Source organism: Microcoleus sp. B3-D7 (genome assembly GCF_036705305.1).
GTDB lineage: Bacteria > Cyanobacteriota > Cyanobacteriia > Cyanobacteriales > Microcoleaceae > Microcoleus.
Genome location: NZ_JAUBUE010000020.1, coordinates 1 through 57,671, shown reverse-complemented (window position 1 = coordinate 57,671; position 57,671 = coordinate 1). Strand labels below are relative to the sequence as shown.

The following is a 57,671-nucleotide window of genomic DNA, read 5'->3' as shown; positions in this document are numbered from 1 at the left end:
CAGTGGCACTTTTCTACTGTGGAAAATTGGAATTTTCTCGGCCTAACCGAACCTGCGGTGGAGTCGGCGCAAAAACTCAAAGACTTTTGCCAGCAGATTTTTGATTTGTTTAATCAGTCATTCGGCGATTGAAATCGCTTCTACACGAACGAAGTCCGCCGACGCGGACTAAGAAATTAGGACTTACGCATTGACAAAATAACCAAACAGTGAATTGATAAATATAGGTCGTCTACTTTCTAGGTATCGGACAATGAGAAAAATAACTAAGGCTCTTCAGTAGTTAATATGCTAAATGAACAGCTAAGCCAGGAAAGAAATACAAATGAGGCTAGAAAAATAGTTGGTAGAGTCATTACCGGGGTTGACAGAGGAAACTCATTTATTATTAACTATAAGCAAAAGCTAGATGGGTTAGGTAGATTGAACAGCCATGACAACGAAAAAGGAGATAAAGTTTTTAACAAAGCTGTTGAATATAGAGGGAATAAAAGTAATCTCACATCGCCAGCATGAAGGGATTGGAATAATTTTACAGGTGGAAGGAATCGGTAAGGAAAGTAACTGTCCACGTTGGGGAAAAAAAAGTCATAGATTACATCAAAATCATAGATACCTAGTCAAAGATTTACCTTGGGGAGAGAACTTTGTATTTTTAGAAATTAACAGACGACAGTTTAAAGGCGAAAAATGTGTCTAGCCATTTAGTGAAGAGTTGGAGTTTGTCAGAAAAAGAAGAACCTATACAAAAAGGCTAGGAAGAGCAATAATCCAAGAAGTGTTAGAGAACGATATCCACAGCGTAGCGAAAAAAGGGGTGGTGACAACAGAAGAAATAGAAAGGATGTTAAAAGACGCATCGAAAGAATAATTGAAAGCTAAGCCTAGCGAGTTGAAGAGATTAGGGATAGATGAAATAGCTGTAATAAAAAAAAAAGGAAATTACTGTGCAGTATTAATAGATTTAGAGAAGTCAAAGTAAAGTGGGATATTGGCAGGAAGGAAACAACAAGAAATTAGGGAAGTGCTGCTCGGATAGGGTAAAGAGGTATTAGAGCCAATAGAAGAAGTAAGTATAGATTTGTGGAAAGGTTACAGAAATCTAGTTATAGACTTGATGCCAAAGGCTCAGGTGGTCGCCGACTGATTTCATGTAATGGCACAAATAAATAAGGAATTAGATGCCCAAAGGAAGCGAGAAAAGAGACAGGTAGAAGATTTAATTAAAAAAGCAGAATCGTCAGAAGAGAAAGCAGACCAGGAGAAAGTTTTAGAAGGATTGAATAAAAGTAAATATGTGTTATTGAAGAACGAATCAGATCTAAATGAAGAGCGAAAAGCTAAACTCGTGCAAGTTAAAGATGTATCTTCTCCTCTCAAAAGTAGGCATGAATTAAAAGAAGAAATTAGAAGGATTTTCGAGCAGGCTAATAATTGGTTAGTCGGTTTGTTGAAACTGGGAAGATGGCTGTCAGGAGCTAAAAAATATTTTCCCGATAGTCAGAATACTATTATTCGTTGGCTAGATGAGATTCTTGCTTACTTCGATTATAAGACTACGAGTGGTGTTGTCGAAGGCATCAACAATAAGCTCAAGTTGATTAAACGTTCTGCTTACGGGTTTAGAAACTTTGAAAACTTCCGTGTTAGATGTTTGCCTACTTGGCAGTTTGACTGTTAGTTTAGCATACTAGTTACTGAAGAGCCACAAATTTACCAAAAGCTCCAGACGAGAGTATTCCGCTTCCGGTTCTGACTCCACCTCCAGCTCCCCAGCCGAAAACTGTAAATCATCAGCCGTTCCCGCTGCTAACTCGTGAGGAATTGCAGCAATATTATTACTACTTTAGCTGCAATACTTGTCAACAAAACTCTGCAATCCTGCCTGATATCCTGCTCCTACAGCCTGAAATCTCCACTCTCCATTCTTTCTATACAAACGACCAAATTCTACCGCTGTCTCTCGCGAAAAATTTTCTTTTAATTCATACCGAACCAGTTCGCTTTTTGTATCCAAATTGGAAACTTTGATAAAAGCATTTTTGATATTGCTAAAATTTGCCCTATTTTTATCTGCTTCGTGAATAGTCACAACAAAAGTTATTTCCTCAATGTCAGGATTAACTCTTTCTAAGATAACGCCGTAAATAGTCTTATTCTCTTGACTTGGGTTGTTTTTATCTCGAATCACTTGCAGTACCGAACTGTCACCGGATTGCAGATTATTGTAAAAGATAAAATATTTATCGTTAGGTATTTTGCCGTCAGCACCTAGCATAAATGCAGAGACATCAATCTCGTAGCTTTGTCCTGCCTCTGTCACCTGCCAACCGAGGGCGATCGCCATTTTTTTTAAACCAGGCGCTTCTTTAGAGATATTAAATCTCTCACCCTTACTTAATTGCATTGCCATCAGCTTATTTGTTAAACATCAAACTTTATAGCGTTCATGTTAATATTAAGTGCGGCAATAACTTTTGTTCTTTAAGAAAACTTAACATTTGGCTTCTAATAGGGAGCTTGACTAAAAATATGTGCTGCCGCTATCCGAATTTATTGAGATTTGCTTAGAGACAATTACCTAAGGAAAAACCGGGCTTTCTACAAAACCCGGTTTCTACACTTAAACTTAATTTGACTCTACTTTTGAACATTTTCAGAACTAGGTGGCAACGTCACGAAATTCCCAAAAGCTCCAACCGTTGGATAGCTTTTTTTGCCTAATTGAGTTGTGTAAATACTGACCACACCTAAATTTTGACGCTGCGTTGTATTGTCTAGCAAACTTTCGATCGTGTCCCGCTGCGAAGTTAGCAAATTCTTGCAACTGCCGATCAAAGTATCTGTAATCCCGCTCAAAGCTTTAGGCACGCGAGAATCCTTGCACACAGTGCTTTCCAACTCGGTTTGCAGTACGCCGGAAGCATAAGTTAGGTATTTGTCTCTCCCAGGGTTTGTAAATGCCATGCCGGCGGCAAGAAGAGTCAGAGCCATCGCGACTTTTCCCACATTGCCGAAAAAATTAGAAGTTGGCTTGTTAGTATTCATTGCGTTATCAATATTCATTTTTTTTAGCCCCGTTGATTTATAAGCTTCTCTTGATTTAAACTACACCTCCTCAGAAACAGATTTCCGAAATGAGGGGACAGTTTTTAGATTGGAGGCCAGTTGCGAGTAAGTCTCTCACTGGTTTACCTTCCTTTTACGTTTCCCCCTCCCTCAAATCCGGTAAATCTTCAACAAACATTTGGCTGGTTCCCAGGCACAGCCTAGGAACCGAGATCCAGAGGCAGAGCCTCGCTAATCCTCGCTTTGGAAGAGGCAGAGCCTCTGGATCTGCATCCCCAGGCTCTGCCAGGGGACGAGGAGCCTGGAAACGAGGAATTTAAACTTAGTTTCGCTTTGATTTTTGCCGATCGATCTCCCGCTGCAACTCTTCAATCTGACGGCGCAAAGCCTCCGTCTCACTGTTAGGCGCTTGGGACTTCACATCAACCGCACCCTCAGCTACAGCCCGCTTGTAGTTCCCCAGCTTAATTTGGCGGTATTCCTCGGAACTTGCCCAGTCTCGCAAATACCGCAGGCGTTCCACCGGGAAAGGATGACTCAGCATCACGCCCTGACCGCCGTTGTAAAGTAAAAACTTATACACTTGGTTGAGATTGTCTCGATCGAGCTCTTGATAGTTGTCAGACTGGCGGATAAATTCTTGCAAACTGCATTGGTCAGCATATTTACTGCTAACTCCCGCAAGTTTCATCATCGTCTTCATCACACTGTTCAAGTCATCCGTTACCAACAAAGCCGCCCGGTCTGCCGATAATTCAGCCTTGCGCCGCCACTCGTAAAAAGCGTAAATTAAACCGCTACCGACCATATTTCCCAACCCGAAAGTCATCTCGCCAATTGTCGAGGCAACGCTCATCGCCCAGGTAGCCATTTGATTTAAAGTTGGATGACCACATTTAATGTGTCCCAACTCGTGAGCCAATACTACCCGAATTTCTGGCTCTTCCAACAAGTCTAAAAGACCAGTGTTTAATACTACATAAGGCTGGTTTTTACCCAGGGCATAGCTGTTAACTGAGGGGTTCTGAGAAACAAACAAACCAGGTTCGGGAAAAACATCTAAATCCTGCAAGCACTCCCTAAATATATGATAAATGCTGGCATATTGGCGTGGCCCGACTTGAATGCTATTTCCCATTAGGTAAACGAATTGCGGTCGTTCGTAGACAAATTCTACAAATTTGCTGGCAATTAAGTCAAATCCAGGCACGCTTCGCAGCGCTTCCTCAGCTTGGCGATCGAGAGGATGTTGAAATGCTTCGCTAGAAATTCCCGTATAAGTAGGCATAGTTGTTGCAAAAGTTACATTTAAGATATCAGTAATGCCATCGCTGCTGGTGCTAGCTGGCGCATGACTTATAATATTATGGCGACAAATATTCAACTGTTGTGGAACAGGCCGAAAAGCCTGTTCAAATTAGCGTTAAAATTGTGATTCTGGTACAGGCGCGATCGACAAACATCTTTCACAGTGCCTGTGTATCGCCTCACCCAAAAATTGGAACGTGCAAAAATGGCTATCCTGCGACTCGAAAACGGTACAACCTACACTCAACAAAGCGACATTACCCGAGAACTCGCTTCCTTAAACATTCAACTCAACCGCTGGCCCGTGGGTGACAGCGCTGAAATTCAAAATTTGTTAGCTAAAGATGCTCTTGACGACAATCAAAAAGAGCAAGTGCTGCAAGCCCTCGACGGCTACTTTCAACAATTGTCGGAAAGTGCAGGCTATCAGGATCGCGACTTAATTGTACTGCACCCGGACATTCCGAACCTCGACACCATGCTGTCCAAATTCAACAAGTGCCACTTCCACGCCGAGGATGAAGTCCGCTATATCGTAGCAGGCGAGGGCATTTTCGGCTTCGTGCGGCCCGACGGCAGCCAAGTCGAACTCACAGTGCAGCCGGAAGAATTTATCAACGTGCCCGCGAATACAGAACACTGGTTTTATTTGACAGCAGCCCAGAAAATTAAAGCGGTGCGCTATTTTACCACCAAAGAAGGCTGGACGCCTGAGTATACCGATACCGAAATTAGATCGCGTTTAGCTGCTGTTTGAACAGTTGACAGTTGACGGTTGACGGCAATCTTCAAATCATCTAAAAATCCTCAAATCCCGCCTCAAATTTTGTGGTTTGAAGATTGCAATATGCTCAAAGCAACCGCCTCCGCCACCTTAATGCCATCAATCCCCGCCGACAGGATTCCACCCGCATATCCTGCACCTTCCCCAGCAGGATAAAGACCTTCTGTATTCAAACTCTGATAATCTTCCTTGCGTTTAATCCGAATCGGTGAAGAAGTGCGCGTTTCCACACCAGTCAAAACCGCATCATCCATCGCAAATCCTTTAATCTGCTTGTCAAAAGCCGGAAGTGCTTCGCGGATAGCTGCGATCGCATAATCTGGCAAACTTTCGCTCAAATCAGTCATCACAACTCCTGGCGTATAAGACGGCTGCACACTGCCTAGCCCCGTGGAAGGGCGATTCGCCAAAAAATCCCCCACAAGCTGCCCAGGGGCGTTGTAAGTGCCACCTCCTAACTCAAATGCCCGTTCTTCTAAGCGACGCTGAAACTCAATTCCGGCTAAGGGATGACCCGGATAATCTTCCGGCGTGATACCCACCACAATTCCGCTGTTAGCATTGCGTTCATTGCGAGAATATTGACTCATCCCATTAGTAACAAGTCGCCCCGGTTCTGACGCAGCCGCCACTACCAAACCACCGGGACACATACAGAAACTATAGACAGAACGATTGTTTTGGCAATGGTGAACCAGTTTGTAATCGGCGGCGCCCAAAAGCTTATGGCCGGCCCGATCGCCAAAACGACAGCGATCGATAATAGTTTGGGGATGTTCGACCCGAAAACCAATGGAAAAAGGTTTAGGCTCAATGTAAACCCCGCGCGAAAACAACATTTCAAAAGTATCGCGGGCGCTGTGTCCCACCGCCAGAACTATATAATTACTAGCAATATATTCTCCGCTGGCGAGGGTAAGTCCCTCCACTTTTCCATTTTCGATGTGGATATCTTCTACACGAGTTTGAAACCGAATTTCTCCGCCTAATGATTCTATTTGGGCGCGAAGACTTTGGACAATTCCCACCAGTTTGAACGTGCCAATATGCGGTTTATTAATATATAAAATTTCCGGTGAAGCTCCTGCATTCACAAGTTCCGTCAACACCTTCCGCCCATAATGCTGAGGATCTTTAACTTGGCTGTAGAGTTTGCCATCGGAAAAAGTACCCGCACCACCTTCGCCAAACTGAGCGTTAGATTCTGGGTTGAATTCTGCTTTTTTCTTCCAAAATCCAAAGGTATCAACCGTGCGATCGCGCACTGCTTTTCCGCGTTCTAAAAGGATGGGGCGAAACCCCATTTGTGCCAGCATCAGACCTGCAAACATCCCGCACGGCCCTGTACCAATCACAATGGGGCGAATCGTCAAATTGCTGGGGGCTTTGGCTACATAGCGATAATTCGTGTCTGGCGTCACCATCACATGAGGATCTTTTTTGAAGCGCTGGAGAAGTTGCTTTTCCTGTGTCGTCTCTACATCCACAATATAGACAAGGAGGATTTCTGCTTTTTTACGAGCATCGTAGCTGCGCTTGAAGATGGAATAGCTGAGCAATTCTTCGGGGGGAATTTGCAGCTTTTTGAGAATGGCACTGGCGATCGCATCTTCAGGATGATCGAGGGGGAGTTTTATTTCGGTTATTCGTAACATATAGTGGAAGGAAGAAGGAAGAAGGAAGAAGGAAGGAAGGAAGAAGAAGGAAGGAAGAAGGAAGAATAAAAATCCCGAACAGAAGTATTATAACTATTTAACCGGACATCCTATGGGCGCTCGTCCTCGGTCGATCAATTTTTGGTTTTTGAGCGGATAATTGAAGAAGCGTTATAATAAACAAAAAATTAAGTTTTGTAAAGACCCTTGACTGCAACATTCACACCCAAAAACAGCCGCACCTGGCACGCTCTCAACCCCCGGTGGCAAGGAGCAGAAGACGCAGTACAGAAGGGTTTACCCCACACCAAGCTCGCACCGGCGTGGCAAATACTGCTCCTGGGCGACGGTTCCCCCACCCGCCACCTGCAACTGCTGACACGGGAACCCACAGAAGTAGATGTGATCGATATGTCTTTAGTGGGTGAAGACGCAGACGGCGCGCCCCAGCAAATTGTCGCCGTTCCGGGGCCGCGCCTGCGCCGACAAGTGTGGCTGCGAACAGCTTCTGGACAGCGCCTGGCCTATGCGACTTCTTGGTGGGAAGCGAGCCACGTAGATGAATATTTGCAAAATAAATCGTTGCCAATTTGGGCTAGTTTAGCGAGGCTGCGGACAGAATTGTATCGCGATGTGCAGGGCATTTATTGTGGTGATTCGGCTGCTTTGGAATCAGCGTTTGAAGAGTCGGGCCCTTTTTGGGGGCGACACTATTTGTTTTGGCATCACGGGAAGCCATTGACTCTGATTTATGAGGTTTTTTCTCCTTATTTAACTAAGTATTTGGGGCCGATGCAATTGGATGTTGATTGAGGCTGAGATCTTGCACCATTATCAATCAGGCTTTCAGGGCGGGCTAGAAGCCCAACCCATACTCCCCACAATAAAATTCATCTCTTGTGGAACAGGCCCGAAAGCCTGTTCTCAAGAAGAAGAGGAAAATCAGGAGGGTGTATAACTGAAGCTCTACTTATTTCATTGTTGTTCGACGAAATTTCACTAGCAAACCGTCGCGGGGATGAGGGGTCGGTACTTGGATTAAATTCAAATCTTGATCCGGTAAAAGCTCCCATTCAAATTCCCGAACAATCTTTGCTGCAAACAACTTCATCTCTAACCGAGCAAATTCTTTGCCCAAACATTCTCGCAAACCTCCACCAAATGGCACGTAGCTGAAAGGTTTAGCTGAGCGCTCGGAGCTAAATCGATCGGGGTCGAATCGATCGGGTTCAGGATAAAGTTGACTATCCTGATGGGTTTGATTAATCTGAGAAAGCACAGTCCAGCCCTTGGGAATTTCATAGCCGCCGAACTCACAAGCATTAATGACTGTCCGAAAAATACCTCCCACCGGTGGAACTAAACGCAGCACTTCTCGCATAACCTGTTCTAAATAGGTCATTTGTTTGAGTTGTTCCAATGTTAGGGGTTCCGTAGCGGGGAACTGCTGCTGTTCGGTGCGGACTTTTGCCATCACATCGGGATGTTGAGCTAGGAGAAGACAAAAAGAGGCGATCGCCGAAGTTAAAGTTTCGTGTCCCGCAAACAACAGCAACAGCACTTGATCTTTTAACTCCTCCAAACTCAAACTATTTCCCTCGTCATCGCGAGCCGAAATCAGCAAACTCAAAGCATCATTGCCACTAGGGGTTCCTTGTTGTCTTTCTCGAATAATATTTTCCAGTTCTGCCAACAGCAGCTTGCGGCACTTTTTCGCCTTGCCAAACTGAGTCCAAGGCACATCTAAAGGAATCGAAAATAAACCATTACACCAAGTTTCAAAATAATGTCCTAGCGCCGTTTCCGCACCATTATCAATCCCAACCAACAACTTACCCGCCACATCAAAAGTATAATTTCTCAGTTCAGGATACCAAGTCATGGTTTCCATTTTGACCCATTTTTCCAAATAGCGCTGAGTGATATCTTCCATCCCGCCGATGTAGCCAGCCAGCGCTCGCGGCTGAAACGCTTGGTACAGCAACTTGCGCCGATTTTGGTGGTTAGCACCCGTTTGCAGCGACAAGGAAAGCGACCCTAAAAGCGCTCTCGTGCTGGCTGGCCAAGTCACAACAAAATATCGGTTGTCATTGCTTAAAACAAACAAACTAGCCTCTTGGCCACGCATAAACACGGTAGGCTGTCCGAAAAGGCTGGTTTTGAAAATGGGCCCGTACTGCTGGTGGCGTTTTTTGGCGAATTGGGAATCTTGCAAAAAGTTGAGGGTATCGCCAATTAGGGGTAAACCTAAACTGCCGGGAGGTAATGCCATTTTAGATTTTAGATTTTAGATTTTAGATTTTTAATATCATATCAATTTTAGTTGGAGGGTGGGCAATACGCACCAGACAAATTTCTGGTAAAATAACTTTTCTCTGTTTGTATCCTGTAGGGTGCGTCTGTCTTAAGGTTTGTACAAAAAAATCAGGTTTTTCCAACTGATGCACATTAGTATTTTCATCGACAAACCAATTTAATTTTCTGGTCTTTTAATCGGAATCTCGATTATAAATTCAGTGCCTTTCCCCACCACCGATAAACACTTAATTTCACCTTTATGTTTTTCTACAATAATTGAATGGGAAATCGCTAAACCCATCCCCGTTCCTGAACCGATCCGTTTGGTAGTATAGAACGGGTCAAATATCCGTTGCTTGACTTGATCGGTGATACCTGGACCGTTATCAGCAATTCTAATCACAGCGAGAGTACCTTCTACCTCTGTACGAATGCGGATAATTCCCGGATGTTCTAGCGGTTCTTGTAACACGTCAATAGCGTTAGCAATAATATTCATAAACACCTGATTCAATAGTCCGGCGTAGCACTCCACCCGTGGCAATTTTCCGTATTCTTTAACGATTTGAATTGCTGGGCGATGGTAATCCGTAGCCACTACGTTAACGGGCTGAACTTTCAAACGGTGTTCTAAAATCATCAATGTGCTGTCGATGCCTTCGTGAATGTTAACCTTTTTCATGTCAGATTCATCGAGGCGAGAGAAATTTCGCAAACTCCGCACGATATCCCGGATGCGAGTAGCTCCCACCTGCATAGAAGACAGCATTTTCGGCAAGTCGTCTAGCACAAAATCCAGCTCTAACACCTCTATTTCCTCCTGAATTGCTGGAGAAGGTTGCGGGTATTCATCTCGATACATTTGCAGCAGTTTCATCAGGTTTCTGGTGTATTCTTCTGTGTAGGTAAGATTGCCGAAGATAAAGCTGACTGGGTTATTGATTTCATGGGCAATTCCTGCTACCATCTGACCGAGACTCGACATTTTTTCGGCCTGCACGAGTTGAGTTTGAGCTTGCTGGAGCTCGCACAGAGTTACTTCGAGTTTAGCAGCTTGTTCTTGCGCTATCCGGGCTGAATCGAGGCTTTGAGTGTAAAGTTCAGATTGACTGATGGCGATCGCCAATTGATCGCCAATTGCCTCCATTAACTCCACTTCCTCTTTTGTCCACTTACGCACCTCGCTGCAAGAAATGCAGCTAACAACACCAGTTAAACCTCCGGCACTTTTAATCGGCAAATCCAAAACAGACTTGCAACCAACCTCCAAAAAGAACTTTTGTTCTACGGGATCGCTGACAGTTGTAACATCATCTATTTGATAAACTTCCAAATTAGCGATTTTTTGTGGCAGCATACCCGTTATGTCAGCAGGAAAATAACCCAAAAGCGAGGACAAGTCATCATTCTTAGCTTCGTGGACGACATCCCAAGCAGGCGGCGAAGCGTCGGGCAAATACCAGATAAACACACAGTGATCGACTTGCAGCAAGTCGCGAATCTGCTGCACAGTTGTTGCCAAAATAGTATCTAAATCTAGAGATTCGCGGATATTGCTAGCTAGCTGGTTCAGCAGCGCTTCCTGCTCCGCTAACTTCCGGAATCTCGCTTCCGAAGCTTGCAATTTTAGTTGAGCTTCTTTTTGTTGTGTAACGTCCAAACCCAAGCCGATTAAGCCTATCGCGCTGCCGTTGGCCTCTTTTACCTTAGCTTTAATTACCTCTAAATGGTGATTTTTACCGTCAGCAAACTTGATAATTTCATCAGCATAAAAAGGACTATCTTGACTCCAGACTTGCACGTCAGACGCCATGCAGTTAGCAAATGCTTCCGCTCCCAAAATTTCACAACAGTGAGATGCTGCCAAAAATCTTTCTTCAGGAACGTTCACAGATTCGCAAAAAGTTTTGTTAACCAACAGCATCTTGCCTTTAGTGTCAGTCAGCCACACCCAAATGGGAGCGTTGTCAATAATTGCCCTCAAAGTTTGCTTTTGTGTGGCGAGAGCTTCTTCTGTTTGTTTGCGCTTAATCCCCAGGGCGATCGTATCGGCACTTGACGCCAAAGCAATCAGGGTTGATTCGTTCAACTCTTGGCGAGCAAACATCGCGATTACTCCCAGCAACTGATTGTCAACAATTAGCGGATATCCAGCAAAAGCCACCATTCCTTCTCGTGAGGCCCATTCTTTGTCGCTGACTCGGGGATCTTCTTGCACACAATTAGTGATGTGAGGTTGTCGCTCCAGGGCGATTAAACCAATCTTGAACTCGCCGACAGCAATGCGGCTGTGAGCGCCGTCAATATGAGTATATATCCCCGCGCTTGCTTGCAGTTGCAATACATTTCCGTCTTCATTCAATGTCCAAATCCGAGCAAAGGCAACATCCAAATGGCGCACAACTGCATCGGCGCAATATTGCAAAGTTGTACGCAAACCCTGGTTTTGAGTTAGAACAATTCCCACATCTGCTGTGAATAAAGAAAGTTTCAATTGTTCTGCTAAAGCTTGTTCTGCTATTTTGCGCTCTGTAATGTCCGTAGCAGCACCGAGACGCTGCTTAATTTTTCCCTCCTCGGTTCTGCTAAATACAATATTCCGGCTGACTAACCAGTGCCAACAATTTTGTCGATCGCGTACCCGATATTCGTACTCAATAACTTCGCCGTCGGGAGCATTTTCTAATTGCTGAAAATATCCGGGAAATTTAGCTAAGTCGTCAGGGTGGATGATGGTGGGCAGTAGATTGCTGCCCATGTTTTCAACTTCTTCGGCGGTATAGCCGAGGATGTCACTGATTTCGCGGTTGCTGTAGACATTTCGCTGCTCGCTTTCATCGTAAACAAAGAGAAGATTCGGACTGGTATTGGCAATTCGCTCAACAAAACGCTGACTCTCTTGCAGCGCTGCTTCTGCTTGTTTTTGAGCGGTAATGTCGCGGCCGACACCATACATCAATTCTTCCTCCCAGAAACGGCTACCAGTCCAGGCTATCCACTTGTAAGAACCGTTCCGACAGCGCCAGCGGTTTTCAAACCCAACGGTATTATTCCCCGCAGCCAGACTTTCAGCTTCTTTTAAAGTAGCTTCGCGATCGTCTGGATGCACAAATTCAATGAAGAGTTGGCCAACCATTTCTCCTGGGGAATAGCCGAGTATTTTTTCTGCTGCTGGGTTGATGAGTTTTACATAACCGTCAAAACCAAGGACGCACAGCAGATCTAGCGAGAGGGTAAAAAAGAGATCGCCCCCGTTGGATTCGCTGGATGGGCGATCGTTTCCCGCTAGGGCCCAAGAGGTGTTTGAGCGCCCCGATACCGCCAAAAACACAATATTTGCTATTGCCAAAAATCCCAGGGCGAGTGGACTATCGTAGAAATTATCACGACTGCCAGCTACCAGCCACCCGTTTAAGACAAGCAGTACAATTATCAAAATTGAGAATACACTGCCAGGGGCGATCGTCGCTACGCTGATTTTTTTTTCATAGTTCTTTCTAGATTCTGCCTTTTCTATTCTGGTGACTACTGCCGTAATTTTTGTCCACAACACTTGCATTAAGTTCGAGAATTTAGTGCTTTTTGATTCTTCGATACGAACAGAAGATTTCATTTTTTTACTCTTGATCCCGTTTTACTTTTGATGAGCCAAAATTACAAGAATAAAGATGTTTAAATATTGTAAAACTTTCCTAGCTTGCGAAATCTAGCCTTTTAAGATTTGCGTAAATCTACGCAACCCCACCAGAGAATTAAGTGTATTTACGGAATTAGGGAGCAATCTCTTTTTAGGTGGGGTGGGCATTTTCTACTTTTTCCGGCTCAGAGAGAGAGTTTATCTATAATACTACGCTACTTATTGTTGTTAGTCATTGGACATTTAGCCTAATTTAGGTAGTCCTGGACGCAGAACCTAATTATGTACGCTGCACATGAAGATCCTTACCGCGTTATAGTAGCGTGTTATACCACTTTTTGCGTCCAGGAATGACCGCGTTGGATGTACGAAAATACTGCGTGGAGAGTCCTGGCTGTGGGTTAAACAGCCCGGAATATTAGTCAAGTTCAAACAGGTTGAAGTTGAGCATAAATTATGAAGTTAAAATAAATATAAACTGCTGATTTGTGAAGATAAAAAGAAAAAAACCTTCATAGCAGTTTTTCCTTGCAGGAGATGTTCGCCCGTAATGGTTAATTAGTAATTGGTAATTGGTCACAGGCAATTGGTAATTGATACGAGTTTAAAACACTAAATATCAATTTTGTTCTGATTCATTTGCAGGCGACGGGAGCCACGCAGCTTGGCGACCTAGTTGCTGTTGCCGAATTCGCTCCAAATTACCCGCAGGAATAGCAGCTATAAGCTGCCGCGTGTAAGCTTGCTGCGGCTGCCTGTAAATGCGCTCAGCAGTGCCAATTTCCTCGATTTTACCTTTGTTCATGACGATCGCGCGATCGCTCATAAACTTGACCACGCTCAAATCATGAGAAATAAAAATATAAGTCAGTCCAAACTCTGTTTGCAACTCCTTCAGCAAATTTAAAACTTGCGCCTGCACCGACACATCTAATGCCGAAACCGACTCATCGCAAATAATAAACTTAGGATTCAAAGCCAAAGCTCTAGCAATACAAATTCGCTGCCGCTGTCCGCCCGAAAACTCGTGAGGGTAGCGCCGCATAAAATCGGGATTTAAACCCACTCTATCCAACAAATAAGCTGCGCGCTCGCGCTGTTCTTTGTGGTTCTTACCAAAGCGGTGAATTACCATCGGTTCCATCACCGCATCCCCAACATTTAGACGCGGATCGAGAGAACTAAAAGGGTCTTGAAAAATAATTTGCAGATCGCGCCGCAGCCACCGCAATTTGCGATCGTACTCTTTTTTCATCCGATAATTAGCCATCCACTGCGATGCCGAACTACTTTTCGCAGGAGGCGTAATTTCTTGACCTTCAAAAAACACTTTACCGCTGGCGATCGGAATTAATTGCAGCAAAGCTCTCGCCAAAGTTGATTTGCCGCAGCCAGACTCGCCCACCAAACCCAAAGTCTCGCCCGGGTAAACCTCAAAAGAAATATCGTTTACCGCCATAAACAAGCGTTTAGTTTCGCCAAACATTCCCTGCACCGGAAAACCGACTCGCAAGTTATCAACAGCTAGCAAAGGCTCGGAAATATTCGGCAGCCGAGGCGGTTTTCCTGTTGCAAAAGCGGAATTTCCCCCGCTATTGTCGCCGTCTAAATCGGCATTTTTCTCGACAATTACTAATTCGCCGCTAGCATTTGTGGTGACATCCATAAAATCGGAAACTGTCGGCAAGCGGCGCAGTTGCCGATCGAGAGTTGGGCGGCAAGCTAACAGACCTTTTGTGTAAGGATGTTGGGGATTGCTGAAAATTTGTTCGATCGCACCGCACTCAACAATCTTGCCTCGGTACATCACCGCCACCGTATCGCCAATTTCAGCAATGACGCCCAAATCGTGGGTAATAAAAATCATTGCCATGCCTCTAGAGTCGCGCAACTCGCGCAGCAAAGCTAAGATTGTTGCCTGCACGGTTACGTCCAAAGCCGTGGTAGGTTCATCAGCAATTAATAAAGTTGGATTGCAAGAAATGGCCATTGCAATCATCACGCGCTGGATTTGACCGCCTGAGAGTTCGTGGGGATAGCGATCGAGCATAGCTAGTTTTTGGCCGTTGACAAGCTGCATCAAATCGCGATCGTCCTCCATCACTGCTTGATTTCCCGCAGCAGCCCGGGAATGCTCTTGCCGCAAAGCCAAACACCGCTGCCTGAGCTCATCGTCGCCCGGTAGCAGCTTCACTTCTTGCAGCAGAGAAGCAGCTTGGCGCCGCGCTTCTGTCTGGGACACCTGTTGGTGCAAACAAATGGCTTCTGTGAGTTGAAATCCGATCGTATAAACGGGATTTAGCGAACTCATCGGCTCTTGAAAAATCGTCGCAATCTGGCTGCCCCGGTATGTTTGTTTTTCCCTGTCCGGCATTTCCAGCAGATTCACAGGCCCATTGCTAGCGCCGTCTTTTGTCGGAGAAAACCAAATTTCGCCATCGATTTTCGTTGACGAACTCGACAGCAAACCCATAACAGCCAGGGATGTTACCGATTTTCCCGACCCCGACTCTCCCACGATGCCCAGAGTTTGCCCTCGCTTGACCTCAAAGGAAATGCCGTCAACCGCTTTGACGGTTGCAGACGCATCGCCTGCGTCCGCAGATTGAAATTGAACCCGCAGGTTGCGAACTTCTAGGACGGTTTCACTCATGGAAGTCTATGACAAAAATTAAAGGGAGATTAAGTGGATTGTAGCAGGGCCTGTTCAAGGCAGAAGGCACGGGGAAAGTTTTAAGATTGCTTCGTTCCTCGCGAAGCGTGGCAATCTGAAAACTCAGAGCTAGTTATAGCGGATCTCAATCAGGTGAGGTACTCGCGGGCTTTCTTACCAATTCCGCAATCGAAAATCGAAAATCGAAAATCCCAACCAGTACCTCACTCAATTGACAATTGCGATAAGTGCCTTCTGCCTGCAATTTTCCTCAAAAACCTATGACTTGAGTGTCAGCAGGCAGTGCAGTGGCCTCAGAGACCTTTTTAAACACAGTTGCCTGCTCGTTTAAGGAATTAGGTCTGGCCTGTCCGGGATTGGTGCCTTGCAACTGAAGGCGCATTTGACCTTCGGGAGTCAATTCAAAAACAGTCTCAACGGTTTCTGTGCTGCTGAGACCGACATCAATGTGCATCGGTTTTTCACCGAGATTAACTTTGTACCTCATTTCTTTGGCGCGGGCGGCTCCGTCGGGGCCTTTAGCCATGAGAAACAATTTGCCTTCTGGGGCAAAGACGAAGGTGAAAGACTGACCGGAGGGGACTGTGCCTTGCCATTGACCTAGGAGTTGCTGGTCGAGGTTGCTAGCGGCCGGGGCTGCTGTTTCTTGGGCAATTGTTGGTGTTGCTGCGGATGCTGGGCCGAGTGAGGCGTTGAAGCTAATGAGGATGCCCAAGCAAAGGCTACCTGCGATCGCTTTACCAATCATTTTTGAATTAGACATGAGACAGATCTAAAAATTGGTTATTTGTTTTGTACACTGTAGCGGTAAAACCGTACTTTGTTTAGTTTAAATCCCTTTTATGGATAGATATAGGTTGCGGTTCAAACCTGCAACGCAGTTGTTATCCCCGGACTAAAGCTTTTCCTGAGCTTGTTTAAGGGTCACGGGGCTTTCAGTTTTTTTTATTGTAAAATCCAATACAAATCCGGCTTAAGCTGCACAGTTCGCTGTTCTGAGTTGATTGTTCTTCACTCAAAACAGCTAATTGACTATTGCGTTCGATCGCACCCCCAGATAGTTTAGCAAATCGATCGCATTAATAGTCTGTCATTAATTTTTTTCAGGATCGGGTTCGACTTGTTCTGTCGGAGATTCCGGCGCGGGTTCCTGTGGATTTCGCGAGCGTTTCATTCGCTCCAATGACTCTGCGTAAGACCAAGCCACGTTAACAAGAAAAGCTTTCGCCATGGCGGACAAATTTTGTGCATCATCGGTTTCAGGCGCTTCAGCTTTTTGGTTGCCGTCGTTCATCATGTTTTTGTTTTCTCCCGTGCAGGTTTTTATAGCGATTTTTTGCAGTCTGCGATCGATACCCACAAATTATGATTTTTCTTGCACCCGCACCCTAATTATCTTTGAGGATATGACCTTGATTACCACGAATAATATCATAAATACGCTGATTGGATGACCACATCAGAAAGAAACCTTAACTTCGCTGGTTGCCCGCAGCACTGACTCTTGCTGGAAAGTGCGCTTGTAAGTTTCGATAATTTCATGAATAGCTTGATTTTTTTCAGGACTACTTTCATAAATTAAAATAACTATTTTAGAGTTTTCTCTAATCAGAATTCCCGAACTGTTGAGAAACTGCCCGGAGCTGTCTAATACGGTTAGCCCTTCGCGAAAGCGAGGGGTAATAACTGCCTTGACAAACTCCTGCCATTCGGATTCAGAAATTGTCTCGCCTCCCGGTTTGGTTAAGCCAAAAAACAGTTCATCTTTGAGGAGATTTGTTTGCTTGGCATTAGTCTCCGAAGTTTCGGGAAGTTGAGCGCGGGCAATTGTCGCAGGACAAACAGGCAGGATGAACAGCAGGCACGTCACGCAAAGACTGTTAAGATGTTTATTCATCAGGAATTACGCGAAAATTCTATATTGTGGACAGTTGTTTCTAGCATGCCCTTGAAAGGTTGATTGAGAATACTGCAATATCTCAGTTTTAACCACCGAGTCTGAGCAACGGGTTTTTAACGCGAATTTGATTTAATTTAACATAAAAGACTTCCAACTCAAAAACCCAGTTTCTCAGGTGAAACTGGGTTTTTGAGCATCTGTTCTAGTTTATGTATGCTCGACTACTTGATTGCGTCTGTCGTATTAAGTAGCTCAACCTATTTAAACGTCAAACTTTTCAGGTGTTCAGAAACCCGGAAGGGCGAGCACTCTTGGCTGCGCCCCGAAAGCAATCAGGTTTCTCAGTGTTATATTTTTTAGGTGGAGCTACTAATCCTTTAATTCGCGGATACTTCTCTTAGCAGTGTCTTGATACATCTCCCCCATTTCTTTCACGGCTGCTCCTGCCTCTTGGCCAATCTTCTGAGCTCGATCGCCGGGAGAGTCTGAGGTTTCGCGAGCTTCTTGCCTCCATTCCCGCGTTGTTTGGGGTCTTTCAGGATTGTTGAGCTCAGATTTTGAGCTTGCTTGCGTGCTAAAACCTTTGTTAGTGCGTCCCGAATCAACAGTGGTTGTCAGCACCAGAAAACCGACTAGGACAACACTCAAAAAACTCTTAATTTGAAAGCCCTTAAGCAGGGAACTGATACGAGCAATGGCTGTGGAAATCAAATTCATCTCAGTAATACTCCCTAAGTTGATTGGTGATAATTTTCAACATTTTTTCATCTAATTGACTCGCTCCAAAATCAGCAGCTAATGCGAGGTAAAGCCAACATAGCTTTAACTTCCGATTAACCACCTAAATAGAGTTATAGGTTAGCGATAAAATTTGGTAAACACGCAACCTATGTGTCAGCCAATTAGCTTTTTCACACATGAATATCACATTAACAGCCACCAAATAGTTCTACCTCTAACTAAAGTCATAACTTAATTAGAAGCAAAAAACATTTTTTTATACACATGGTTAGACAATTTTTAATCAAGCATGGTATGCAGGGCAAATTCTTATTGCAAGCGATCGCCCGTTTTCACGTCAAACCAGTGCAGCAACTGAGGCGGAAAAACCAGCTCTACAATTTCTGAATTCCAGTGGCGGTCATTTGGCAGCAAAGCCCGCACCGTTACTGACTCCAAACCTTTAACTCGGACGCTAACTAAATTTTGCATTCCCAAGTTTTCCACTAAATAAACCTCACCTTTAATTGCCTCTGGGGCAGACATCTTGCCGGCCTCTGCATCTGCAAAGCCGACGTGTTCCGGGCGAATTCCTAACACAATTTCTGGGGGCACAGTCGGCATATCTGGTAGTCGAACTCGAAAATCGCCCAACTGAGCAAAATTGCCCTGGCATTTAAGCACTAGCAAATTCATTTGCGGGCTGCCCACAAAACCAGCGACAAACTGATTTGCTGGACGAGTATAAATTAAGTGTGGCGGATCGAGCTGCTGCACATTGCCGCTGTTGAGAACTGCGACTTTGGTAGAAAGCGTCATGGCTTCGGTTTGGTCGTGAGTTACGTACACTACAGGAGCTTTTTGGGAGGAAAACAATTGTTTGAGTTCTGCCCTAACTTTTTCCCGTAATAATGCGTCGAGATTGCTCAAAGGTTCGTCGAGCAAAAATACTTCCGGTTGGCGCACTAATGCGCGGCCGAGGGCGACTCGCTGCCGCTGTCCGCCTGATAGTTTTCCGGGTTTGCGATCGATTAATTCCGTCAATCCGAGGGATGTTGCAACTTCCGTCACTAACCGATTGATTTCGCTGGAGGAGATTTTGCGAAGTTTGAGACTCGATGCCATATTCTCGTATACTGTCATGTGCGGATACAGCGCGTAACTTTGAAAAACCATTGCAATATCGCGATCGCCCGGTCTGAGATAAGTGACATTGCGATCGCCAATTCTAATCTCGCCCCTAGTCGGCTGTTCTAACCCTGCAATTAACCGCAGCGTCGTAGATTTGCCGCACCCCGACGGCCCCAGCAAGGTCAGAAATTCTCCTTCGCTGACATCCAAACTAATGTCTTTTACGGGAACAACTTTAGGGCTGTAGGTTTTATTGAGGTTTTTGAGTTGCAATTTTGCCATGATTTTTAAACTGTTGACTGTTGACTGTGTTGTTTGACTCGTTCCCAGGCACAGCCTAGGAACCAGTTCAATCTAAAATCTAAAATCTAAAATCTAAAATCGATTTATCCTTTTACCGCCCCCGCAGTTAAACCCTGAACAATGCGCCGCTGGAATACCAAAACCAGCAAAACCAAGGGCAAAGTTCCCAAAACGGTAGCTGCGGCGATCGGGCCGTAAGGAATCTCAAAGACTGACACCCCGCTGAGTTGAGCTGTGGCGACGGGAATGGTTTTTAGAGATTCGCGAGTCATAAATGTTAGTGCAAATATAAACTCGTTCCAAGCTGAAATAAATGTTAAAATTCCCGTTGTGACTAACGCGGGAAATGTCATCGGCAGTACGATTTGCCACAGCATTTGAAAAGTGTTGTATCCGTCAACTTTAGCCGCATCTTCCAAATCTTTTGGCAATTGTTGAAAGAAACTCCGCATCACCAAAATTGTCAGCGGCAGATTGATCGCAGTATAAGGAATAATTAATGCTAAATAATTATTTCCTAAATCCAAAGCTTTGACAATTTCTAGCAGTCCCAAAAATAGCAGCACCGCCGGAAATAGTGTCACAATCGTCACAGTTGCCAGGATGATTTTTTCGCTCCACAGCCGCAACCGGGCTAAAGCGTAAGCTGCGGGAGCCCCTACTGCTAAACACAGTAATGTTGAAGTAATGGAAACAAAAGCGCTATTTAAAATGTAAAGAGCAAACGGGCGGCGCTGGAACAGCGACAGGTAATGCTCGAAAGTAATTCGTTTGGGAATGTAGACGTTTGGAATCGCTGAAATATCCGCATTTACTTTGAAAGAAGTTAGCACCTGCCAGAGGATGGGTGCAATGAAATATGCGACTATTAAGAGCGCTGAAATTGGCAAGATTAGTTGCCGGATGTTAAAGGTTTTTTTGGTAGGTTGTTCGCGGGCTATAGACATAATTTGTACCAATGAAATAAAAGTGCAACAGTTGGTTCTCTAAAATCAAAAATCCCAAATCTAAAATCGTTTTAGTTTCCTCCGGCTGCATTGATGCGGGCTCTCGATAACAGGTAAGCGGCGATCGCAACTGCTGCCACTAACAGCAAAAAAGTACACACCACCAAAGCCGCCCCATACCCAAAGTCTAAATACCTCATTACCGTGCTGTAAATGTAGATAGAAACCGTCTCCGTTGCCCCCGCCGGTCCCCCTCCCGTCATCACCTGAATCAAGTCAAAAATGCCGAAAGCTTGGGCAAATCGAAACAGCACAGCAATCACAATTTGTGGCATCAGCAGGGGCACGGTAACTTGACGGAAACTCTGCCAGCTACTCGCGCCGTCAATGGCGTGTGCTTCATACAAATCACCGGGAATTGATTGCAATCCCGCTAGCAAAAGCAAGCTGACAAAGGGTGTAGTTTTCCACACATCTGCTGTAATCACTGCCATCATTGCCAAAGTCGGATCTCCCAACCAGCTAATGCTATTTTGAATCAATCCCAAACGCCTCAAAATGTCGTTAATTACGCCGTATTGGTCGTTAAAAATCCACGCCCAAGCTACTCCCATCAATGCAGTGGGCAGTGCCCAAGGTAGCAGGGAAATTGTCCGCACGATGCCGCGTCCTGCGAAGGATTGATTTAAGACTAAGGCAATGCCCATACCAATAATTAATTCCAGCACAACAGAGGCGACAGTAAATACTGTGGTGTTGCCTAAAGTTTGCCAGAAACGCCCGTCGCCTAACATTCGACTGTAGTTAGCAAAACCGGAAAAAACCAGTTTTAATTCTGTACCGAGGTTTTGGGTGAATAAACTCAGCCAAAAAGCGCGCAATATTGGGTAAGCAAATACTAGCATCAGAATTATCAAAGCTGGTGCTACTAATATCCATCCGGTTTTTTGTTCGCGCTGTCGCATCTTGTCTAATTGCATATTTCTCACCTTTAATTTATTTTTGGGCGGGCTATGAGCAACTGCCCACAATTGAATTAACTTTTTGTGGAACAGGCAAGATGCCTGTTCGGGCGGGCAAGATGCCCAACCCCTACTCCCCACCATAAAAAAATTCACTCTTTGTGGAACAGGCATCTTGCCTGTTTCTGACAGAGGCAAGATGTCAAATTTACGAAGCTTGGGGTTGTTTCAAACTGCCTAATAAATTGCGAGTTTCGCTAGCTGCTGCTTTCATTGCTTGTTCTGCACTCATTCTCCCGGTAAAAGCTGAACTCAAATAACGCTGCAAAATATCAGAAGCTTGAGCGTATTGTGCCAGGGGCGGGCGCAAAGCTGACCGTTCCACTACTTTTAGCAGTTGCGGGTAGTGGGGATATTTTGCGACTATTTCTTTGTTAATAAATAGGGATTTGTAACTGGGAACTAAACCGGTTTGTAAAATAAATTTGCTTTGGGTTTCCTCGCTGGTAAGGTACTGAATTGCTTTCCACGCTTGTTCTGGATGTTTTGAGGTTTTGGCAATTCCCCAGCCCCAGCCGCCCAAGCAGGAACCGCCTGTTTGACCGGTACTGCTGAGCATTGGCTCGATCGCAATTTTGCCCCTAACATTCGATCCTTCGGCATTTGCCAGCTTCCAAACATACGGCCAGTTTCGCAAAAAAAGTGCTTTGCCGTTTTGAAACAACAGCCGGGTTTCTTCTTCGCCGTAGGTGGTGACACCCGGAGGAGAAATGCCAGAGGCGATCGTATTTTTGAGAAATTCCACTGCTTTAATTGCCTCGGGTTTATCTAACCCAACTTCAAAAGTTTGCGGGTTAGCCCAGAAGCCGCCGAAACCGGAGAGCACTTCAACAAACATCGCAGATACTCCCTCGTATTGTTTACCTTGCCACAGATAACCCCAAGTTGCTTTTCCCTGTTTTTGCAAGTTTTGAGAGATTTTTACCATCTCTTCAAAGGTTTTCGGGGCTGGAATTTTCGCTTGTTCTAAAATGTCTTTGCGGTAATAAAGCATTCCGGCATCGGAAGCATGGGGAATTCGGTAAAGTTTGCCCCGATACCGCCCGCCTTCGACGTTACCTTGGATGAATTTTGATAGTTGTTCGGGGGGAATTCTGTCTGTCAAATCGCTTACCCAACCTGCGGCTGCAAATTTGGGAACCCAAACAATATCCATGTTGATGATGTCGTAGGGCGATTCACCTAAAAGAAAGGCAGATGTGTACAGATTTTCTATGAGGTTGCTGTCGAAAGGCCCTTCTATGAGGTTGATGCGAATGTCGGGGTTTTTCTGTTCAAATTCTTTGACAAAGGGTTTCCAGTTAACAAGGTCTTGACCTTGCATTAACATGGTGAGCACGACTGGCTGTTGAGTCAGTGCCGGCAGAATAAATAAAAGCAAGACGGCGGCTAATGTGACAGCAAATAAGGCTAAAAGACGGGGACGCTTCTGGCTTCGTTGCTGCGGGGAATTTATTTTTTGCATTTGCTTTTGAGAAATGGCAGTGCGATCGCCTTCTTTCTCTCATAACTCGCTTTCTTTTGTTTCGCTGGATTTAGCGAGTTTGTGCAATAAAAATTTAAGTAAACTTTAGCTTACTTAATAATACTTGACTGAAGAATGCAAATTTTGTTTTAAGTGTGTCCAAGGGGAGTTAAGTAGACATCTATCTATAGAGAGATATTGAGAAAGTTGTCTAAGCTAGCAGTTGTCAATCGGATGAAACTCACATCTTGCACCATTCTCAAGAACAGGCTTTTCGGCCTGTTCCACAATGAAATTCATCTCTTGTGGAACAGGCCGAAAAGCCTTTTCCTACACAAGTAATTGAGAATTGTGCAATATCTCAGATGAAACAAAGTAGGGACTTAAGCTTGACCTAAGTCCCTACAGATGCTCGCATACAATCTATATTTATCCGTACTTTTAAGCATTGGTATAACTTTTGTCGATCGCCCAATCGACGAGCTATTCTACTATAAAAACCCGGTTTTCAAGTAAGTCCTAAATACAAAAAACACCGCTCCTCAAAACAGGAGAACGGTGTATAGGGGGTGTTATGGGTTGTTGTCTGGGATTAACCTTAACAAATCACGATCGGCTGAGGCTATGCCTTGTGATGGTTAAAAAATTGGCACAAACCTGCATGATCGCCCGTTGCTCGATCGACCTTTGCGATTAGCCCAACCATTCCACCACAGCATCCTGCTTGGTATTGGTGCGCCGTTCTGGGGTTTCGCGGTTGAATTTCAAGTGGATGGCGCGGTTTTGTTCGCCGTCTGCTGCTACTGCAAAAATCGGATAGTCGATTAAGCCGTCTTGGAAGGACATCTGGAAGCGGAAAGTGCCGTCAGCATTGAGTTTAATCGGCTGTCCGCCTACGTAGACGGTAGCGTCAGGCTCGGTGGCCCCGTAGACGATCAGTTCGGCATCAGCAACTAACCAGAACTGGCGGGGGCGCATCGGGGCGGCGAAGCCAACTCCCGACATACCGACACCGGACATACCAAAACCAGACATGGTGAGACCGGACATACCGACACCGGACATACCGACACCCGACATGGTGAGGCCGGACATACCCACACCCGACGTGGTGAGGCCGGACATGGTGGGAGCCGCCCACATTCCGACGCCGGAGGGGAACACGTAGGAACTGAGAGCTTGTTCGTGGATGCCAACTTGCTGGACGGAACCGGCGACGTGCTGCATGGAACCGAAGACAGAACCCGCTACGCGCAGGGCTTCGGCAGATTCTGCCATGCCGAATATTTGTTCGTAGATGGCGTTGCTGGTGCTGTAACCACCGCCATTGACTGCTTGTGCGAGTTTCTTGGCCGGAGGAACCAGTTCCGCGAATGTTTTGCCCTGCAATTCTTCTTCCCAGTCGAGGGTGATGAATTGATCTTCAATCCAGTCGCTGGGATAGACGGGAGGAACGCGGACTTCAGCCGATCGAGCTAATACCAGCCAGCGGCCATCTGCACAGCGGTAGCCGATGTCGATCGCGTAGTCCCGATCGCTCACGGGGATTGGCACGTACCATTCCCGCGCCAGTTCGTCGCAGGGATATTCTTGAATGCTGTGCGGGCTTTGAATGTCGAGGTTAACATCTGTAACGTCGTAGATCCGCAGGGCGAGTTGCTGTCCTCCTTGGCGACGCAATTCTTCTTTGCGATCGTTGGGAATGTCCCAGTAAGTGTAGGCCCATTCAGGGTCGCGGGGCATTAAAACCACCCGGCTTTCGCCGTAGCCGTTGGGCAAATCTGCTAAACCTTCATCTACAGACGACAAAGAACCGCCTGTTCTATCTTCTTGACCGAGTTCAAACTTTGCTGCTTCCACTGCTTCTTGTGCCTCTAGTTTGCGAGATGGGCTGTAGGAAAATTTGGTGCGTTGAATTTCTTGAATTGATGCCAGAAGTTGCGATTTCCGCATCCGGCTGTAGCGAGAGACTCCACATTCGCTAGCCACTCTGCGGAGTTGTCGCAAAGTCATCTCTTCTAATGGTGGGCGTTCTTTTGCCATGAGTTGGTTCTCCACTAATTTAGGATGGCGGGTTAGATTTTTTTCTTTCAACACAAATGTGTTGACTTTTTGAGTTAGAAACTCTTTTAAATCCACATATTATCGAGCTTCCAAATCTCTCCAACCTTTGAAGCCTTGCTTGTTTTTAGCTTGTCTTGTCCCCCATGCGATCGGGGTTTGGACTTATTGGCTTCTGCGCGCACCGCCCGATCTAAATAAAGCTTTATCTGTCGATTCTTGATTGACAAGATCGATTTTGTGAGTGCGATCGGTGCTGCTAGCAACGCTGTGCTTGCAGCACACGCGCTATTCGACTCCCAGGGGTGCTTAATCCAAGCATTTCTTTGGGATCGCTTTGTCATGACTTAATGTTGCAGACAAATTGCGATCGGGTCAAGGGGTCTTTTCCCTCAATCCTGGGTACTTATACGCATTTTCGTGATTTTGGGGATCAGATTGTCATGGAATCTTGACAATACTCCGCTTGCGGGGATCGTCTCGGAAACTATTGTCAAGATTCTCTGACATGAATTAGATTTGAGATTGAGTCGGCTGGGGCGGTACTATGGATAGAGGAAATTTAGTACAAAATTTGCTAGGCTGGCAGTTGGGCGATTGTCTTATGCAACCTTCGCTAACGGGCGATCGCAACTACAAACCAACACTCCTGAACGCAAAAATGGTTTGACGCGCTACTGATACAGATAAGGTGGGTACTGCACACCCTACACATAGACGTTCTGCGTAAATCTTGTAAAATCTAAAATCTAAAATCTAAAATCGAATGACTCTAACGCTTTACAACAGCTTGACCCGTCGCGAATCACCTTTTGATCCCCTCGAACCAGGAAAGGTGCGGATATATTGCTGCGGCGTTACGGTATACGATTACTGCCACGTCGGCCACGCCCGCGCTTACATTGTGTGGGACATGGTGCGACGTTATCTGATGTGGCGAGGATACGATGTGCGCTACGTGCAGAATTTTACAGATATTGACGACAAAATTCTCGATCGCGCCCGCGAAACCAATTCCACAATGGAAGCCGTGGCGCAACGCTTCATCGAGGCATATTTCGTAGATATGAAGAAGCTGAATATTCTCGAGGCCGATGAATATCCCCGCGCCACCCATACAATGGACGGCATTAAACGGCTGATTCACGAATTAGAAAATAAAGGTTATGCCTATGCTTCCGGCGGCGACGTTTACTACAACGTGAGGCAGTTTGCCGATTACGGAAAACTTTCCGGCCGCAAGTTGGAAGAAATGCAGGCCGGGGCTAGCGGTAGATTGGAAACCGCAGAAATAGAAGCTCAAAAAAAGCAAGATTCCTCTGATTTTGCCCTGTGGAAAAGCGCTAAACCCGGTGAACCTGCTTGGGATTCATCTTGGGGAAAAGGTCGCCCCGGATGGCACATCGAATGTTCGGCGATGGTGCGCGATTGCTTGGGCGAAACAATTGACATTCACTGCGGCGGTTCCGATTTAACTTTTCCGCACCACGAAAACGAAATTGCTCAATCTGAAGCCGCGACGGGCAAGCCACTTGCTAAATATTGGATGCACAATGCTTTTGTGACTGTCAACGGCAAAAAGATGTCGAAATCTTTGCACAATTTTATTACAATTCGCGATTTGTTGGATGGGAAGTGGTCGGGCGATACAGCTTTGGAAAGAAGCGAGAACTCAAAAGCGGTGGAACCGATGGCGGTGAGGCTGTTTGTGTTAACAGCGCACTACCGCAGTCAAATTGATTTTACCGAAGAGGCGATCGCCTCTGCAAAAAATGGCTGGCATACTCTTGAAGAAAGCCTACTTTTTGGTGATTTGCACGGTTCCCAATTGGGCTGGGATTTAGATAAAATCAAGAAATTGCCCATAGGGGAGAGTGAGGCTGTACAGCAATTTAGAGCAGCGATGGATGATGATTTCAATACTCCTAATGCTTTAGCTGTTGTGTTTGAATTGGCGAAGGAATTGCGGCGCGAAAGGAATATAATTGTACATGGGGGAAAAACGGAAATGCCTTCGGAAGTGTTGCAACACAAGTGGCAGACTCTTGTTAAGTTAGGGGAAGTTTTAGGATTTAAAAAACCCAATCTCGTCCCGCTAAGTGCGACTATCAATATCCCTTCCGCATCTTTCAGTATTAATAAAGTTGAAATCATTAGGGGATTAACTGATGAGGAGATTGAGGTGATGATTCAGCAGCGGAAAGATGCCCGAAAAGCTAAGAATTTCGCTGAGGGCGATCGCATTCGCAACGAACTCAAGGATCGGGGCATTACTCTGATCGATCAAAAAGATGGCACAACAATTTGGCATCGCAGTTGAAATTTAGAGTTTTTTAACCGCAGATGAACGCGGATGAACGCAGATAAAATTCCATCCGCGTTCATCTGTGTTCCGAAGCTGATATCTGCGGTTAAAAACTCCCATTCACAAACTCCGCAACAGCCGCGACAAATTCTGCGGTGGATTCGTAGGGCAAAACATTGCGCCCCGGCATTAATAAACCTTTCGCATTGGGAAAATGGGCTAAATATTGCCCTAATCTTTCATCCGGTTTCTCTTCTTTACCCGCTTGACTGATGCTTGAGGCTGTTTCTCCCATCACAATCAGTGCGGGGCGATCAAACTTTTGAATCGTACCGCTATAATCCTGGCGCCAAAACCCCGCTAAAAAGGAGAAAACCGCGTGACGGCTGTCAGGATTTGCCGCGCCAGTCTGCAAAGCATCCAACCATTCGCTGTCAACCTTTGCCGCATCGCCAAACAGTTGTTTCACTGAAAAAGAACGCAAAAACTCAGCGCGTCTGGCGTAGCGGTAAAAAGCGTTTCCCAAGGGAGAATGTAACAAATTCCAGACAATCCGTTGCTGTCTTTCGGTCGAATGTTTGTTCATCACAGCCCAAGCGGGAGGCCCTGCGAGAACTAAGCCACGAATTAAATTTGAGCCGCTTTCCTGCTGCATTTTTGCTAAAGCCAAGGCTACCGACAGTAAAGCACCTTGTACGAGGACGATCGCAGGTTTTTTGACTACAGTTTCCAAGAAATACTGCAACTGTGCCGCCCAATCGTCTGGATAGCAAGCCACAGCCGGCATTTCGCAATCGCCGCAGCCCAGCAGGTCGGGATTGTAAATCGGATTAGTGTTGCCTGCTTTGTACCAACTCTCACAAAATCTATGCCAAAAGATTCTTGACAAACCAACTCCTATCGGATGAATTAATAACAAAGGGATGCTATCTTCTGTCGCAGTAGTTGGGTTATAAACATCATAAGCACAGCGATAGTTTTGCCATTCGTAAAACAGCGTTGGTGACTTTATAGACGAAATGGTGGATAAATCTTGGGTTGAATATGGCGGTTGCATATTATTTTTTGAACCGATGTTACTTTTTATTATAATATGAGTAGGTGCGGGTTTTACCCGACATATATTTGGTAAATGAGAATATAAATAAACCCGCTCTGCGGGATGACATAAGTGCCAATACAAACCTTGATTACTTAATTATGTCAGAACAGCGGATAACTATTTCTTTACCTAACTTGCTGCTAATTGTAGCATCGTCCTTGCTGCTAGTGCTGCTGTGGCAATTGCGGAGCCTGCTAGTAATTCTAATGATATCAGTCGTGCTGGCTGCTTCGATCGTCCCGATCGTGAATTGGGCCGAAACCATGCGGGTTCCCCGTTGGCTGGCGGTGATTATGGTTTATTTAACTCTCATCGGCGGATTTAGCGGGACGGTAGTGTTAATCGGGCCCACGGTAATCGAACAAATAGAGTTACTGCTGCGGCAGCTACCAGTTTATGTCGAAAGTTTGCGAACTGTGGCAACTAATGTATTGAGTCGCCTAACCGACGATGCCCCAACCTTGGTGGGTCAGTTGGTGGACACTCAATCGCTGACTAATTGGCTGATTCGATCGAGTCAACAACTGGTTTTGCGATCGTACAGTTTAACGAGAGGCATTCTAGGCGGTGTCTTCAGCCTAGTTTTAGCATTATTTATTTCAGGTTACATGGTTGCGGACAGCGACACATTAATCAAAAGTTTGGTGCAATTTTTCCCAAAACCTTGGGACGCAAGATTAGCCGCACAAGCCGCGCCAATCGGTCAAAGAATGGGGAGTTATATTCGCGGGCGAGTGTTAGTTTCAGGCATTTTAGGGATATTTATTACCACAGGTTTGAGCATTTTGGGAATGCCGGAATTTTCTTTAGGCTTGGGTGCGATCGCAGGTGTTACCAACTTGATTCCCTTCATCGGCCCAGTGTTAGGAGCAGTACCAGCATTAATCGTAGCATTAGCTAAAGGTGGCTGGGTACTTGTGTGGGTATTACTGTTATTTGTAATCATCCAGAATTTAGAAACTTACGTACTCGATCCTTTGCTGGTTGGTTCATCGGTTGGTGTGCATCCTTTATATCAATTGCTGTCTGTCTTGGGAGGCGTTCAAGTATTAGGAATTATTGGAGCTGTAATTGTGCCGCCTTGGTTTGCGGGAGTAGCAGCTTTGATTGAGAACTTGTATTTAAAACCGAAACTTAGGAGCGAACATCGAGAGGCAATAGATCAAGCTAAAAATAATTCTGACTTGCCACCTCTTACACCTTCGGCTTGATAGCGTGGAAGATGGGGAAATGGGGCAATAGGGAGAGGGGAATTGAAATATTTAATTTATATCGTTTCTCTTGGAATCGGCATAATATGCTTGAAAGTGCAGTGCGAGCTTAATATCTCGCGAAAAGAACACTCGCGAGATATTAAGCTCGCACTATTAACTAAAGACTAGACTTGAATTGTATGCCTTCGCTCTCCTATGCTGAAATGCCTCTGTGTGGCATCGGCAGTTTCCCTATTAATCAAAGATTGATGTAATAAGTCTAATAACTGGTGACTGATTACTGATCGCTAAAAACTAAGGACTAATTGCCACTTCAATGCGGCGGTTGCGCTGCCGATTAGTATCGGAACTATTATCCACCGAAGGGCGACTTTCCCCATAGCCGATCGCCACCCAATGATACTTCTGACCGAGTACACCCGACAAATACTGCACCACCGCCTGAGCCCGCGCAAACGACACATTGCGATTATCCGCCGCTTCCCCCGCGTCGTCAGTGTGGCCCGCAACCCGCACAGTTGCCCCCTCGTGATTACTCAACTCCGCCACCAAATTGTCCAAAATCGCATTAGTTCCCGCGCGCAAAGAAATACTGCCAGTATCAAACAAAACATCGCTGGGTAGAGTCACCATCAGCCCATCCCCCCCAAACACCGGATTATTGGCATTCTGTGGGGCAGTATTCACCGTTTCAGGGTTCAGACTCGGGCTGCTGCCGATCGCCGGTAAAGCAGGGGCAACACTTGCCGCCGTTTCCGGCGCCGCCAATTCCCGCGACATCAACTGCAAACGCTTTTCCAAAGTTTCCGTCGGGCGGCTGCTGCCCAACTGACTCTCCAAAGCCGCGGTGCGACCAATCAGCGCGTTGAGTTCGCCCTGCAACTGTCTCAAATCCGACTGCAATTTCTCTCTCTGGGCAGGACTGACTGTTGACTGGGGAGTTGGTGTAGCGGTTGGTGGCGGGAGCGCCGGAATTGGCGTTGCTGGGGCGCGTTTCGGGCTGGAGGTCAAATTTTGAGTTACACGCAGCAATCTCTCTGCCAGCGGCATCTCCGTCGCCCCTGACGGATAAATTTGAGCGATCGCCATCCCCAGAACCCACGCAAAACCGCTGCCCACCCCCAGCAGCAGCAGTCGAAAAATCAGCGACAGTACAAGCAAACCTTTTCCCCGCGACTTGGAGACGTGAGTGGGGGGGATTGAAGGTTTTTGGTTAAAAGATCGCGTCATATTTCATCCCTCTCGGTGTACATACCAGATTAATTTCGATACTATCTTACCTATCCGATTTGAAATTTGAGATTTGAGATTTGAGATTTGGCCTCCAATCTAAAATCTCAAAAAGAAACCCGGTTTCTATAAATCTGGGGTTTCGTGGCGAAGCATCGAGGCAGAAACCAGGTTTCTAGTTTGTTGCGTGCCAGCCTGAATCAGTTGGATAATTCAGTAAAATTTTTGGAAAAAAAACCGATGACTGACCCTTTAAATAGCCCTTATCCCGTTCCTTGGGAATGGATTACTGCCACTCATGCTAAAGTGAGTTCCACGGCCGGCACAGGCCTCCGCTATTATCGCAGTCCATCCCTAGTTTCAACTAACGGCCAATACGCAGCTTACAGTCGAATTGAGTTGCAAGTGCAGCCGGAATTCTCCCGGTGTCGGGTTAGCAGTGTCATGTTTGTGGAAAATCTCAAAACCGGGGAACTGCAAACAGTGGCGGCTGCTTCGCCACTGGCAGAAAGTGGGATGTATGCTAGCGAGGATACAGATATGTCCGGGACGATCGCCATTTTAGTGCCTGTTTCTTGGAATCAAGACGGTTCCCGCATTCTCGCCCGCGAATTTGAAGCACTTTTCAACTCTTCCGATATGTCCGACTACGGTGTCATTTGGGACAAAAATGATAACTACACTTATACCGTTGCTCCCGCTCGCAGTCTTTACACTCATGCTGTATTGTTGGGTTGGAGTCAAGTTTGTCCCGGAAAAGTTCTGTTCCGTGCAGGCAATTTGGGCGATCGATCTTGGCCTCTTTGTGCAGTGGATATGACAGGGCAAACGGTACCTGTCACCGAGGACAAACCCCTAGTTTTCGGCAGTCAAGCCAGCACAGACTGGATCGAACCTAAAACTCGTTTTTAGATATTATGGTGGCATTTTCTTTGATCGGGCCAACAATTTTTTTAGTTTCAGGTCAGTCTTTTAACCAATTCATTTTGACCCTGGTGCTGATTATTTTAGCTATTGTTTTTGGTTTAACAGCATTTATTTTTATTCGCATTTTCTTCAATTGGTTGCAGGCGAAATTGGAGAACAGTCCCCTTTTTTTTAGCCGCTCGTTCACAAGAAACACTGGTCATTTAACCGCTGATATTTCACAACCTGAAACGGTGTTTTTAGAACCCCGATTCCTAGAAAGTGACGGCAATTTAACGGCTACTATTTTTGGAGGCAAAAGCGCTATTTCAAGAGCGCTTCAGCCGGAGATTATCTGCGAAAATTCAGCAGCAGTTGCCTATCTCTACAAGCCGATCGCTCTTTGGCACGGGCGCTTAATTTTGCCCTCACACGAACAGCGCCAGCCCTACGGTACAGTGTTTTTTGAAGTAATAAGTGCGCCCAAAAAATATAAAAACTTTATTGGCAAAACAGCATTTTTAAAATGGAGTACAAATCGCGAAGTACAGTTTTTTGTCCACGCAGTCAGTCAAGATATAAACTTCACACAAGAAACTAAAAAAAGCCAAAAATCTGGCAACATCCATCCAGATAGATTGAACGGTTGGCGAAATGTCGGCCCTTTAGAAACTCTAGCAGGCAGCAGACTCGAAAACAGCGTGACTGTGATGCTACGCAGGCCCGTGATTGCGATTAATTATAGCAGTAGCGATCGCCATGAACTGACGATCGATCGCGAACCAGTACAAATTATCGGACGTTTCTGCGCCTTAGTCTCAATTTTAAAGCGAAAAGAAGCCGACAGCGACAAATTTATTGTCCGGCATTTCAACAAAACATCTCAACAATTTGACGGCGCCGCCGAAATTATTCGGATTCCACAAGTACAGCCAGACAAAAATGGCGTAGCGAGGTTTACCAATCACCTGATCGAACAATCCCCCTTAAATCCAGACGGCTGGTACATTTACGGCGAAAGAGACGCAGAAAATATGTTTGTAGTACAGGCAATCGAACCCCGCAAAATTGCCCAATTAACACCAGATGAAACATATTTCGGTCTCAAAAAATCTCTGGCTTATTTAAGCAACAAAAATTGGGAAAATACACCAGCCCAAAAAGGGCAAGCAAAAAGAGTATTGTTAACCCCAAATGAGGCTACAGAAAACGATTCAATCTCTCCTTGGCAAGAAGGAGATATCGGGATAGTGATTCACAGTTTCGGCGGTATCGGCGGCAAAAAAGGCGAACGGCCACCGCTGGGGATTGTCACCGGACATTTTGCTTTGGGGGTAGCAAAAGTAGTGCGCGATCGCTTTACCAGCGAACTGCGTTTTGACATAGAATACAAACAAGTTTACGCCCACAATCCCGACGGAATTGTTGCCGGTTCCAGCAAATGGCAAAGCTACATGGGAGACTTGCAGCGCGGCTGGTTGGGCGATCGCCCGGTTTGCGATATCATCTGTAAATTAGATTGCGTGTGTTGCGACTACGATTTTGACGGCATCACCTTGTCGCCTTTAACCGAATTAAACCAGCAACTAGATATCATGATGGCCCGTTACCGCAGCGGAGACGGCACCGGCGCAAGTTTAGTCACCCCAGCAACTTCTTGCGTCCAAGATTCAAGTCAGGCAATTTACGCGACAATTAAAAAAATTACTTCCGAAATAGAGTCAAATCCTCAGATTCAAGACTGGTTGAAGACACATCCCACCGACGCACAAACCCAAAGGTTTCACCAGTTAGTAGCTTTAGGAGAGAGTTTAGAAAAAGTATTAATGCCCCTCGGCATTGTCCGTCCAGATTGGCGGAAAAATGCAAGATTGGCGGGGATTGATGCGGAACTGAAAAAAACCTTTTTTGTCGGTATAGTGAACCTGATAAAAGCTGCTATTAGTTACCGAACAATGCTGCCTAGGCGCACCCAAGATGAAATAGCCAAAATTTTCTTAAAACAGGGAGCATTTTTGTGGATAATTCGCACCAATCAAGTTGGAGGATTTGACCCAAACATTGAGCCAATCGCACCAACAGGGCTTTGAATCATATCAAATCCGGGTTATAAACCCCCTTGAAAAGACTCGGCGGTTAAAACCGATCCTACACAAACTTTAGTCTTTGCAGAGAAGGACTAAAGAATAAAAGGGGTATGAAAGCCGGATTTGATTCAGTTAACCGTTAACAATCAACCATTACCAAGGAGTGACTTGAACAGTGCCGTCTGGTGCCAAAACTACGCGGAAATCAGCCAGCGGTTCGGCCGGTGGCCTGGTGCCAACCGGTTTGTAAAGCAACTCCGACAACGGCGTTTCGGATCGATCGACTGCTGCCGAATTCTCGGGCTTGTAACCGACAATAGCCCCGTCTTGGGCCACACTCACCCGATAAACCAACTCCGCATCCGGAGGCTGATTCTTCACAACTCCGTCAATTTGCTGGGAAAGTTTGCCCCTCAACAGCTCAATTTCCCCTGAATCGGTAATTGGCACGGCTGCTGCTTCAGGGCTTGCCAAACCTTCAGCAACAGGACTGGGCGTGCTTTCCGGCGAAGTGCTCGACTGGGGTGTGGCGCTAGGTGAATCGTCCGACTGCGGTGTGGGGCTTGGTGAAGCGTCCGACTGCGGCGCGGGGCTCGGAGTCGGCGAAATCGATTCAGCGTTCGGAGTTTGAGTCCCAGGCAGCAAACCGCCCGCAGGGGGCGTGGGATTGGGATTAGGTGAACCCGATCCGCCCGGATTCGGCGTCCCTTGATTCTGGCCCGCTGGATTGGGCTGCGGCACCGGATCTCTCTGGCGCTGGACTTCCGGCACCGGCACCAAGAAAAACGCCATCGCAGCCAAAGCCAAACTCGACACCCCCACCACAGCAGGCAAAGTCCGTTTCGCCAAAGGTTCGGCCGACTTGACGTAACGCTTGGAAATTGGGGTTAATTGCAGCGACAATTCCGGCAGTGTCTGCGTGTCGGCAAAAAACTGATCGATCGCCTCTACCAAGTCAAATAGCTGTACCGTCGTCAAATCAACTTTTGCCGACAGTTCTGTTTTTTGATCGATTGGGGTTGGGCTGCCTGTGGAGGCGGGTAGAACGGTCAATCGGTGCAAATTCCCGTCAATTCTGTGTAACTGCACCATACCCACATTCGGGCCGTAGCGATCGGGATAATGCACTCCGCTCATAAATTCTTGAGCGTAGCTGCTGACGGCCCTCACCAAGCTTTCAAAAAACTCCCGCCCCCCCGTCAGGGGCTCGCCGAGACCTTTCACATAGCATTCAGCGCTCATTAGTATGGAAAGCACCGGCCGTATATCTAAGTGGCTGGTTGCCGATCCATCGCTCAACCCTTCTAGAACTAGGGTGCAATTTGGCAGACTGTACTGACGCCTAATAGTCATTTTTTATTCAACTTCTCCATCAAACAGGCTAACCCAGAAGCGCTGCATTCCGGCTGTGCCTGTACAAAATAGCAGTTTGCTCAACAAGTTCAAAGCTAGTTCGTTGAGCTTTTCGTCGGAATCGTAAGCTGCAACTAGCGATCGCTTGGGGTTCATGCGCGATCGAAAGTGAGCTCGAAAGCGTTCTAAATACTCGGCCAGTGCCAGGTTCTGGTTGAGGGGGATATTTCTCGATCGCAACTGCTGCGAGTCTAGCAGCAACTGCCGAATTGTGGCGGTTAACTTACGCGCCATATTGCAGGCGATCGCCACCAGCGCTTTTGCCTCCACCGTGGTAAGCGAGCGGCGCTGGGTGTAGCGTCTCAGCGGGTTAGTATTCCGCATCAGCCAAAGGGCAACCCGATTTTTGATAATTGATTCCAATTCCAGGTCCTTTGACACGGCAAGCATTTCTTCCGCACCTCCGAGATACAAGGCTTCGATCGCCAGCAACATCAAGTCAATTTGCAATCTGGCTCGGCGGGGACATCCCCCATCGGAGGGCGACAAGTCTGGCAAACTGTCTAAAATTAACGGGTTTGACTGGGTAAGCGAAGTTTCTGACGGCATTAATATCACGGCAACATCCATTCCAAACAAACTATACGGGCACGGGGGGTCTTAAGCAAGACAAATTCTCAACCAAGAACTTCTCTGGGATACTTTATTTTTATCATTGACTTTTAGGTATATTTTCTAATTTAGCAGCAACCGACCGTCACAGGCGAGCTCCGGCGGCGGGAGTTTTATCGCCCATTCCCCCAACCCCGCCGCCACTTTGTGATTCCTTGGTTCATGAGGGGTGAAGGCAAGAGTCCGAAAGCGACAAAGAATTACCCATTTCCCATTTCTTATTCTCTATTGGGATCAATCAATGTTCCTGCTTTTGGGGTTGCACCGCCGCTTCTCTTTGAGCCGTAAAATCAGTAGCCGCCGTCTTATCAGTTAGACTAATTTTTCCCTTGAGGCTTTCTTGCTCCACAATTCCGCGCATTTTAACAGAACTGTTTTGACCCGTTGCTGTGGAGTCGCTGCAACCAGCTAAATTAGCAACCGTACCCGACAAGTTCAATCCTTGAGTTTCCCACTTACCAAATAGAGAAGGTTTCTCCTGGGCTGTTTTTTCCCTGCCCTCCCTGCTGCCCGATCGCAAATTACCGCTCAAATAAACACCCGATTGCTCGATTGTCAATACCAAAACATCAGACTTCAGACATTCTGGCAAACTTTTAGCATCGAAGCGATAACTTCCCCCAATTGCCGGAGCCGCCTTTAAATTTGATTCGCCGTAAGCACTCACTAATTTAAACAGCAGCAAAACAGAGCCGATCGCAATCCCGTAAAATGCCAGCGATTTGAGGCTTAAATGATTCATAATCTTGGTAATTAGTAATTGGGCATTGGGCATTGGGCATTGGGCATTGGGCATTGGGCATTGGGCATTGGGCATTGGTACTAACTCACAAGTAACCAATAATCAATAACCAATAACTAATAACAACTACCAACAGTCAACAGTCAACAGTCAACTGACTACATTTGAGGAAGTACCGACGCCAAGTGCGATCGCACTTTAACGTAACACCGCGCAATCAGCAGCGAAGAATGACACTGCACAGCCAATTCATCAGTATACTGTCCCAAAGTTTGGCGCTCAATTCCCCATTCCCGACTCGTACCCGCAATAGTCAAATCAGCATTAGCAGAAGCAGCCACCACTGCTTGAATTGGCTCAGCAGCCTCCACAATAGGAGTTTCAATGCGCGATCGCACATCAACCGGCAACTGATCCATCACTCGCTGAAACTCATAACTCAGAGCATTTTCAGCTTCCCCGTCAACCGCCACCCGCAGCACCGTCAAACGGCGTTCCTCGCTATTAACTAACAGTCTCAGCGCCAATTCTAACCCCAAATCATCGTGAATGTTTGCCGCGTAAGGTACTAACAAGTTATTCAATTTTTCCCGACCTCGGTCAACAAAAATTGCTACATCCACCTTAGCGTTGCTGAGAATTTGGCCGACACGTCCTCCCAAACGGTTGCTGGTAAAAGTAGGCCTGTGCCATCCTACTAAAATCAAATCTGCGCGATCGATCTCGGCAATTTGTGCCGTTTCCCGGGCTACATCATTAGTAATCCGAATGATGGGATGTACCAATTTCCGCGCCTCCGGCAGTTCCAAAGTATCAATCAATTCTGATAATTTCGAGCGACGCTCTTGAATAATGCGATCGGCTTCTGCCGGCGTACTTTCAAAGGCATAGTCATCATTTAATTCTATCAAACTCAGAGGATGAACCGCCGCAGACTTTAAATCATCACCGCCCATACCAGCAGCCGGCTGGGCCAGCGCTACCGCTAGTTGCAGTAAACCTTTCTGCGTGCTGGGATTGGCAACAGGTACTAAAATTCGATAAGTGGGCAGCAATTTGTTAGCAGTTTCTTCGCTGCTGTCAGCAATTTGTGAATCTTCTAATTCTGAATCCTCAGAGTTAACTTCTGAAATATCTAATCTAATTAACCGTTTTGGATAAGTCCACTCCAACAGTGGCGAAGTCATAAAAGTTGTCACTAACGCCATGATGACTAACATCGTAAATAGCAGCGGCGAAACTACGCCCAGCGAAAGACCGATATTCAGCACAATTAGTTCAGTCAAACCGCGAGTATTCATCAGCCATCCCAGCGCTGAAGCTTCGCGGTTGCTGATGCCGCAAACTCTGGCCGCAACGTAAGTGCCGACATATTTCCCAATAATAGCCACTCCTAAAACTGCGGCACACAGCAGCCACAATTCTGGACTGTTGAGGAGGCCGATTTGAGTCCGCAAGCCGCTGTAAGCAAAAAAGATTGGCAGCAGAAATATTAGTACAAAGTCTTCAGTTTTTTCTGCTAATTCTCTGGTTAATCCCGCATTTTTAGGCATGGCAGCACCCAGCAAAAATGCACCGAAGATTAAATGAATGCCGATCCATTCAGTAATTAAAGCCGATGCTACAACTCCCATGTAAATTCCCGAAAGCACTAACTGTGTTAATCTACCCGTGCGGTTGTATTGCTTGGAAAGCCGCTGCAAGAACCAGCGGACTACAGTCAGCATGAAACCGATGTAAATTAAAGATGCAATAATTGTCGGCAAAGCACCGAGCATCGAATTAGTACGAGTAACTGCGATCGCCACCGCTAACAAACACCACGCCGTTACGTCATCTACCGCCGCGCAAGTCAGGGCCAGAGTCCCCAATTTTGTATTCTGCAAGTTGTGTTCTGTAATAATTCTTGCTAGCACCGGAAAGGCAGTAATTGACATCGCAGCGCCCAAAAATAGGGCAAAGGCTGTAAACGAAACGCTATTATTTGAAACTATGGGATACAGCAGCAGTGCTAGCAAGCTTCCTAGAGAAAACGGCACTAGAATGCTGACGTGGGAAGTTAAAATCGCTATATCTAAATTGCTTTTGAGATACTTTGGATTCAGTTCCAAACCAATCAAAAACATGAAAAATATTAGCCCCACCTCAGATAGCACGTTGAGGAAGGGAACGGCTTCTGCTGGAAAAAGTGCTGTTGCTAAATCTGGTGCAACTAAGCCAAACAGAGAAGGCCCAAGCATAATTCCTGCTACAATTTCTCCAATGACTTGAGGTTGTTTGATCGCTCGAAATCCTAAACCTACAAGTCTCGAAAGTGCGATGACAATTAGAACTTCAAGCAGAACGAGAATGGGTATGGGCATGGCGTTTTTAGCTTTGGGATTTTTGCGGATCGAGAGGGCAGGCTACTAAAGCTGACTGAATTGCCGAGAAAAAAATGGATACCAGCTCGATCGAAGGTAGAACGCACAAGAGGCGCACCAACAACGCCATTCTCTCACAAGCGAACAAAGGCTTTGGCAACCTTCCACCTGGATTTTTTGTTTTTAAGAAGCTCTTGCAAGTAACTTTAACCGCAGCGTGCACACCCCGCACCCAACCCGCCCATTAAATCTCACATCCGGGTGCCAAGCCAACCCTACGGATATCAGATTGTCAGAAAAAGTAGCGCGCTTGTGATAAACTAGAAAAGTTGTTTAAATTCGCACATCCGGGTTTTCGGGTGTTTCGAGGGCGCAAACCTTCAGAAATACGACCGGGTGGAGGATTAACCCGAATCAGGAGTTAAAAATACAATGCCAGTAGTCAGTTTGGCTCAAATGTTAGAGTCAGGGGTTCACTTCGGACACCAAACCCGTCGGTGGAACCCGAAAATGTCTCCATACATTTTTACAGAGCGCAACGGGGTTCACATCATTGACCTCGTGCAAACAGCTCAGCTTATGGAAGACGCCTACGAGTACATGAGAGTTGCCTCAGAAAAAGGCAAAAAGTTTTTGTTCGTGGGTACGAAGCGCCAAGCTGCAGGAATTGTAGCCCAAGAAGCTCAACGCTGCGGTGCTTATTACGTCAACCAGCGCTGGCTGGGGGGAATGCTCACCAACTGGACGACGATTAAGTCCCGCGTGGAGCGCCTCAAGGATTTGGAGCGCCGCGAGGAAATCGGCGCCCTCGATTTGCTGCCGAAAAAAGAAGCTTCGGTACTCCGCCGAGAAATGGCAAAACTCCAGAAATATCTGGGCGGGATTAAATCTATGCGGAAGATTCCCGACGGAGTGGTGCTGGTAGACCAACGCCGCGAGTATAATGCGGTGTTGGAATGCCAAAAGTTGGGAATTCCGATCGTCTCTCTGTTGGATACCAACTGCGACCCGGATTTGGTGGACATTGCGATTCCGGCGAATGACGATGCTATTCGATCGATCAAGCTGATTGTCGGCAAGTTAGCTGATGCCATCTACGAAGGTCGTCACGGTCAGCAGGGCGGCGACTCTGAGGAAGACTACGACTACGAAGGTGGCTACGAAGGCGCTGAATATGATGTCGAAATCGAAGAATTGGATGACCCCGATTATGTAGATCCCGACGACGCTGCTGAGGCCGAGGGCGAAGAAACCGAGAGCTAGTATTGCCCTCGGAATCTGACATCAGGAAATTAAAAATTAAAGATTGAAAATTAAAAATAATTATTATTTTTAGTTGGATATTTTTAATTTTTAATTGTACATAGCACGAGTCTACGTCATTAGTAGATCTCTGGCAAAAGCATTCATTGTGTCAGGGTCAGAATTAATTCTGGCGCTACACCTACAAAGTCGGTACTAAGATCGACTGGGTATTTCTTCACTCTGGTCTAATCATTAACATTAAAATTAGTGACTAATGACTGATGACTAATGACTGATGACTAATGACTAATAACTAATTTTGATTGGGAACTTAAAGAAGATGGCGGACATATCTGCAAAACTTGTTAAAGAACTGCGCGAAAAAACTGGCGCGGGCATGATGGACTGCAAAAAAGCCCTCGTTGAAAACGAAGGCAATATCGAAACATCCATTGAGTGGCTGCGGAAAAAAGGTCTGGCTTCGGCAGGTAAAAAAGGTGGACGAGTCGCCTCCGAAGGACTTGTAGGCAGCTACATTCACACCGGCGGCCGCGTGGGAGTGCTGGTGGAAGTTAACTGCGAAACAGATTTTGTGGCACGCCGCGAAGAATTCCAAAAGTTGGTGCGGGATATTGCGATGCAAATTGCAGCTTGCCCGAATGTGGAATACGTGAAAGTTGAAGATATCCCCGCCGAAGTTGTCGAAAGAGAAAAGGCAATTGAAATGGGCAAAGATGACTTGGGCAACAAGCCGGAAAACATCAAAGAAAAGATTGTTCTAGGGCGGATTGAGAAGCGCATGAAAGAGTTATCTTTAATGGATCAGCCTTTTATTAAAGATCAGAATATCTCGGTGGAAGAGTTGGTGAAACAAACGATCGCCCAAATTGGAGAAAATGTCCAAGTGCGCCGCTTCGTGCGTTTTGTCTTGGGCGAAGGCATTGAAAAGGTAGAAGCTAACTTTGCCGATGAAGTGGCAGCCCAAATGGGTGTTCAATAATCCCAACTTAAGATTTAGAATTAAAAATTAAAAATGTGAAAAGTTGATTTTTTGCATTTTTAATTTTTAATTTTTATAGGACTTATGGACAGACTATATTTGTAGTGTGGGCACTGCAAACCTTACTACTACAGACAGCGTAAAAATGGAAAACTTGCGTAATATCAAATCCGTTAGCATCGGAATAGTAAATTAGAGTTCACTGTTCACTGTTCACGGCGTCAACAGTCAACCGTCAACATCATTCCGGTGTAACCGGAAATGATATAAGTCCTATTTTAATTTTATACGAGAGATATGGTGCGACCAAGAGAGAGAATAGAGCAAGATTTGGCAGGACTCGAAGAGGCTTTAGCAGCCTTGAAGTTGGAGTTTAGCAGTACCTACGAAGGTTATTTAACTGCGTTGGGACAAGCGGTGCGGCAGCAGTTAATTTTGGCTTGCTATCACCTTTGCACTCAAGCAGTACCGGAGTCGTTTCTCAAGTTGTCCTTCGAGGGAAGGCAAAAAATGCAGCAGTCTGTAAGGGCTTTGGCCGCAGCGTCGGAGGAAAAATTGCGATCGCTGGTGACTGAATCACAAGCAGATGAAGAAATAGAGGAAGAGGAAGAGGAACAGGAAGAGGAAGAAGAAGACGAAGACGACTTCGAGGAAGAGCCAGAAGAGGAAGACGAAGCAGACGACAAGGAAGAAGACGAAAAGGAAAAAAACCCAGTTTCCGCCATTAACTATCTATTTTCATTGGCAAATTATCAATTGCCAAACGCCAATTCCCCTGAAAGTTTGGCACGCTGGCAAAATAGTATTGAAAAGTCGATCGTCAATATACTCAAGCTGCTTTCTCGCGACACCAACCGCTTGCTGCAACAATCGGCAATCTTGCCGAGTCAATTGCCAGAACCCGTTCTAGAAGCTGCTTCTCAAGCTGAATCCTCCGGCGATAGTGTTGCAGGGCCGCCTAACTTATTAAACTTAATCATTGAAACCGATGCCTCATCAGCATCGCGAAAATTGGCAGCCACCTTTGGTAGTAGGGCGCTGCACATTACAGCGATTAAACTGCGGCTATCGGAAATAGAGTTTGCCGATGCGGCAACCTCGGCTTGGCGCCAGCAAATTCGCAACCTGTCTGTAAAGTTGAACTCCCTGGGCCGCGATTACCAGAAAAAGCAGCGGGAACTCGCTGTGGTGGAGGCTGAGTCGGCTTGGCGATCGAGTTGGTTTGAAGATTGATCGGATGTTGAAGGAAGAAGGAAGAAGTCCGATGGAAGTCGGAAAAACGTACAACTTTTAAGCTATTGGAAACCCGGTTTTTTAAAGAAACCGGGTTTCTCGGTGTTATACTTTTTTGGTGGAAGCTTCTTAAAAGAAAAAGTTAAAATTTAAAAAGTTAAAATCTAAAATTTAAAATCTAAAATCTAAAATCTAAAATTGATATGACTATCGATCGACCCGAATGGCAGCGATTGCAAAAAGCTCTTTCAGTAGAAGCCGATCGCGGATTTAACGACATCCAAGGCAGTCAATACCGCTTCAGCGAGTTTCTGGGAATGAGTTTGAGACAGTTGGCAGGTTCCGTGGCGGCTTCTTCGCGCGATCGAGCCAGACACCTAGCCGCTGAATTTGACACCTACCCTCAGAAAGATCTCGAACAGCGCCAACATTCGATCGCCATTACGGTCAGTTTTTTGAGGCAAATGGAGCAAGTTTGGGAACAAGAAACTCGCCACCAGCAAAAACAAGTAGGACAAGTCAGACCCGCAAACGCTTCCGAACCAACCGCCCCAGCAGTTTCCCTTCCCCGAACTGCACCCCTGAGTACAGCACCCCCACCGCCCAGCCTGACTCTCGACCAACAGTTAACCCGCGCCACCGGCATCGGCCCCGCCAACGGCAACCGCTTGGCAAAACTGGGTTTATACACTGTATACGACTTGCTTTACTACTATCCACGCAACCACATCGACTATGCAAAGCAAGTACAAATTCGCGAGCTAGTAGCAGGGGAAACTGTCACTTTGATTGCTGAAGTAAAGCGCTGCAATTGCTTTTCTAGTCCGAAGAATAAGAAGTTAACCATATTAGAAGTAATTTTAAAAGACCGCACCGGAGAGATAAAAATTAGTCGTTTTTTTGCCGGCCCTCGCTACAGCAATCGCGGTTGGCAAGAATTCAAAAAGCGCGAGTATTGTACTGGTGCGGTGTTGGCAGCTTCCGGGTTGGTAAAGCAGGGCAAATATGGAATTACTTTAGAAAATCCTGAGTTAGAAGTATTAGACGACTCCGAGGGTGCGATCGAATCGATGAAAGTCGGCCGCCTGATACCAGTTTATCCGCTGACGGAGGGGGTGGATGCTGGTTCGGTGAGGCGATCGATTTTGGCTGCAATGCCGGCGACAAAAATGTTGCCCGAATCCCTACCGGAAGATTTGCGCGAGCGTTACGGTTTAATGGGTTTAGCCGATGCCGTGACTAATATTCACTTTCCGCTCGATCGAGATTGTTTGGCCGCCGCCCGCCGCCGCTTAGTCTTTGACGAATTTTTCTACCTGCAATTAGGACTTTTAAAGCGCCGCCAAACCCAAAGGAAAGCTCAAGCTAGTGCAGTCATCCTTCCTACTGGCAAATTGATCGAACATTTTTATGAAATCTTGCCTTTTGCCTTGACTAATGCTCAGGAAAGAGTAATTAACGACATCCTCAACGATTTAGCTTCGTCGCAACCCATGAACAGATTAGTTCAAGGCGATGTGGGCGCCGGCAAAACAGTAGTCGCCGTCGTGGCAATGCTAGCAGCAATTCAATCCGGCTATCAAGCCGCTTTAATGGCACCGACAGAAGTTTTAGCAGAACAGCACTATCGCAAATTGGTAGGTTGGTTTAACTTGATGCACTTGTCTGTCGAACTGTTAACTGGTTCGACAAAAGTAGCAAAGCGCCGCGAAATTCACAACCAATTAGAAACCGGAGAATTACCTGTTTTAGTGGGAACTCACGCGCTGATTCAAGATACAGTTAATTTCCAGAAATTGGGGTTGGCGGTAATTGATGAACAGCACAGATTCGGCGTGCAGCAGCGTGCTAAATTGCAGCAAAAAGGCGAAGCTCCTCACGTTTTGACGATGACGGCAACTCCGATTCCCCGGACGCTGGCGCTGACGCTGCACGGGGATTTAGATGTGAGTCAGATTGATGAACTTCCCCCCGGCAGGCAGGCAATTCAAACAACTGTACTGTCTGCCAAAGAACGCAGCCAAGCTTACGATTTGATTCGGCGGGAAGTGGCGAGCGGGCGTCAAGTTTATGTGGTGCTGCCCCTGGTGGAGGAGTCGGAAAAGTTGGACGTGCGATCGGCAATTGAGGAACAGGAGAAACTGCAAAAAAGCGTATTTCCTGAGTTTAAGGTTGGTTTGCTGCACGGTAGAATGAGCAGTGCCGACAAAGATGAAGCAATTTCTAAGTTTCGGGACAAAGAAACTGATATTTTAGTATCTACTACTGTGGTCGAGGTGGGAGTAGACGTGCCGAATGCCACGGTAATGCTGATTGAAAATTCTGAGCGCTTTGGACTGTCGCAACTGCACCAGTTGCGGGGTCGAGTCGGTCGGGGCAGCAACCGTTCTTATTGTTTGTTAATGCCCGGTTCCAAAACGGCGGAAGCTATGCAGAGAATGAAGGTTTTAGAACAATCTCAAGATGGCTTTTTTATTGCGGAAATGGACATGAGATTGCGCGGGCCTGGTCAGGTTTTGGGAACTCGGCAGTCTGGTTTGCCGGATTTTGCTTTGGCGAGTTTGGTGGAGGATCAGGAGGTTTTGGAGTTGGCGAGGGCGGCGGCTCAAATGGTAATTGAGAATGATGAAAGTTTGAATCAGTGGCCGGTGGTGCGGGATGAATTGGAGCGGAGATATCAGCGGATGATGAGCGGGTCGATTTTGACTTAGATCGTTTTGGGCCCAGCAAGGGGGTTTTTAATAATATTTTGTAGGGGCAGGTTAAGCGAATATCTATCAAAGCCGTTTGTTTATTGCTGCCAAACCCGCCCTCTCCCCGTAGGGGGGTTTATTTGCCTTTGCGTATTTAATCTCAGAAACCGGGTTTCTTGCCACAAAGTCACGTAAAATCATAGTTTTTTTGTCAAGAAACCCAGTTTATACGGTTTTGCTGAGAATGGTGCAAAATATCAGGTTGAGCGAAGCGTCAAAAAAACGAATTTGTTGGGTAGGAGTGCCTCAACCCAACCTACTTTCGGAGACGATTTTTCCCTTGGTCTAGGGTATTTTTATGAGTTGTCAGGCTTGGGGCACTTATTAAACCAAGAATCCTTCGCAGGAATGACGGAGAAGTGTCAAAATTAAGATAGTCCTGCCAGAAACAGGGAAAAGGAAATCCGGCCTGTACTGGCCTTACCAGGCAACATTGATTCCTCGCTTGTCACGCTTGCAGGTGGTCGCCGACGGTTCGTCGCATTTAATCTCAACAGTAATTATGAAAGATCTCACTCGTTATCGAAATATCGGCATCTTCGCCCACGTAGATGCTGGCAAGACCACCACAACAGAAAGAATCCTGAAACTGACAGGTAAAATCCACAAAATAGGTGAAGTTCACGAAGGCGCGGCGACTACTGACTTCATGGAACAGGAGCAAGAGCGCGGTATTACGATTCAATCCGCTGCTACCACCTGCTTCTGGAACGAGCATCAGCTCAACATCATCGATACTCCCGGACACGTCGATTTTACGATCGAAGTTTACCGTTCTTTGAAGGTTCTCGATGGTGGCATCGGTGTGTTCTGCGGTTCGGGTGGAGTTGAACCGCAATCGGAAACCAACTGGCGCTACGCTAACGATTCCAAAGTCGCTCGCGTCATCTACATCAACAAGCTCGATCGCACCGGTGCAGATTTTTACCGCGTTGTCCAGCAAGTCGATAAAATCCTTGGCGCTAAACCGATGGTAATGGTATTGCCGATCGGCATAGAAGAAAAGTTTTGCGGCGTAGTCGATTTGCTGACCCGCAAAGCCTGGATCTGGGATGACTCCGGCGATCCCATGAACTATCAAATTAAAGATGTCCCCGCCGATATGGTCGATGATGTCGAAACTTGGCGCGAAAAGTTGATCGAACTGGCCGTCGAGCAAGACGACACTGTGATGGAACAGTATCTCGAAGGCAACGAGCCGAGCCTCGACGACCTCAAGCGCTGCATTCGCAAAGGTACTCGCGATCGGGCATTTTTCCCCACCTACTGCGGCTCATCGTTTAAAAACAAAGGCGTGCAGTTGGTTCTCGATGCCGTAGTTGACTACCTGCCGAACCCGATGGAAGTCACACCACAGCCAGAAGTCGATCTCGATGGCGAGGAAACCGGCGAGTTTGCGATAGTCGATCCCAATAGGCCATTGCGGGCACTCGCGTTTAAGATCATGGACGATCGCTACGGTGCTTTAACCTTCACCCGCCTGTACTCCGGTAAGTTGTCCAAGGGCGACACCGTACTCAACACCGCCACAGGCAAAACCGAGCGCATCAGCCGTTTGGTCGAAATGCACGCCAACTCTCGCGAAGAAATTGAATCGGCCCAAGCCGGGGACATTGTGGCGATCGTCGGTATGAAAAACGTCCGCACCGGACACACCATCTGCGACCCCAAAAATCCCGCCACCCTAGAGCCGATGGTATTCCCAGATCCCGTTATTTCGATTTCGGTCAAACCGAAACAAAAAGGCGGCGAAGAAAAAATGGGAGCAGCCCTCACCAAGATGGTGCAAGAAGACCCATCCTTCCACATGGTGACGGATCAAGAAAGTGGCGAAACGATTCTCAAGGGGATGGGCGAGTTACACCTCGACATCAAAGTAGACATTCTCAAGCGCACCCACGGCATCGAAGTAGAAGTCGGCGAACCACAGGTAGCCTACCGCGAGTCGATTACCAAGCGTCTCGAAGACGAATACACCCACAAAAAGCAATCAGGTGGTTCCGGTCAATTTGCGAAAATTGGCTATGTGATCGAGCCTGGTGAGGTGGGAAGTGGCTTCCAGTTTGAGTCAAAAGTGACCGGTGGTAGCGTGCCGAGAGAATATTGGCCAGCGGTCGAAAAAGGCTTTGAAAGCTGCATCGACAAAGGTGTCTTGGCCGGATTCCCTTGCTTGGACTTGAAATTCACCCTACTAGACGGCGGTTTCCACCCCGTTGACTCGTCAGCAATGGCCTTTGAAATTGCTGCCAAAGCCGCCTATCGGCAGTCTCTGCCTAAAGCGGCGCCTCAGTTGCTCGAACCGATTATGAATGTCGATGTATTCACTCCAGATGATTACATGGGCGACGTAATCGGCGACCTCAACCGCCGCCGGGGGATGATGAAATCTCAAGAGACAAGCCAGACAGGAGCGCGGATCAAGGCAGATGTACCGTTGAGCGAAATGTTTGGTTACATTAGCGACTTGCGTACTATGACCTCTGGCCGCGGCCAGTTCTCAATGTCCTTCTCGCACTATGCTCCTTGTCCCAATAACATCGCTGAAGAAGTGATTAAGGCGGCAAAAGAGCGTCAAGCTGCGAAGTAATGTATTGACTGTGACGAATCGATTCGTCGCAGTCAATCATCAAGGTTAAAAACTAGATTTTTCTAGTTTTTAACCTTGGTCAATGGGAATAAGCCGAGGCGGATCTAAATTGTATTTTCGGGCGGGCGAGACAGCCCAGAAGAGTGCGATCGCACTTGATAGTAAAACTTAGATGCGCTGGAGCTTATTCCACTTTTATCTTCACACTCCTAAAAAATACTTTTTACTGGCCCAAAGAGATGGTCGCTTCAAAAGTCGCTCTAAAAGGGCGATCGCGCATCAATCAAGATAATATTTGCTAATATACAATCAATAATTTACAACCCAGGCAGGTAGCCATGACAGCCACCCTGATCCCGAGTCAAAGTAGCGGAATTCTGCTGAACAACATTAGCTGGAAAACTTACGAATCCCTGCTGAATGAGTTAGCCCAACAAAGAGGAATTCGCCTGACTTACGATCGCGGAAATTTAGAAATTATGACTCCTTTAGCACCCCACGAAAAGTACAAAAAAATCTTGGGACGTTTTGTAGAAACCGTGACTGATGAATTGAATGTTGAAATTTGCAGTTTGGGTTCTCTAACTTGCAGGCGCGAAGATTTGGCTCGCGGCTTGGAACCGGATCAGTGCTACTATATCCAAAATGAGAATGTGGTTTGGGACAAAGAACAAATCGATCTCAATCAAGATCCACCACCGGATTTAGTTGTGGAAATTGACGTGACTAGCAGTTGGATCGATCGACTTTCTTTATATGCAAGTTTAGGCGTACCTGAAGTTTGGCGCTACGACGGAAATCGTTTAATAATTTATCAGTTGGAATCACAGGAATATGCCGGAAGAGATGTTTCTCCGACTTTCCCTTTTTTGTCGCAAGTTGAGATGCTGCGCTTTTTGGAATTGAGGAGAACTACAAAAGAAAAAGCTTTGATTCGCTTGTTCCGCGAATGGGTGAGGAGTCAAATTCAGTCAGGAGAGTAAAGGAGGACGATTCCCTACCCTACGGGGAACGGGAACCCCTGCGGGAAGATAGCTCCGCTTCACGCACTTTTGAGATGAGATCATATCGTGTAAAACATGAGTTTGTAGCGAGGAGTTCACTCCGAGCGAGTTTTAGGAAGACTTTAGTCCTCACTACGAACTTAATTATAATTATTGACGCGGACAGGATATTATTCGCCAGCCAAATCAGCGCGAAACTTCTCCACAACTCGATTTAACTCCACCGAATGAGAGGCCTTAAATAAAATACGATCGCCCGGTGTGACAAACTCCATTAAATGCCTTCCTAAATCTTCGCGGGAATTCTCCCTCGCAATATCTTCTACCTCCACAAAAGGCAAACCCGCCGCACCTGCAGCCATCGCCGCTGCTTCCTCAAAATCAGCAAAAACAAACAAAGCATCCAGATGCAAATCTCGTGCGACCCTTCCCACTTGTCGGTGAAATTCGATCGCCCTATCGCCCAATTCCTTCATCGTTCCCAACACCGCAATCCGGCGCTTTCCCGGAGTATCTGCTAACAGTCTCAGCGCCGCCAACATCGACTCCAAACCAGCATTGTAAGTCTCATCTAGAATCACAATATCCTGCGGCAAATCGTAGCGGCGCGCCCGTCCATCCGGTAACTGCACAGACAAACCTTGCTTTAAAACTTCCCAATCAATACCTAAAACTTTTCCTACCGCCAAAGCCGCCAAATAATTTACAGCATTGTGGCGTCCCGGCAGCGGCAGTGGTAATTCCACACCTTGTACTAACATTGTATCAGGATTGAGCAATTCTCCGCACAAATCCCCGCATTCTAAACCGTAAGTTAAAGTTTTTCCCTGCCAAACTTTGGCCGCAGTTGCGATTAATCTGTCACCATCGTGATTTAGAATAGCAATGCTATCTGTAGGCATTTCTGCTAAAAGTTCGCACTTAGCTTGGGCGATCGCCTCTTCGGAACCCAATCGCCCAATATGCGCCGTTCCTACATTAGTAATTACCGCCACATTAGGACGCGCAATTTGCGACAGTAGCGCAATTTCGCCACGCCCGCGCATTCCCATTTCAATCACAGCATAATTGTGTGCGGGTGAAAGCTCTAACAGAGTTTTTGGTACTCCAATTTCGTTGTTGTAGTTATACTGAGTTTTAAGAACATTTCCCCTCGTTGACAAAACCGCCGCAATTAACTCTTTAACAGTAGTTTTACCTACAGACCCAGTAACAGCAACTATAGGTATACTGAATTGGTCACGCCACCAACGGGCGATCGACTGATAAGCTTTTAAAGTATCGTCAACGCGCAACAGCGGAAAATTAGGCAATTCCTCTTGCCAATCTCGATCGACAATTGCCGCAATCGCCCCCAAATCCCTGGCTTTTGCCAAAAATTGATGGCCATCAAAATTGTCTCCCCGCAGCGCCAAAAATACTTCGCCCCCCTCAAGAGTGCGCGTATCTGTGGCAATACCTGTCCCTAAAGCTGTCAAAACTCCCTTAGACACAGCAGGCAAAGGTACACTTAAAATTTCAGATAGTTGGGCGATACTTACGCGACAAACCATAACCAGCACTCACATTTCAAATAATTTTCCCAGCTAATTCTACCTCGCCCAACCTCAAATTTAACTAACAGCGGGCTGCGGATCAGGATTGACCTTGATCATCCTAATACTAAATCGTCCGCCCACCCAGAAAATATTCCCTACCCACCCACAATCTTTACCAATACTTTACAAAGTAGATGGTGATTTAAGGCCTTGCTAATTACCAACAATTCATGTCATGCTGGTGTTGGTAAATAGTTTAACTTAGCAAAAATATCGATCGGCTTAAGCTGCTGACAGCTTCTACCCATAAGCCTCATCCGGCGAGAAGCTCGGTTGACTCAATTATTGCGATTCATTGGCCAATTCATCAAGATAATAGTGCTGAAAGCTCCTGCCCCAGCCTCGGAGGGTTAATCCACAGTGAACGACTACAACAGACAAAGCCACGAAGAAGAACAGCGACTTTACAAGCATTGGCTGGAGTTGGTACAACGAGAGCAGCCGGCCGAACTCATCAGCCGCTTTCGCACTTTGTTTATCCAAGGTACCGGATATCCCGATCGCTCCGTCGCCGACGCACTCGAAAAAATAGCACGCTCAGAACACGCTGAACAAGAATTCAAATACATCCTCAACCGCTGCTGCCACATCCTGATCAACCGTTGGCAAACATACCCCAGCAAGCAAGCCGCCATCCCTGAATTGATCGCTGTGTTTGAAGAAGCGCCCAAAATATTATTTGGATACAATCGATCGCGGGGGCGAGGCTCCATCCCCCAATTAGTAAATCAATTTACCGAAAGTGAACAGTACCTCACCCTCCAACGCTTAGCCAAAGTCATAACTCACAGCAATGAAGATAGCAGCAACAGCAAAACCCCTGCTACCCTTCCCCTCGGAACATTAATTCCCCGTTACCCTTACCTCTACAAACACTGCCTCCTCAGCGACGACAGCACCTACGAACAACAAAAAATCATTAAAAGAATCCAAGCTCAAAAGCAGCAGCAATTTGAGATCAACCTCTCCCAATACGTGGCTCACCAAGTGAGAAAAGCCCAAACAGCGCGCCGGGAAACCTCCCTTTCCTTCGGCAGAAGTGTACAGTCTATAAAAAATCCGACCCTGTTGACCGACCCGGAACTATTCTTTGCCCTCAAGCAATTTGTCGGAAAAGTAGAAGGAGCCGATACCTACAGACAGCTAGCGGGCCGTTTCACGGCGAACGCCAGCACATATCAGTCCTACCGCTCCTTTAAAGACGACTTGTACGAATACCTGATTTCTTCTGTCACCGATGAGCGCTACGGCAAACGTCTCTTTAACGAAAAATTGTATAAGCAACTACAAAATACCCTCCCCCACAGCGACGATCAGAAGTTTAATGAATTTTTAATGATCAGAACTTGCAGCCAGTTATTGAACTTTTTAGTAGTAGAGAGTCCTGTGCGGCCCAACCACTTTGTCTTCATCGACCTGATCTCAAACCTCGGGCCGACCCAAACCACAGGTTTGCTGCTGAAAATCGTACTAATTTGCGGCAAAGTCAAGCCCTACCTAGAAAAGCGGCTGGCAATTTTGTTCGGTCACTACGAATGCAGTACCCGAGAAGGCGTGGTGTGGTTAGTCAAAGCCCTGGAAAACGTAAACCTAGCTTTGAGTACCAACTTTGGCAAGGTGGATGTATCTTTCCTGCGGTGAAAGCGGGCGGCATAACTTTCTCTGCTTCCACAGCAGGCAAAACATCACACCGATCGACCACGTTTCTGAATACCCTAAAAGTTTTACCTTTAATTAGAACGACTTAATTAACTCCTAAAACCTACTCAAAAGACGCTATTCTATGTTAAAGTACCAAGTGTGAATCAGATTCAGTTGCAGGCTTTGTTCATTGCTACAGAATTGTCTAAAAACTTGCCCTTCTGTATCGGCAGGGGACTCTCCGAAACTGAAATCTTCGCACTGTCTAAATTTTGGAGTTATTCCTCATGTCGATATACGTCGGTAACTTATCCTACCAAGTTACCCAAGAAGACATCACCACCGTCTTCGCCGAATACGGAACCGTTAAGCGAGTACATCTACCTACCGACAGAGAAACCAGTCGCCCCCGCGGCTTCGGTTTTGTAGAAATGTCCACAGATGCAGAAGAAGATGCAGCCATTAGTGCTCTCGACGGAGCAGAGTGGATGGGTCGCGACCTCAAAGTTAACAAAGCTAAACCCCGCGAAGATGAAGGTGGCCGGGGTGGCGGCAACCGGGGCGGCGGCCCTGGAAAATTTGGTCGCGCAGGAGGGGGAGGCGGAGGAGGACGTTATTAATTTCCTCATTAATTTCCTCGGATAAAGATTTGAGATTGGAGAGTTGAAATTGGTGCGAGAGCTCACCTAGCTCCGAACCACTTCCGGCCGTTCCGAAAAACCTATGCTCTTCAAATTTCCATATCTACCGGATTAAATATACCAAAAAGCCAAGGGCCGAACCCTTGGCTTTTTGGTATGAAAGTTGACGGTATGAGTCTGAAATCGGCTGGGCGAATCCGTTGCAGTACCGTCAGGTTCTAATCGTCAGGTTCGATGCTGCTGCTCAATCCGTGATTATTGAGCGTTTCAGCGTAAAACTCCGCGTGTTCGAGGGCGCAAACAATCACCAATCCCATCCCGTTAGTATGGGCTTCCATCATCACATTTACCGCCTGTGGCTGAGTCAGACTCGGTACCGTCGCCATCAAAGTCTGCACCACGTACTCCATAGGATTGAAATCATCATTGTGCAGCAGAACGCGGTAGCGCGGTGCAAGCTTGCGGACTGTGGAAGGCTTTTGAATAATTTCGACAGACACTAATCTATACCTCCTGACTTGTAAAATGTTAAAATTTGTCAACAATCTTGAGCCGGATTCCTCCGCTGTGCAAGACTATCTCACTTTCAGCTATTTTATTGAAATCTGAAAATTCAGACAAGGCAGCCCCTTAGTGGATCGCGAGCTGTGAACCCAACACCAAACCCACAGGGGGTGTCCAGGGCCCTCCGCAACCATCTTCCTAGCGCCATAATATTAGAAAGGCGCGATCGGTTAAAAATAACAAACTACTACCTGTTGAGTCTCCAGAACTGAGGGAACCTTATATGAAACGCAAACCTAAATCCTACAACGACAGATTCAGCGGCGACCCATCCCGAGGAGATGAAGACTCCGACTACTCCGGCTCAATAGGCGGACAGTCGCGGCGTCAACCTCAGTCCGGCAAACCATCTTTCCTCAATTCCGCCACCCTAGGGATTTTAACAGCCGTCTTTATTCTGGGGATTGGGATTGGCATTGCCTTTAGCTCCACCGCTACCATTAGCCCAGAGAACGTAGCCTCGCGCGAATTTATCGATCGCAGCGCCCCGAACCCAGAACTTTGCGTGCAGTTTGGAGCAAGTGCGATGGTGACAGATATGCGCCTCTACGTCACCCTAAACCCCTTCAACGTCTACATTTCGCAGCCGAGTATGCGCCCCGGATGCGTTTTGCGAACCAATAACTGGGCAATTCTCGAACAAAGAAAACTCATCAGCCAAGACCAAGTGCGCGATTGCAAAAATCGCATGAACACCTTTGGCTTCACCGGCCCCCTAGAAGCTCAACCCGAAATTAACTGTATCTACCAAAATGACGGCGCTAAAAACCTGTTCCTCAACCAACCGGGTTCGATAGCTCCAACCACGGAAGGTCAAAATTTCTAAATCGCCGATATAGCGGTTTTGATTTGAGTGAAGTACAGATATGGGGTAGGGACTTAGGCTAAGCCTAAGTCCCTACTTTATTTCAAAGAATGGAAAACTGCTCTAAGTAAATTTTGAAAGAAGAGGTTCGAGGGAAGACTTCCTTCTTCCCTCGAACCTCTTCTTTCTTCCTTGTTCTCTCCTCCTTCTTCCTTCAAAAACCGAACTGCGGTAAATCTTCGGTTAACTGAACTTGGAAAATTTGGCCGGGTTGAATCGTAGCAGGTTGAGGAGCAGCGACGTAAGTTGTAGCAGCACCAGCCGCTGCTCCAGCCAACAAACCGACACCGGAAAAGCCACTCAGCAAGAACAAAGCTAAGCCACCAATACCAGTATTGCGGACCAAACTGCGATCGGTCGGCTGTTGCCGGCGACCTCCCATGAGTTCTGAGCGAGCCGAGAGAGGGATATTGCGACCGTTGAGACTAATAGCTTCGACCACAAATCTAGTGCCGAGGTTGGTCGTTTCAAACCGGCCGATGACTGGCGTATTAGCAGGTACGATCGTATTGCCGCGACTGTCGAAAATTCCTCCTTGCAGCAGAAGCACTTCCTCGCGGCTGGGTTTCGCTTGCAGGCGCAAAGCCCGATCGCCGGGGTATAGCAAACTGAGCTCCGTGCCCGCCGGCAACAAGACATTCGCCCCAGCCGCGGCCTGCAAAGGAGCATTCGATCGTCCGCGAGGAAGCGGTTCACCAAAGGTAAGCGTCCGCTGTTCCGGCGCTACGGCAGCCGTTATTTGAGGATCTAGGCGGGGTAGAGCAGCAGCTTGTACCCCACGGCGTTCATCAAGGCGAACATTGACTAAAGGCACTCTGAGCGGCCGAATTTGATCATTTGGAGTTGGCGGCTGCGAAGAATTTGTAGTGGGATTCGGGGAAGTAGGAGGCTCAGGTTGATCTACCTTTGGGGCACCAGTTGAGTTGGAATCAGTCGGCTGTTGGTTTTGCGGTACTTGTCTTGCAGGCTGGGGTTGAGTTTCGGGAGTTTCCATATTCGGAGCCGGTTCGATCAAAGGACGCAACACCCAGCGATTTTCTACCCCGCTTCTTTGGAATTGAACTTGCCCTGCGCTGAAACCGACTCCCGGAGCCAAATTGACCAGAATTCTCGCTGTTCCCGGTTGAAGTTGACTCACTCCCACAGAACGCACTCTACCTTGTGGGTATAGCTGAGTTGCATCTACTCCGATCTCAGTATTGGGCAAATCCACAGCAATTTGAGATGGGTTGAGTAGAGAATATGTGGGGGTTGTTCCCTCTGGGAGAGTAATTTCTAGCTGATTTGTCGCGGGATCGAATTGCCAACTTGTCACTGTTGAAGCATTTGCTGGTTCCAGTGTTGCGGGCACTGCTGCAACTGCAGCGACGACTGCTAGACTCAGGCTCAGTGACTCGATCGCAAACAATCTCGCTGGTAGAGAATTAACATTCAATTTTTGGAAGTCTGCCCAAAATTTTCGTGGTAATTTTTTGTATGGCATGGCTGCTGGGTGAAATTTTTGATCTGAAATAGATTATGGATGGGAAAATTTTGCCTTCGGATGACGCTGAAAGTTTAACATTGCGAGAGTAAAAATTTAACTAAATGGAAATTATTGCGATCGCGTTTCCTTCTTAACAACAAGTGGTGTCAGGTTAGACAAGATGAAATAGAATTGCCAAGCGGACAAATTATAGACGACTTTTTTGTTAATTTTCGACCCAATATCGCCCTCGTATTTGCCACAACAGAGCAGCAATAACTTGTATTAGTGCGTCAATACAGGCACGCAGTAGGCGAAATTTTGCTGGAACTGCCTGCTGGATCTTTCAACCCTCCTGAAGAGAGCGGGAAATCGGCAGCCGCCAGAGAACTTGCCGAAGAAACGGGATATGTTGCTGAAGAAATTTTGGAACTAGCAACCTTATATGATAATCCCGTAAAAGACACCAATTCTATCAACCTATACTTTGCTAAAAATGTCAAGCTTACCAGCCACATACAATTAGATATTGAATTAGTTTGAGTCCCTATTGCTGAAGTTTTTTTGAGAATAAAAAACCGAGAAATTTGTGTAGCAGGAAGCATCATATCATGTCCGGTCGATTGGTAATGATATAGTATTGATGAATACTACTGCGTCAGATCAAGAATGCCCAAACGAATTACGATCACACCTCATCTGAGTGTAGAAGAGCTACCGAGTCGTTTCCGTCAGGCCAAAACACCCACTTGTGCTCATCATTATCAAATTATTTGGCTGTTAGCAAACGGCAAAACCACCGGAGAAGTGATGGCAGTAACTGGTTATAGTCGCGGTTGGATTTATGAAGCGAGTCTGGGGATACAACCATTTAGGACCATAATCTCTCGGAGATCAGCGTGTCACAAATCGAGCTCGTGACCCTCTGCTTAATGATGTAGAACAAGCTCAGTTGTGGCAAGTTCTACAGCAGCCACCTCTCGATGGCGGGCTATGGAATGGTCGTAAAGTGGTAGACTGGATGAGTGAACTTAAAGGTTACAAAGTTTCTCGTCAAAGAGGATGGGAATATTTGAAGTCCATGAAGTTTCGATTGAGAGTTCCTCGCCCAGAACACCAGGAATCCGAGCTCCGCAGAACTTGCAGGAATTGAAAAAAAAATCTGCGCCGATTCGTCAAGGACATCAAGAAGCAGAACCCTTCAAGCGACGTAGAAGTCGGGTCAATGGACGAACATCGGAGCGGATTGAAACCTGTGAGAGAGACGAGAATGGGTGGATGAGTTTAGTAATGCCACTGCTGTGGTTAACTGGCGGTTTCAATGGTTGTGGTTATATGGTTTTGTGCATCCGAGTTCAGGAGAAACAAAGGCGTGGATATTGCCATTTGTCAATAGCCAGCTTTTTGAGCGAGTCTTAGCAGATTTTGCCAGCAATTTTCAAGCGGGGCAGAAAAAAAGAGTAGTTTTAGTAGTAGATAGAGCCGGATGGTATTTGAGTAAACAAGTAAAAATTCCAGACGGCATACATTTGTATTGTCTGCCTTCACACTCGCCCCAAATGCAACCAGCAGAAAGGCTATGGCCGCTGACAAATGAACCGATAGCCAATCGCTGTTTTAAAAACTTAGATGAATTAGAAGCAGTTTTATTTGAGAGATGTCAAAAACTGTTAAATCTCAAACAGCTCGCTTAGTGGTTTGACTCATTTCTATTGGTGGCCGGAGCCAAAATCTTAATCATTGTCAATAGACCGGACATGATAATAGCTATTTTTTTAGGATTGGATTTTTTGAATAAACAGCGGTAAGGTGCTATGTGAATGCAACCCTACACGCTGTTTTTTGTGAGGCGTTTCTTAGCGAGCCAAAATCAGAAAATCGAGAGAAGTAATAGTATTATCAGCCCCAAAAACCTGAGCTAAAACCTCGCCTGTGGCAGCAACTTGCAGCAGTGTGCCCTTCGCCGTCGAGTTAATTTGCAAAGCCTCAAAACTCAAGCCACCAGCCAGGACAAACTTATCAGTTCCTACGGAAAAATTGAGCACAGTATCAATACCACTATTAGCGCTTAACACAAAGTGATCATTCCCCACACCCCCAATCAAAGTATCATCTCCGCCATCACCA

41 protein-coding genes and 4 pseudogenes (1 of these 45 running past the window's edge) are annotated in these 57,671 nt (G+C 46.5%); 19 read left to right on the top strand and 26 right to left on the bottom strand.

All coding sequences use genetic code 11. From position 1 onward, the window contains the following. Together QUB25_RS15455 and QUB25_RS15450 are read left to right on the top strand one after the other, a co-directional pair. Window positions 1-132 carry the final stretch of a hypothetical protein gene (locus QUB25_RS15455; protein ID WP_333183992.1) on the top strand. 300 nt of this gene lie to the left of the window's left edge, so the window shows 132 of its 432 coding nt (coding positions 301-432); its start codon lies beyond the left edge, outside the window; it ends in the stop codon at window positions 130-132. Between the two features lie 301 nt (window positions 133-433). Beyond that, window positions 434-1,681, top strand: a pseudogene (locus QUB25_RS15450) (ISL3 family transposase). Window positions 1,682-1,846: 165 nt separating this feature from the next. On the opposite strand, the gene QUB25_RS15445 reads toward QUB25_RS15450, so the two are convergent. The 3 genes from QUB25_RS15445 to QUB25_RS15435 all read right to left on the bottom strand — a co-directional run bounded on the left by QUB25_RS15445 (window position 1,847) and on the right by QUB25_RS15435 (window position 4,357). Next, window positions 1,847-2,413: a TerD family protein gene (locus QUB25_RS15445; protein WP_333183991.1), complete on the bottom strand. Its 567-nt coding sequence runs from the start codon at window positions 2,411-2,413 to the stop codon at window positions 1,847-1,849. A gap of 227 nt (window positions 2,414-2,640) precedes the next feature. Beyond that, window positions 2,641-3,066 (bottom strand): DUF4359 domain-containing protein, encoded by a 426-nt coding sequence (locus QUB25_RS15440; RefSeq protein WP_333183990.1) that lies wholly within the window; start codon window positions 3,064-3,066, stop codon window positions 2,641-2,643. A gap of 325 nt (window positions 3,067-3,391) precedes the next feature. Further along, the gene (locus QUB25_RS15435; RefSeq protein WP_333035150.1) at window positions 3,392-4,357 is read right to left on the bottom strand and encodes a M48 family metallopeptidase; all 966 of its coding nucleotides are present in this window, start codon (window positions 4,355-4,357) and stop codon (window positions 3,392-3,394) included. A gap of 225 nt (window positions 4,358-4,582) precedes the next feature. Between QUB25_RS15435 and QUB25_RS15430 the strand changes: the two genes are divergently transcribed. Continuing rightward, on the top strand, window positions 4,583-5,134 hold the full coding sequence (locus tag QUB25_RS15430) for an acireductone dioxygenase (protein ID WP_333183989.1): 552 nt from the start codon (window positions 4,583-4,585) through the stop codon (window positions 5,132-5,134). 62 nt (window positions 5,135-5,196) lie between these two features. Here the strand turns inward: QUB25_RS15430 and QUB25_RS15425 are convergent, their stop codons facing one another. Continuing rightward, entirely contained in the window at window positions 5,197-6,816 is a 1,620-nt protein-coding gene (locus tag QUB25_RS15425; protein ID WP_333183988.1) for an NAD(P)/FAD-dependent oxidoreductase, read from the bottom strand. A gap of 207 nt (window positions 6,817-7,023) precedes the next feature. Between QUB25_RS15425 and QUB25_RS15420 the strand changes: the two genes are divergently transcribed. Continuing rightward, the gene (locus tag QUB25_RS15420; RefSeq protein WP_333183987.1) at window positions 7,024-7,629 is read left to right on the top strand and encodes a chorismate lyase; all 606 of its coding nucleotides are present in this window, start codon (window positions 7,024-7,026) and stop codon (window positions 7,627-7,629) included. A 157-nt stretch (window positions 7,630-7,786) separates the two neighbouring features. On the opposite strand, the gene QUB25_RS15415 is transcribed toward QUB25_RS15420, so the two are convergent. From QUB25_RS15415 to QUB25_RS15360, 12 genes are all read right to left on the bottom strand, one after another. Then, on the bottom strand, window positions 7,787-9,088 hold the full coding sequence (locus tag QUB25_RS15415; RefSeq protein WP_333183986.1) for a cytochrome P450: 1,302 nt from the start codon (window positions 9,086-9,088) through the stop codon (window positions 7,787-7,789). 201 nt (window positions 9,089-9,289) lie between these two features. Beyond that, window positions 9,290-12,727, bottom strand: a complete 3,438-nt coding sequence (locus QUB25_RS15410; RefSeq protein WP_333183985.1) for a PAS domain S-box protein — start codon at window positions 12,725-12,727, stop codon at window positions 9,290-9,292. A 643-nt stretch (window positions 12,728-13,370) separates the two neighbouring features. Next, on the bottom strand, window positions 13,371-15,404 hold the full coding sequence (locus tag QUB25_RS15405; protein WP_333183984.1) for an ABC transporter ATP-binding protein: 2,034 nt from the start codon (window positions 15,402-15,404) through the stop codon (window positions 13,371-13,373). A 271-nt stretch (window positions 15,405-15,675) separates the two neighbouring features. Beyond that, window positions 15,676-16,188 carry a hypothetical protein gene (locus tag QUB25_RS15400; RefSeq protein WP_333035161.1) on the bottom strand — a complete coding sequence of 171 codons (513 nt, stop codon included), beginning with the start codon at window positions 16,186-16,188 and terminating at the stop codon, window positions 15,676-15,678. A gap of 330 nt (window positions 16,189-16,518) precedes the next feature. Further along, complete coding sequence (locus tag QUB25_RS15395; protein ID WP_333061588.1) at window positions 16,519-16,785, bottom strand: hypothetical protein; 267 nt, start codon at window positions 16,783-16,785, stop codon at window positions 16,519-16,521. A 99-nt stretch (window positions 16,786-16,884) separates the two neighbouring features. Further along, on the bottom strand, window positions 16,885-17,322 hold the full coding sequence (locus QUB25_RS15390; RefSeq protein ID WP_333061587.1) for a DUF3574 domain-containing protein: 438 nt from the start codon (window positions 17,320-17,322) through the stop codon (window positions 16,885-16,887). A 372-nt stretch (window positions 17,323-17,694) separates the two neighbouring features. Next, window positions 17,695-18,042: a hypothetical protein gene (locus QUB25_RS15385; RefSeq protein WP_333061585.1), complete on the bottom strand. Its 348-nt coding sequence runs from the start codon at window positions 18,040-18,042 to the stop codon at window positions 17,695-17,697. A 333-nt stretch (window positions 18,043-18,375) separates the two neighbouring features. Further along, entirely contained in the window at window positions 18,376-19,458 is a 1,083-nt protein-coding gene (locus QUB25_RS15380; RefSeq protein WP_333061583.1) for an ABC transporter ATP-binding protein, read from the bottom strand. Window positions 19,459-19,562: 104 nt separating this feature from the next. Further along, a complete protein-coding gene (locus QUB25_RS15375) occupies window positions 19,563-20,426 on the bottom strand; it encodes a carbohydrate ABC transporter permease (protein WP_333183983.1) in 864 nt (287 codons plus the stop codon). 71 nt (window positions 20,427-20,497) lie between these two features. Beyond that, entirely contained in the window at window positions 20,498-21,406 is a 909-nt protein-coding gene (locus QUB25_RS15370; RefSeq protein WP_333061581.1) for a sugar ABC transporter permease, read from the bottom strand. Between the two features lie 190 nt (window positions 21,407-21,596). Continuing rightward, complete coding sequence (locus QUB25_RS15365) at window positions 21,597-22,913, bottom strand: ABC transporter substrate-binding protein (RefSeq protein ID WP_333183982.1); 1,317 nt, start codon at window positions 22,911-22,913, stop codon at window positions 21,597-21,599. Between the two features lie 693 nt (window positions 22,914-23,606). Beyond that, window positions 23,607-24,956 (bottom strand): DUF4912 domain-containing protein, encoded by a 1,350-nt coding sequence (locus QUB25_RS15360; protein WP_333061579.1) that lies wholly within the window; start codon window positions 24,954-24,956, stop codon window positions 23,607-23,609. Window positions 24,957-25,740: 784 nt separating this feature from the next. Here QUB25_RS15360 and cysS point away from each other — a divergent pair. Beyond that, the gene (gene cysS / locus QUB25_RS15355) at window positions 25,741-27,294 is read left to right on the top strand and encodes a cysteine--tRNA ligase (RefSeq protein ID WP_333183981.1); all 1,554 of its coding nucleotides are present in this window, start codon (window positions 25,741-25,743) and stop codon (window positions 27,292-27,294) included. Between the two features lie 91 nt (window positions 27,295-27,385). Here cysS and QUB25_RS15350 read toward each other — a convergent pair whose 3' ends face one another. After that, window positions 27,386-28,336 carry an alpha/beta fold hydrolase gene (locus QUB25_RS15350; protein ID WP_333183980.1) on the bottom strand — a complete coding sequence of 317 codons (951 nt, stop codon included), beginning with the start codon at window positions 28,334-28,336 and terminating at the stop codon, window positions 27,386-27,388. 143 nt (window positions 28,337-28,479) lie between these two features. On the opposite strand from QUB25_RS15350, the gene QUB25_RS15345 reads away from it, so the two are divergent. Beyond that, complete coding sequence (locus QUB25_RS15345; RefSeq protein WP_333183979.1) at window positions 28,480-29,592, top strand: AI-2E family transporter; 1,113 nt, start codon at window positions 28,480-28,482, stop codon at window positions 29,590-29,592. A gap of 297 nt (window positions 29,593-29,889) precedes the next feature. Here the strand turns inward: QUB25_RS15345 and QUB25_RS15340 are convergent, their stop codons facing one another. Then, complete coding sequence (locus QUB25_RS15340) at window positions 29,890-30,825, bottom strand: OmpA family protein (RefSeq protein WP_333183978.1); 936 nt, start codon at window positions 30,823-30,825, stop codon at window positions 29,890-29,892. Window positions 30,826-31,065: 240 nt separating this feature from the next. Between QUB25_RS15340 and QUB25_RS15335 the strand changes: the two genes are divergently transcribed. Together QUB25_RS15335 and QUB25_RS15330 are read left to right on the top strand one after the other, a co-directional pair. Then, window positions 31,066-31,737, top strand: a complete 672-nt coding sequence (locus tag QUB25_RS15335; protein ID WP_333183977.1) for a hypothetical protein — start codon at window positions 31,066-31,068, stop codon at window positions 31,735-31,737. A gap of 5 nt (window positions 31,738-31,742) precedes the next feature. Beyond that, complete coding sequence (locus QUB25_RS15330) at window positions 31,743-33,821, top strand: abortive infection protein (protein ID WP_333183976.1); 2,079 nt, start codon at window positions 31,743-31,745, stop codon at window positions 33,819-33,821. Between the two features lie 150 nt (window positions 33,822-33,971). On the opposite strand, the gene QUB25_RS15325 is transcribed toward QUB25_RS15330, so the two are convergent. The 4 genes from QUB25_RS15325 to QUB25_RS15310 form a co-directional block, all read right to left on the bottom strand. Beyond that, window positions 33,972-35,171, bottom strand: a complete 1,200-nt coding sequence (locus QUB25_RS15325; protein WP_333183975.1) for a DUF4335 domain-containing protein — start codon at window positions 35,169-35,171, stop codon at window positions 33,972-33,974. A gap of 3 nt (window positions 35,172-35,174) precedes the next feature. After that, window positions 35,175-35,801, bottom strand: coding sequence for a DUF3038 domain-containing protein (locus QUB25_RS15320; RefSeq protein ID WP_333183974.1), 627 nt, complete (start codon window positions 35,799-35,801; stop codon window positions 35,175-35,177). Between the two features lie 280 nt (window positions 35,802-36,081). Beyond that, window positions 36,082-36,585, bottom strand: a complete 504-nt coding sequence (locus QUB25_RS15315; protein WP_333035191.1) for a hypothetical protein — start codon at window positions 36,583-36,585, stop codon at window positions 36,082-36,084. A 158-nt stretch (window positions 36,586-36,743) separates the two neighbouring features. Then, window positions 36,744-38,948: a cation:proton antiporter domain-containing protein gene (locus QUB25_RS15310; RefSeq protein WP_333061565.1), complete on the bottom strand. Its 2,205-nt coding sequence runs from the start codon at window positions 38,946-38,948 to the stop codon at window positions 36,744-36,746. A 432-nt stretch (window positions 38,949-39,380) separates the two neighbouring features. Between QUB25_RS15310 and rpsB the strand changes: the two genes are divergently transcribed. From rpsB to QUB25_RS15280, 6 genes are all read left to right on the top strand, one after another. Next, window positions 39,381-40,211 carry a 30S ribosomal protein S2 gene (gene rpsB, locus QUB25_RS15305; RefSeq protein ID WP_333035195.1) on the top strand — a complete coding sequence of 277 codons (831 nt, stop codon included), beginning with the start codon at window positions 39,381-39,383 and terminating at the stop codon, window positions 40,209-40,211. 322 nt (window positions 40,212-40,533) lie between these two features. Beyond that, complete coding sequence (tsf, locus tag QUB25_RS15300; protein ID WP_333072626.1) at window positions 40,534-41,193, top strand: translation elongation factor Ts; 660 nt, start codon at window positions 40,534-40,536, stop codon at window positions 41,191-41,193. Between the two features lie 297 nt (window positions 41,194-41,490). Then, a complete protein-coding gene (locus QUB25_RS15295) occupies window positions 41,491-42,426 on the top strand; it encodes a hypothetical protein (RefSeq protein ID WP_333183973.1) in 936 nt (311 codons plus the stop codon). A 203-nt stretch (window positions 42,427-42,629) separates the two neighbouring features. Continuing rightward, window positions 42,630-45,137, top strand: a complete 2,508-nt coding sequence (gene recG / locus QUB25_RS15290) for an ATP-dependent DNA helicase RecG (protein ID WP_333183972.1) — start codon at window positions 42,630-42,632, stop codon at window positions 45,135-45,137. Window positions 45,138-45,681: 544 nt separating this feature from the next. Next, on the top strand, window positions 45,682-47,766 hold the full coding sequence (gene fusA, locus QUB25_RS15285) for an elongation factor G (RefSeq protein WP_333183971.1): 2,085 nt from the start codon (window positions 45,682-45,684) through the stop codon (window positions 47,764-47,766). 338 nt (window positions 47,767-48,104) lie between these two features. Further along, window positions 48,105-48,749 carry a Uma2 family endonuclease gene (locus tag QUB25_RS15280; protein WP_333183970.1) on the top strand — a complete coding sequence of 215 codons (645 nt, stop codon included), beginning with the start codon at window positions 48,105-48,107 and terminating at the stop codon, window positions 48,747-48,749. A gap of 191 nt (window positions 48,750-48,940) precedes the next feature. Here QUB25_RS15280 and QUB25_RS15275 read toward each other — a convergent pair whose 3' ends face one another. Next, a complete protein-coding gene (locus QUB25_RS15275) occupies window positions 48,941-50,323 on the bottom strand; it encodes a UDP-N-acetylmuramoyl-tripeptide--D-alanyl-D-alanine ligase (protein ID WP_333183969.1) in 1,383 nt (460 codons plus the stop codon). Between the two features lie 405 nt (window positions 50,324-50,728). Between QUB25_RS15275 and QUB25_RS15270 the strand changes: the two genes are divergently transcribed. Beyond that, window positions 50,729-52,009, top strand: a complete 1,281-nt coding sequence (locus QUB25_RS15270; RefSeq protein WP_333035206.1) for a hypothetical protein — start codon at window positions 50,729-50,731, stop codon at window positions 52,007-52,009. A gap of 287 nt (window positions 52,010-52,296) precedes the next feature. After that, the gene (locus tag QUB25_RS15265) at window positions 52,297-52,629 is read left to right on the top strand and encodes an RNA-binding protein (RefSeq protein ID WP_333035208.1); all 333 of its coding nucleotides are present in this window, start codon (window positions 52,297-52,299) and stop codon (window positions 52,627-52,629) included. 239 nt (window positions 52,630-52,868) lie between these two features. On the opposite strand, the gene clpS is transcribed toward QUB25_RS15265, so the two are convergent. Then, the gene (clpS, locus tag QUB25_RS15260) at window positions 52,869-53,150 is read right to left on the bottom strand and encodes an ATP-dependent Clp protease adapter ClpS (protein WP_015178019.1); all 282 of its coding nucleotides are present in this window, start codon (window positions 53,148-53,150) and stop codon (window positions 52,869-52,871) included. 287 nt (window positions 53,151-53,437) lie between these two features. Here clpS and QUB25_RS15255 point away from each other — a divergent pair, with 287 nt between their 5' ends. After that, window positions 53,438-54,040, top strand: coding sequence for a DUF3172 domain-containing protein (locus QUB25_RS15255; protein WP_333061552.1), 603 nt, complete (start codon window positions 53,438-53,440; stop codon window positions 54,038-54,040). A gap of 193 nt (window positions 54,041-54,233) precedes the next feature. Here the strand turns inward: QUB25_RS15255 and QUB25_RS15250 are convergent, their stop codons facing one another. Further along, window positions 54,234-55,562, bottom strand: coding sequence for an AMIN domain-containing protein (locus tag QUB25_RS15250; RefSeq protein ID WP_333183968.1), 1,329 nt, complete (start codon window positions 55,560-55,562; stop codon window positions 54,234-54,236). A gap of 114 nt (window positions 55,563-55,676) precedes the next feature. Between QUB25_RS15250 and QUB25_RS15245 the strand changes: the two are divergent. Together QUB25_RS15245 and QUB25_RS15240 are read left to right on the top strand one after the other, a co-directional pair. Then, window positions 55,677-56,174, top strand: a pseudogene (locus tag QUB25_RS15245) (NUDIX hydrolase). A 39-nt stretch (window positions 56,175-56,213) separates the two neighbouring features. Beyond that, window positions 56,214-57,238, top strand: a pseudogene (locus tag QUB25_RS15240) (IS630 family transposase). Window positions 57,239-57,400: 162 nt separating this feature from the next. Here the strand turns inward: QUB25_RS15240 and QUB25_RS15235 are convergent. Next, window positions 57,401-57,671 (bottom strand): annotated as a pseudogene (locus tag QUB25_RS15235) (calcium-binding protein); the annotation flags it as partial.

What these genes read in the sequence shown, in the direction of transcription:
- QUB25_RS15445 (WP_333183991.1), bottom strand. Translation starts at nt 2,413, where the DNA reads ATGGCAATGCAATTAAGTAAGGGTGAGAGATTTAATATCTCTAAAGAA.
- QUB25_RS15440 (WP_333183990.1), bottom strand. Translation starts at nt 3,066, where the DNA reads ATGAATATTGATAACGCAATGAATACTAACAAGCCAACTTCTAATTTT.
- QUB25_RS15435 (WP_333035150.1), bottom strand. Translation starts at nt 4,357, where the DNA reads ATGCCTACTTATACGGGAATTTCTAGCGAAGCATTTCAACATCCTCTC.
- QUB25_RS15430 (WP_333183989.1), top strand. Translation starts at nt 4,583, where the DNA reads ATGGCTATCCTGCGACTCGAAAACGGTACAACCTACACTCAACAAAGC.
- QUB25_RS15425 (WP_333183988.1), bottom strand. Translation starts at nt 6,816, where the DNA reads ATGTTACGAATAACCGAAATAAAACTCCCCCTCGATCATCCTGAAGAT.
- QUB25_RS15415 (WP_333183986.1), bottom strand. Translation starts at nt 9,088, where the DNA reads ATGGCATTACCTCCCGGCAGTTTAGGTTTACCCCTAATTGGCGATACC.
- QUB25_RS15410 (WP_333183985.1), bottom strand. Translation starts at nt 12,727, where the DNA reads ATGAAATCTTCTGTTCGTATCGAAGAATCAAAAAGCACTAAATTCTCG.
- QUB25_RS15405 (WP_333183984.1), bottom strand. Translation starts at nt 15,404, where the DNA reads ATGAGTGAAACCGTCCTAGAAGTTCGCAACCTGCGGGTTCAATTTCAA.
- QUB25_RS15400 (WP_333035161.1), bottom strand. Translation starts at nt 16,188, where the DNA reads ATGTCTAATTCAAAAATGATTGGTAAAGCGATCGCAGGTAGCCTTTGC.
- QUB25_RS15390 (WP_333061587.1), bottom strand. Translation starts at nt 17,322, where the DNA reads ATGAATAAACATCTTAACAGTCTTTGCGTGACGTGCCTGCTGTTCATC.
- QUB25_RS15385 (WP_333061585.1), bottom strand. Translation starts at nt 18,042, where the DNA reads ATGAATTTGATTTCCACAGCCATTGCTCGTATCAGTTCCCTGCTTAAG.
- QUB25_RS15380 (WP_333061583.1), bottom strand. Translation starts at nt 19,458, where the DNA reads ATGGCAAAATTGCAACTCAAAAACCTCAATAAAACCTACAGCCCTAAA.
- QUB25_RS15375 (WP_333183983.1), bottom strand. Translation starts at nt 20,426, where the DNA reads ATGTCTATAGCCCGCGAACAACCTACCAAAAAAACCTTTAACATCCGG.
- QUB25_RS15370 (WP_333061581.1), bottom strand. Translation starts at nt 21,406, where the DNA reads ATGCAATTAGACAAGATGCGACAGCGCGAACAAAAAACCGGATGGATA.
- QUB25_RS15365 (WP_333183982.1), bottom strand. Translation starts at nt 22,913, where the DNA reads ATGCAAAAAATAAATTCCCCGCAGCAACGAAGCCAGAAGCGTCCCCGT.
- QUB25_RS15360 (WP_333061579.1), bottom strand. Translation starts at nt 24,956, where the DNA reads ATGGCAAAAGAACGCCCACCATTAGAAGAGATGACTTTGCGACAACTC.
- cysS (WP_333183981.1), top strand. Translation starts at nt 25,741, where the DNA reads ATGACTCTAACGCTTTACAACAGCTTGACCCGTCGCGAATCACCTTTT.
- QUB25_RS15350 (WP_333183980.1), bottom strand. Translation starts at nt 28,336, where the DNA reads ATGCAACCGCCATATTCAACCCAAGATTTATCCACCATTTCGTCTATA.
- QUB25_RS15345 (WP_333183979.1), top strand. Translation starts at nt 28,480, where the DNA reads ATGTCAGAACAGCGGATAACTATTTCTTTACCTAACTTGCTGCTAATT.
- QUB25_RS15340 (WP_333183978.1), bottom strand. Translation starts at nt 30,825, where the DNA reads ATGACGCGATCTTTTAACCAAAAACCTTCAATCCCCCCCACTCACGTC.
- QUB25_RS15335 (WP_333183977.1), top strand. Translation starts at nt 31,066, where the DNA reads ATGACTGACCCTTTAAATAGCCCTTATCCCGTTCCTTGGGAATGGATT.
- QUB25_RS15330 (WP_333183976.1), top strand. Translation starts at nt 31,743, where the DNA reads ATGGTGGCATTTTCTTTGATCGGGCCAACAATTTTTTTAGTTTCAGGT.
- QUB25_RS15325 (WP_333183975.1), bottom strand. Translation starts at nt 35,171, where the DNA reads ATGACTATTAGGCGTCAGTACAGTCTGCCAAATTGCACCCTAGTTCTA.
- QUB25_RS15320 (WP_333183974.1), bottom strand. Translation starts at nt 35,801, where the DNA reads ATGGATGTTGCCGTGATATTAATGCCGTCAGAAACTTCGCTTACCCAG.
- QUB25_RS15315 (WP_333035191.1), bottom strand. Translation starts at nt 36,585, where the DNA reads ATGAATCATTTAAGCCTCAAATCGCTGGCATTTTACGGGATTGCGATC.
- QUB25_RS15310 (WP_333061565.1), bottom strand. Translation starts at nt 38,948, where the DNA reads ATGCCCATACCCATTCTCGTTCTGCTTGAAGTTCTAATTGTCATCGCA.
- rpsB (WP_333035195.1), top strand. Translation starts at nt 39,381, where the DNA reads ATGCCAGTAGTCAGTTTGGCTCAAATGTTAGAGTCAGGGGTTCACTTC.
- tsf (WP_333072626.1), top strand. Translation starts at nt 40,534, where the DNA reads ATGGCGGACATATCTGCAAAACTTGTTAAAGAACTGCGCGAAAAAACT.
- QUB25_RS15295 (WP_333183973.1), top strand. Translation starts at nt 41,491, where the DNA reads ATGGTGCGACCAAGAGAGAGAATAGAGCAAGATTTGGCAGGACTCGAA.
- recG (WP_333183972.1), top strand. Translation starts at nt 42,630, where the DNA reads ATGACTATCGATCGACCCGAATGGCAGCGATTGCAAAAAGCTCTTTCA.
- fusA (WP_333183971.1), top strand. Translation starts at nt 45,682, where the DNA reads ATGAAAGATCTCACTCGTTATCGAAATATCGGCATCTTCGCCCACGTA.
- QUB25_RS15280 (WP_333183970.1), top strand. Translation starts at nt 48,105, where the DNA reads ATGACAGCCACCCTGATCCCGAGTCAAAGTAGCGGAATTCTGCTGAAC.
- QUB25_RS15275 (WP_333183969.1), bottom strand. Translation starts at nt 50,323, where the DNA reads ATGGTTTGTCGCGTAAGTATCGCCCAACTATCTGAAATTTTAAGTGTA.
- QUB25_RS15265 (WP_333035208.1), top strand. Translation starts at nt 52,297, where the DNA reads ATGTCGATATACGTCGGTAACTTATCCTACCAAGTTACCCAAGAAGAC.
- QUB25_RS15255 (WP_333061552.1), top strand. Translation starts at nt 53,438, where the DNA reads ATGAAACGCAAACCTAAATCCTACAACGACAGATTCAGCGGCGACCCA.
- QUB25_RS15250 (WP_333183968.1), bottom strand. Translation starts at nt 55,562, where the DNA reads ATGCCATACAAAAAATTACCACGAAAATTTTGGGCAGACTTCCAAAAA.